Below are 54,671 nucleotides of genomic sequence, written 5' to 3' on the forward strand. Positions count from 1 at the left end.
GATGATATGCGATCCCCTGTGGGAGCGAGCTTGCTCGCGATTGCGAAGGATCAACCGCCGATAATCTTCATGACAGTCGCACCACCGGAGAACGCCACTTCCTGCTTGTCCCCCAAGGCTTTCACCAGCAGCCGCTGCAAGGCCGGCAGCGCCTGATGGCGCGGCTTGTCCAGCAGATCGCCGACGTAATGGCGATTGCTCGACGACAGGCAGCCATGCAGCCACCCGGTGGAAGATAAACGAAGGCGCGAGCAAGTACGGCAGAACGGCACACTTTCGTTGGCGATCACGCCGAAATGGCCTCGCCCCGGAATTTCATAGCGCACCGCTGTCGCATCGACGGGCGCGTCGGCTTGCAGATATTCGTAGCGCTCGCCGATCAGGCTCAGCAATTGCTGGAGGCTGACGAACTGTTGCAAAAAGGCATTGGAGTCGTTGGCCAGATGGCCCATGCGCATCAACTCGATAAAGCGCAGTTCATAACCGCGCTCCAGGCAATAGTCGAGCAGCGGCATCACTTGATCGAGGTTTTGTCCGCGCAGCGGCACCATGTTGACCTTGATCTTCATGCCGGCCGCACTGGCCTCGTTCATGCCGTCGAGCACGGTGGCCAGGTCGCCGCCCCGGGCAATGCCGCGGAACGCACTGGCGTCGAGGGTATCGAGGGAAACGTTGAGGCGCCGAATGCCGGCGTTCACCAGCAGCGGCAGTTTCTTCGCCAGCAACTGGCCATTGGTGGTCAGGCTGATGTCTTCCAGGCCCATCTGCCCGACCGCCGTCATGAACGCTTCGAGTTTCGGGCTGACCAGCGGCTCGCCGCCGGTAATGCGCAGACGCTCGATGCCCGCTGCTTCAATCAGATAAGCCACGCCGCGCGCCATGGCTTCGGCCGACAATTCATCCTGCGCAGCCACCAGCCGCTTGCCGTTGGGCACGCAGTAGGTACAAGCGTAATTGCAGGCTGAGGTCAGACTGATTCGCAAGTTGCGAAAACGCCTGCCTTGACGGTCAACGATCATGGTCACTCCGGCGGAAGAATATCGGGCCACTAAAACTTGACTCAGAAATCAAGTTTTAGCAAGTCCTCTACCTGAGTATATTCCTGCGGTACTGCGCCATGTAGCGAAATCATGGCGCAATAAGGCAACTGAATGGCTCAGCTGCCGGAAGTGTCGGTGTCACGCTTGCGCTTGTTGCCCATGCGCACGCCGATGTCCATCAGGAACTGGAAGAAACCTTCCTGATCTTCCAGCACATTGCTCCAGAACGGCGAGTGATACAGCGCGACGGCACCGTGCACCAGCGCCCAGGACGCGCAGTAGTGGAAGTAAGGCGGCACGTCTTCCAGCTTGCCTTCGCTGATCCGCCCCTTGATCAGCAGGGTCAGGCGTTCGAAGTTCGAGGCACGGATCTTGTGCAACTCCTCGATCATCTCCGGCACCTGGTTGCCCTTGACCACTTTCTCTTCGAGGCGGTCGAACAGGCGATAGCGTTGTGGATCGCGCATGCGGAATTCGAAGTAGGCCCGGGACAGGGCTTCCTTGTCCTTGTCGACATCGGCCGAATGCAGCAGAGCGTTCAAATCGCGCTCGTAGTCGAGCATCAGGCGCAGATAGATTTCCGCCTTGGATTTGAAGTGCTTGTAGATCGTGCCTTTACCGATACCGACGGCATCAGCAATCATCTCGACGGTGACACTGTCTTCACCTTGTTCGAGGAACAGCTTGAGCGCGGTATCGAGAATTTCCTGCTCGCGGCGACGGAATTCACGGACCTTACGAGGTTCTTTATGCATAAGAAAAGGTCTGTCGGGGTCAAAATTCGAAGCCGCGTATTATGCCTAACTTGCGCAAAAATGCACGGATCATCCGACCATATCTGCGCTTTCTGGTCATTCCGCGTACGTTTACAGGGTGATGAGAACTCTTCCGAAGCGCACGTATTCCAAATTTGTTTAAAAACCCGTGCCGCTAAACTGGACGAGGCGCAATCCTGATCAATACTTGAACTGTCGGCGGGGCATCTCCCCCAAGTGTCACGCCGATATTGGTACCAACGGACCGCGTGCCATTGTTTTACTCCTAATGGTCTTAACCCGGATTCACCCCCCAGAACCCGGGTTTTTTTTGCCTGCGATTTAACCTTTTACGTGTGCCAGCGGGAACAGTCGCTTGAAATTCGCCGTGGTTTGCTCGGCAAACCGCTCGTAGGGCTCACCACGCAACATTGCCAGAAATTCCGCAACTTCACGCACGTACTGCGGCAGGTTTGGCTTGCCGCGATAGGGAATCGGCGCCAGGTACGGCGAGTCGGTTTCCACCAGCAATCGGTCGGCCGGCACCTTGCTGGCCACATCGCGCAACGCATCGGCATTGCGAAAAGTGACAATCCCGGACAGGGAAATGTAATAGCCCATGTCCAGCGCGGCTTTCGCCATCTCCCAGTCTTCGGTAAAGCAATGCAATACGCCCGCCTGGGGCAGCGCTGCTTCACGCAGCAAGTCCAGGGTATCGGAGCGGGCGCCACGGGTGTGGATGATCACCGGTTTGCCGGTCTGTTGCGCCGCTTGCAGATGCAGTCGGAAGGACTCCTGCTGCAACTCTGCTGCTTCCGGTTCGTAGTGATAGTCCAGGCCGGTTTCGCCAATCGCCACCACCCGCGGGTGATTGAGCTCCTGCAACAGCCAGTCCAGCGCCGGCGCGGCACCCGGCTGCACATCCAGAGGGTGTACGCCCACCGAGCAGTCGACGTCGTCATAACGTTCGGCCAGGGCCTTGACGTCGGCCGCGTTGTCCGCGCTGACACCGATACACAGAAAGTGCCCTACCCCGCGCTGCCGGGCTGCATCAAGGGCAGCATCCAGGGAGCCGTCGTGGGCGGTCAGGTCGAGGCGATCAAGGTGACAATGGGAATCTACGAGCATAAGGGGCTGCAACTTGTATCGAATGGGTGGGACGGTCGGATGTACCGATACTCAGAGTTTAGGCGCAGACGGTCATCGCTGGGCAGGCAACGACGCCCATTGCACCAGCAATGCCTCCAGCAGCAAGGCCGGATTGAGGTTGGCCTTGCTCAGGACTTTCTGTCGCTGGGCGAGGATCCAGTCCTGGATATCGAGGACTTTGCCCTGGGCGCTTTTCTGCGCCAGGTATTGCACGACCTTGCGCATGTCGGCAAGGCCGAGGCCAGCTTCGTCCTGGGTCAACTGATAGCGCAGGATCAGGCTCGACCAATCGCAGAACCAGTCGAACAGGCGCAACATCGGAATGTTTTTCCATTCTTCGGCCAGTTGCGTCGGCGACTGCTGTTGCTTGAGGAGTTTTTTCACCCCTTCCACCACGTGCGCGCGCTGTTCACGCACGCCCTGCCCCTGGAGGTTGACCGCCGCCAGCGGCGAACCGGCGGCCAGCGTGAGCAGTTCGACGCGCTCGTCTTCGGAACACTCCGGCAGCGCCTGGGCCAGCCATTTCAAACTCATGGCCTCGCCCGGTAGCGGACAGGCCTGCTGCACGCAGCGACTCTTGATGGTTGGCAACAAGCGGCTCGGCTGATGGCTGACCAGCAACAGGACGGTATCGCCGGACGGTTCTTCAAGGCTTTTGAGCAAGGCGTTGGCGGCGTTGATGTTCATCGACTCGACCGGCTCGATCAGCACCACCTTGCGCCCGCCCAACTGCGCGGTCTGCACCACGAAACCGACCAGGTCGCGAACCTGGTCGACCTTGATCGCCTTGTCGGCTTCTTCGGGCTCCAGGATGTAATTATCCGGGTGGCTGCCAGCCTTGAGCAACAGGCATGATTTGCATTCGCCACAGGCCTCCAGCGCGTTCGGGCGCTGGCACAGCAAGCTGGCCATCAAGCGCTCGGCCAGTGCCCGCTTGCCGATCCCGGCCGGGCCATGCAGCAGGTAGGCGTGCGCATGCTGGGCGCGACCGGCCAGTTGCTGCCAGAGGGCTTCCTGCCACGGGTAGGCCTCAGCCACGGTTCAACTCCAGCAGGCGCGGCAGCAAGGCATCCAGCGATTGCTGGACCTTTGCCAACGGCTGGGCAGCATCGACCAGCACATAACGCACCGGATCCGCCTTGGCGCGCTCGAGAAAGGCACTGCGCACGGCATCGAAAAAGGTCCGGCCTTCAAGCTCGAAGCGATCCAGACGACCACGAGCGCTGGCGCGGGCCAGGCCGACCTCGACAGGCAGATCGAAAATCAGTGTCAGGTCCGGGCGCAGATCGCCCTGGACGAAGGCTTCCAGGGTCGCGATGCGTTCCAGCGACAAGCCCCGACCGCCACCCTGGTAGGCGTATGTCGAATCGGTGAAACGATCACACAAGACCACGGCACCGCGAGCCAGCGCCGGGCGAATCACCTCGGCCAGGTGCTGGGCACGCGCCGCGAACACCAGCAGCAGCTCGGTGTCCGGGTTCATGACTTCATCGACCGGAGCCAGCAGCACGTCACGGATGCGCTCGGCCAACGGCGTGCCACCCGGCTCGCGGGTCAGCACCACCTCGATGCCGGCGGCGCGCAGGCGCTCGGCCAGGTATTCGCGATTGGTGCTCTTGCCGGCGCCTTCGGGGCCTTCCAGAGTAATAAACAAGCCGGTCACAGGCAGTCCTTAGTCAGAGTCATTGCGAGCTTTTCGGTGCGTTGGCATCGAGTTCGGGCGTTTCGGGGGCTGGCGCAGGTTCTTGCGCCGGCACTTGCGGCAGCGCCTCGGGAGCCGTATTCGGTGAAGCGGCCGGAATCGGTGTTTGTTCCTGCGAAGCCTTGGCCTCCTGCGTACCGTTTTGTTCAGTATCGGTCGGCGATGTCTCTGGCGTGGCAGTGGGTGCCGGGCTGGAGCGGTAATCGGCGCGACGCTTGATCTGGAACTCCTTCACGGCATTGTTGTGGGCATCCAGGTCGTCGGAGAACACGTGAGTGCCATCACCACGCGCCACGAAGTAAAGGCTGTTGCCCTCCACCGGATTGAGTGCCGCATGGATGGCTTCGCGACCGACCATGGAAATCGGGGTCGGCGGCAGGCCCGCATTCATGTAGGTGTTATAGGGCGTCGATTCCTTGAGGTGAGCCCGGGTCAGCTTGCCGCTGTAGCGGTCGCCGAGGCCGTAGATCACTGTCGGATCGGTCTGCAGCAGCATGCCTATCGCCATGCGGCGCACAAACACGCCGGCAATCTGTCCGCGTTCCTGTGGCACACCGGTTTCCTTTTCCACCAGCGAAGCCATGATCAGCGCCTGGTAGGGTTCGGTGTACGGCGTATCTGCAGCGCGCTTCTCCCACTCCTTGGCGAGCACTTCATCGAGGCGGTCGTAAGCGGTTTTCAGCACCTCGACATCAGACATGCCCCTCACGTAACGATAAGTGTCAGGGAAGAAGCGCCCTTCCGGAAAAATCCCGGTGTGGCCGAGCTTGTCCATGACCTGGCTATCGCTCAAACCGTCGAGGCTATGATCAAGTTTTTCTTCCTTGGCCAGCGCTGCGCGGACCTGACGGAAATTCCAGCCTTCGACCAGGGTCAGGCTGTATTGAACCATTTCCCCGCGTTTCCACAGATCGATCAGGCCTTCGACGGTCATGCCAGGTTGAATGCGGTATTCCCCGCTGTGCAGAGGTTGTTTGGCCAGGTTGAAGCGCCAATACACCCGCAGCCAGAATGCGTCCTTGATGACGCCATTGGCTTCGAGTCGGTAGAAGGTGCGGGTCGGCGTGGTGCCCTTGGGCACATCCAGCAATTGTTCCTGGGCAATGTTCAGCGGCTGTACCAGCGCCGAATGAATCTTCCAGGCAGAAGCACCCATCAGCAGCCCCGCCAGAACCACTCCGGTTTCCAGCAGCAGCAAGAGTTTACGTCTCACGTATCAAGCATCCAGTAGCACACGGGCAATGGTTTGGAGTTTACGGGTGAGCGGCCCAACCGGCCAGTGAAGAGCAGCATAGGCGCGCACCGGCCAGATACCATACACGCTGTTGCAGACAAAGACTTCGTCAGCCCATTGCAGCTGCTCGAGGGGGATATCGGTGATTTGCGTGGGGATTCCCAGCGACTTGGCCTGAAACAATATTTCGGCACGCATCACGCCTGCCACGCCGCAGCGCTTGAGGTCGGCAGTGATGAGCACGCCATCACGCACCAGGAACAAGTTGCTGAACACGCCTTCAATCACGCGCCCGGCCTGATCGAGCATCAAGCCTTCGGCATGCTCGCTGTCCTGCCATTCGGCACGGGCGAGGACTTGCTCAAGACGATTCAGGTGCTTGAGGCCGGCCAGTAATGGCTGCCTGGACAATCGCGTGACGCAGGGAAACAGACGAACACCCTGCTCACCGTGGACCCCAGGGTAAGCCGCCGGTGGATTGCCTTGCAGAATGCGTCGGGCCTGGGCCGAAGGATCCGGGGCGTAACCGCGCAGTCCGTCGCCACGGGTGAGAATGAGCTTGAGCACCCCATCACCCAGTGCCGCGGCGTAGGCCAACAGTTCGCTGCGGATCAGCTCATGCTCGGCGGTTATCGCCAGGCGTGAGCAGCCATCCGCCAGACGCGACAGATGCCGGTCCAGCAACACGGGCCGACCACTGCGCACGGCGATGGTCTCGAACAGACCATCGCCATAAGCCAGGCCGCGATCCTTCAGCGACAAAGCGTCAGCCGGCTGACCGTCGACCCAGCTGTCCATCAGCCTGCGAACCGGCGGAACACCAGCGAGCCGTTGGTGCCACCAAAACCGAAGGAGTTGGAAACGACCACATCGATATCCATGTTGCGCGCCGTGTGCGGCACGAAATCGAGGTCGCAGCCTTCATCCGGCTCATCGAGGTTAATGGTCGGCGGCGCCACCTGGCCGTTGATCGCCAGCACGCTGAAGATCGCCTCGACCGCGCCCGCCGCACCCAGCAGGTGGCCGGTCATGGACTTGGTGGAACTGACAGCCAGCTTGTAGGCGTGCTCGCCGAACACCGACTTGATCGCATTGACTTCGGCCAGGTCGCCTGCCGGAGTCGAGGTGCCGTGGGCATTGATGTACTGCACTTGATCGCCATTGATTTTGGCATCGCGCAGTGCATTGGTGATGCAGCGCGCAGCACCCGCGCCATCAGCTGGCGGCGAGGTCATGTGGTAAGCGTCGCCACTGGTGCCGAAGCCGATCAGCTCGGCATAGATGGTCGCGCCGCGGGCCTTGGCGTGCTCGAGTTCTTCCAATACCAGCGCGCCGGCACCATTGGACAATACAAAGCCATCGCGGCCCTTGTCCCATGGACGGCTGGCGCGGGTCGGCTCATCGTTGCGGGTCGACAGCGCGCGGGAGGCACCGAAGCCGCCCATGCCCAGACCGCAGGCCGCCATCTCGGCGCCGCCGGCAATCATCACGTCGGCTTCGTCGTACATGATGTTGCGGGCCGCCATGCCAATGCAGTGGGTACCGGTGGTACAGGCCGTGGCGATGGCGTAGTTGGGTCCCTGTGCACCGAGGTGGATGGACAGGAAACCGGAAATCATATTGATGATCGAGCCTGGCACGAAGAACGGAGAGATCCGTCGCGGGCCGGTCTCGTGCAGCGTGCGGGCGGTTTCTTCGATATTGGTCAGACCGCCAATACCCGAGCCCATGGCCACGCCGATACGCTCACGGTTGGCGTCGGTGACTTCCAGACCGGAATTGCGTACCGCCTGAAAACCTGCGGCCAGACCGTACTGAATGAACAGGTCGAGCTTGCGGGCTTCCTTGACCGAGAGGTATTCCTCGACATTGAAGTCCTTTACCGAGCCGCCAAAACGGGTGGAATAGGCAGAAAGGTCGGCGTGTTCGATCAGACCAATGCCACTACGGCCAGCCAGAATGCCCTGCCAGCTGCTCGGCACATCCGTGCCCAGTGGCGACAACATACCCATACCGGTGACTACGACGCGTCTACGCGACACAGCACTCTCCTTTTTTCAAATGACGACTTTGCATCAGGCCTAAAGAAAAAACCGCACGCCTTGATGGCAGTGCGGTTTTTCCATGACAGCGAGCAACGATTACAAACTATTACGCCTGGTGGCTAGTAACGTAGTCGATTGCAGCTTGTACAGTAGTGATCTTCTCGGCTTCTTCGTCAGGGATTTCGGTCTCGAATTCCTCTTCCAGAGCCATCACCAGCTCAACGGTGTCAAGGGAGTCGGCACCCAGGTCTTCAACGAAGGAAGCAGTGTTGACCACTTCTTCTTCTTTAACGCCCAGTTGCTCAGCAACGATTTTCTTGACGCGCTCTTCGATGGTGCTCATACCTTGTTTTCACTCCTAATGGACAAATTCAGGCAGCTGGCCAGTGGGTAAGTGTATAGAAAGACTTTTCAGCTTTTCAACTGAAAGCTTCACTCCTCGTACCCGGTGACCCTCTGCCTATAAATAGATTGCAGCTTTATAACGGATTTTAGACAGCTCGTATGACATTTTTTTGAAGCAATCCGTCACATTTGAATTACATGTACATCCCGCCGTTCACCGGGATTGTAGCTCCGGTAACGTAAGCCGCACCGTCCGACGCAAGAAAAGCGACCACGGACGCGATCTCTTGAGCCTGCCCCAGACGACCCAGCGGAATCTGCGTCTGCAAGGCTTCACGCTGTGCCTCGGGCAGTTCACGGGTCATATCGGTATCGATGAACCCAGGGGCCACCGAGTTTACCGTAATCGAACGCGAACCGACTTCACGCGCCAGAGCACGGCTGAAACCTTCCAGGCCGGCCTTGGCGGCAGCGTAGTTTACTTGGCCTGCGTTGCCCATGGCACCCACAACCGAGCCAATACTGATAATTCGGCCCCAACGAGCTTTGGTCATGCCGCGCAAAACGCCCTTGGACAGGCGGAACAGACTGTTCAGATTGGTATCGACAACGTCGTGCCACTCGTCGTCTTTCATGCGCATCATCAGGTTATCGCGGGTGATACCGGCATTATTGACCAGAATTGCCGGCGCACCGAACTGCTCCTGAATGCTCGCCAGAACACTTGCCACGGACTCGTCGCTGGTGACATTGAGTTCCAGGCCTGTGCCCTGGATACCGTTTTCCTTCAGGGTCGCGGCGATGCGCTCAGCACCCGACGCGGAGGTCGCGGTACCCACAACGATAGCGCCCTGACGCCCCAGTTCCAGGGCGATGGCCTGGCCTATGCCACGGCTTGCACCGGTGACCAGTGCAACTTTACCTTGCAGACTCATGCAAGCTTCTCCTGATTCAGGCCAACGCTGCACGGGCGGCAGCGAAAGCGTCTGGGGTATTGAGGTTGGATGTCGACACGCCTTCGGCGCAACGTTTGTTCAGACCGGCGAGCACTTTGCCCGGGCCACACTCGACCAGGTTGGTCGCGCCTTTGGCGGCCAGCGCCTGGACCGATTCAACCCAGCGTACTGGCTTGTACAGTTGTTCGAGCAGATCGCGCTTGAGGGTTTCCAGATCGGCCGGCACCTGGGCACTGACGTTCTGTACCACGGGAATCTGCGGCGCCTGCCAGTCGATCGCAGCGATCGATTCGGCGAAACGTTCGGCAGCCGGACGCATCAGCTCGCAGTGCGACGGCACACTGACCGGCAGCGGCATGGCGCGCTTGGCACCACGCGCCTTGCAGCCTTCGATGGCGCGCTCGACGGCAGCCTTGGCACCGGCGATGACCACCTGGCCCGGCGAGTTGAAATTGACCGCGCTGACCACTTCGCCTTGCGCCGCTTCGGCACAGGCTGCCAGTACGTCGGCATCGTCCAGGCCCAGGATAGCGGCCATGCCGCCCTGCCCGGCCGGAACGGCTTCCTGCATCAACTGGCCACGACGCTCGACGAGTTTCACCGCGTCGCCCAGGCTCAGGCTGCCTGCCGCGACCAGCGCGCTGTATTCACCCAGGCTGTGCCCGGCAACGTAGGCCGGGCGTGCGCCACCTTCAGCCAGCCACAGACGCCACAAGGCGATAGAGGCGGTCAGAATGGCCGGCTGGGTTTTATCGGTTTGATTGAGTTGCTCTTCCGGCCCTTGCTGGGTCAGTGCCCACAGGTCGTAACCCAGTGCATCGGAAGCTTCTTTGAATGTTTCAAGGACAACCGGATGTTGCGCGCCCAGCTCGGCCAGCATGCCGAGGGACTGCGAACCCTGTCCTGGAAAGACGAATGCGAGGGAAGCAGACATGTAACAAGCCCCTAATGATCTTGTCGTCGGAGAGTTGGCGCCCCACTTCGGGGACGCAAGAAACTGACAGTTGGATGGCCCATCGAACCAAGCGGTCACATTTAAGCATTGTCCGACGAAAACGCCTAAAGCAACAAATCCTCCAGACGACCGTGCAGGCGCTCGGGAAGATTCTCCTGAATCTCGATCAAGGCGCGCTCAATGGCACTCTGAAACCCCTGGACCCCTGCAGAACCGTGGCTTTTCACCACAATACCCTGCAAGCCGAGAAAGCTCGCGCCGTTGTGTCGGGCAGGCGCCAGATCGGCCTGCAGGCGCTTCATCAAGGGCAGCGCCAGTGCGCCAACCACGCGAGAGGCCACGTTCTTCCTGAACAACGCCTCGATGCGCCCGGCAATCATGGTCGCCAGACCTTCGCTGGACTTGAGCAGGATGTTGCCGACAAAACCGTCACACACCACCACATCCGCTTCGCCACGGTACAAACCGTCGCCCTCGATAAAGCCGATGTAATTGATGCCACGGGCGCCTTGCAACAAAGTCGCTGCCAACTTGACCTGCTGATTGCCCTTGATGTCTTCGGTGCCGATGTTCAGCAACGCCACCCGAGGACGCGCGATACCCAGGGTCTCAGCCGCAACCGAGCCCATGACCGCAAACTGCAGCAGATGCTCGGCACTGCAATCGACGTTGGCGCCCAGGTCGAGCAATTGGCAGTAACCCTTTTGTGTCGGAATCGCCGCCACCATGGCCGGGCGGTCAATGCCCGGCAGGGTCTTGAGCACGAACCGCGACAACGCCATCAGCGCACCGGTATTGCCGGCACTGACACAGGCCTGGACCTTGCCGTCACGCAACAACTCAAGCGCCACGCGCATCGACGAGTCGGGTTTGCCACGCAGGGCCTGGGCCGGCTTCTCGTCCATTGTGATGACTTCGCTCGCCGGGGCAATCGACAGGCGCGCGCGATCCACAGCCGGATGGCCAGCGATCAATTCTTCAAGAAGGGAGGGTTGACCGACGAGGGTCAGGTGCAGCGAGGGTGTAGCAGACAGGCAAGCAAGGCTGGCCTGGACAATGCTGCGGGGACCGAAGTCCCCGCCCATTGCGTCAATCGCGATGACTTGAGCGGACAAGTGATTACTCGTCAGCGCCCTTGTCGATCACTTTACGGCCACGGTATACGCCTTCTGGCGATACGTGGTGACGCAGGTGAACTTCACCGGTGGTTTTTTCTACAGACAGGGTGCTAGCCTCGAGAGCGTCGTGCGAACGGCGCATGTCACGGGCAGAGCGGGATTTTTTGTTCTGCTGAACAGCCATAATTGATTAACTCCTAAACGTTTGGGTCACGCTTTAACTGCGCCAATACACTGAACGGGTTGGACCGCGTTACCTCGTCCTCGCTCGGTTCGGGCTCATCGAGACCCGCCGGCTGCTGGCATTCTTCCGGATGATGAGCAGGCACAATGGGCAAGGCGAGCAGAAGCTCCTCCTCGATCAGTGACTGCAGATCCAAAGGATCTTCGCCCAGTTCCAGCACGTCATAACCTTTCGGCAACGACTGGGTATTCGCACCCTCCTTCACCACAGCGTAACTGCATTCGCTGTGGATCGGCAGGGTGACCAGCTCAAGACAACGCTGGCAAACCATTTTGACCTCAGTGTCGATAAAGCTGTGGATGACCACAGATTTACGTTCATCTCGTTCAAAAACGAATTTAGCCTGCACCGTACCGACATTGTCGGAAAGCGGGTCGCAGAGTCTCTCCAAATCGGCCAGCAGCATTTCACCTTGAAGGGTGGTGCCACGATCAGCCAATTTGCGCGGGTCAACGTGAGGTGGAATCGGGTCATTCAACATAGGCGCAGCATTATAGGGATGCCCCCGCCCATGTCAAAGGAAATTCAGCCCTGTCCGTCACTTGGAAGCCTCGCTAGAATTCGCACACGCCTTATGGAGTTGCGCATGCTGCCTTTATTACTCGCTTCCAGCTCGGCCTATCGCCGGGAATTGCTGACCCGCCTGCAGCTGCCTTTCACTTGCAGCTCGCCGGATATCGATGAAAGCCATCGCCCGGGTGAGTCCGCCATCGAGCTGGTCAAGCGCCTCGCCGAAGAGAAAGCGCGCGCCCTGGCCGACAGCCATACCGCTCATCTGATAATCGGCTCCGACCAGGTCGCCGTGCTGGGAGAGCGGATTATCGGCAAGCCTCACACCTTCGAAAAGGCCCACGAACAACTGCTGGCCGCCAGCGGTGCCAGCGTGACGTTCCTGACCGGCCTGGCCCTGCTCAACAGCCAGACCGGGTACTGCCAGGTCGATTGCGTGCCGTTCACCGTACACATGCGCACACTCGACGCAACCCGCATCGAACGCTACCTGCACGCAGAGCAACCCTACGACTGCGCAGGCAGCTTCAAGGCCGAAGGCCTGGGGGTCAGCCTGTTTCGCAGCACCGAGGGCCCTGACGCCACCAGCCTGATCGGCCTGCCACTGATTCGCCTGATCGACATGTTGCTGGTCGAAGGCGTGCAAATCCCCTGAAAGCAAAAGATCGCAGCCTGCGGCAGCCCCCACACGAATTAGCGTAGGAGCTGCCGCGGGCTGCGATCTTTTGACCCAAGGCCGGATCAGCGCAACGACGGACCGTTAAAGCCCATCCACATCGCCAAATGCTCAGCCACGCTGGCACCGAGTTTTTTCGAGAAGCGATCGAATGGCGACTCCTGAACGGTGAAGTCCACCAGCTCTTTCTCGCCGATCACATCCCGTGCAACCGAACTGGCATTGCCCAACCCATCGATCAACCCCAGCGGCAACGCCTGCTCACCGGACCAGACCAGGCCGGAGAACAGCTCCGGATGCTCCTTGTCCTTCAGGCGATCGCCACGCCCCTGCTTGACGCTGCTGATGAACTGCTTGTGGGTCGTATCGAGCACGCCCTGCCAGAAAACGGTTTCTTCCGGCTTCTGCGGCTGGAACGGATCGAGGAACGACTTGTGCTCGCCAGAGGTGTAGGTGCGCCGCTCGACGCCCAGCTTCTCCATGGTGCCGACAAAACCATAACCGGCTGCCGTCACACCGATGGAGCCGACCAGGCTCGCCTTGTCGGCGTAGATCTGATCTGCCGCGCTGGCGATGTAGTAAGCGCCGGAAGCCCCCAGATCGGAAATGACCGCATAGAGCTTGATATCCGGGTGCAGGCCACGCAGACGACGGATCTCGTCATAGACATAACCCGACTGCACCGGACTGCCGCCCGGGCTGTTGATGCGCAGGATGACGCCCTTGACTTTCTTGTCCTCGAAAGCCGCGCGCAGGCTGCCAACGATATTGTCTGCGCTGGCCGATTCCTTGTCGGCAATCATGCCCGTCACATCGATCAGCGCCGTGTAATTGGCACTGAGGGTAGCGGCCTTCTCCATATCCATCAGTGGCGAAAACAGGGCAATTGCGCCGAACAGATACACAAAAGTCAGTAATTTGAAGAATATCCCCCAGCGACGGGACCGGCGCTGCTCCTGCACGCCAGCCAGCAGCGTTTTTTCCAGCAGCTTCCAGCTCTTGTCGTCACCGCTCTCTGCGCTCGCCTTGGCGGGCGCCTTCCATTCGTCGGCCATGCCATCCACCCCAAAAACAACCGGTTAAGCCCGCTGACTCAGCCAGGCATGCAATTCTGAAAAACGGTCGATGGCCAGTCGCGGCTCATACAACTTCAACGCATCGATCGATTGAGCACCATAACTGACGGCCACCGAACCCATGCCGGCGTTGCGTGCCATCTGCAAATCGAAGGACGAATCACCGACCATCAACGCCTGCTCCGGGCGAACCTCGCAATGGGCGAGGATCTGCTCGAGCATCAGCGGATGGGGCTTGCTGGCGGTCTCGTCGGCGGCGCGAGTGATATCGAAGTAATTCTCCCAACCATGGGACTTCAACACCCGATCCAGCCCGCGACGGGCCTTGCCGGTCGCCACGGCCAGATGATAGCCCTCGGCACGAAACGCCTCGAGCGATTCGACCACACCCTCGAACAGCGGCGAAGGCACAGCCTCCGACGCAATGTAATGCTCGGCATAGTGCTCGCGGAACGCGATCAGCCCGGCATCGTCGATTTCGGGGTACAGGGTGCGGATCGCTTCCGGCAAGCCCAGGCCGATGATCCCCTTGACGGCCAGATCATCGCGCAGCTCAAAACCGGAACGCCGGGAGGCAACGTGCATCGCCTCGACAATTCGGCCAATGGAGTCGGCCAGGGTGCCGTCCCAATCAAAGATCAGCAGCTTGTAATCAGATGGGCGCACTCAATCGCTCCACGGTTTTGGCCCACATATCGTCGACCGGCGCTTGCAGCTTCAGTTCGCCGCCATCGGGGAGCGGCACGGTCAACATGTAGGCGTGCAGGAACAGGCGCTTGCCGCCCAGATCACGGATTTCCTTACTGAAATCGTCATCGCCATACTTGGTGTCGCCGGCAATGCAGTGCCCGGCGTGCAACGTGTGGACACGGATCTGGTGAGTGCGGCCGGTGATCGGCCTGGCTTCAACCAGGGTGGCAAAGTCGCCAAAGCGACGCAGGACCTTGAACACGGTCACAGACTCCTTGCCCTCCTCCTCGTCGACCTCGACCATACGCTCACCGGAGCGCAGATTGCTCTTGCCGAGCGCCGCTCGGACTTGCTTGATCGAGGACGCCCAGTTACCGCGAACCAGCGCCATATAGCGCTTATCAACGCCATCACCGCGCAAGGCTGTGTGCAGGTGACGCAGCATGCTGCGTTTCTTGGCGATCATCAGCAAGCCGGAGGTGTCGCGGTCAAGACGATGAACCAGTTCGAGCTCCTTGCAATCGGGACGCAACTGACGAAAGGCTTCGATGACACCGTAATTCAAGCCGCTGCCGCCGTGAACGGCGATGCCGCAAGGCTTGTTGATCACGATCAGCGCCTTGTCTTCGAAGACAATCGAGGCTTCGAGCCGCTGCAGCAGGCCTTGTGCCAGCGGTACCGGCTCGTCGCGCTCGGGCACGCGAACCGGCGGCACGCGCACGATATCGCCCGCCTGCAGCTTGTACTCGGGCTTGATCCGACCCTTGTTCACGCGCACTTCGCCCTTGCGCAAAATGCGGTAAATCAAGGTCTTGGGCACGCCTTTGAGTCGGGCGAGAAGGAAATTATCAATGCGCTGGCCGGCATATTCCGGCGAGACCTCAAGCAGTTGTACGCCTGGAGTCGGGGGGGTAGTCGTCGTCATGGCGCGGATGATAACAATTTTTTATGGAATTGAAGCACTTAATCATTGCTGCTATAGTCGCGAACGCCGCCAAAAGCGGCCTGGACAGCGGACCAACGGTCAAAAACCGGCCCTGACCAACGCAATTCACCAGGACGCGAGGCCGTCCTACGGGGCTTTCGCTACGTAACGGTGGAGTTTGCAGGTGTAACGAGCGCAGGTGACATGAGGCCTGAATCACGCCACAAAGCAGAGTTTTCCACTCGTTTTGCGAGCCATATTCACGGCCAGTTCACAAAGTGCAGTCAGCTGCGAATGACCCCGAGCGAAGGCATCGGAAACAACGCCTAAATTAGCCATGATGCGTGACCTCCCCTTTCGGAGCTCACGGTAAATGCCAACCCGCTGCGGATTCTGCGCGCGGCAGCACCCGAATTATCAGGGATACGTGTAGGGTGGAGATGCACAACCGCCGGACTGTGTAGCAACAGGCTTTCTCAAGACGCTTCATCTCGTCCACAGCCGCTGGTTGATTCCTCCTCCTGACTGAGTGCTTAAGTAGCCACAGCAAGCAGGACGCGTACGTCGCGATGAAGGCCCACATTGGCCGGACTTCGCTGGACACGGGAAATGGCCAACCACTCCCGACGCACCTGACACCGACCGTGAGAAGTCGTGTGTGCCGAACGCCGTTTCCGGCAGCCCGGAAACCGACGGTACTACATGAAAAGAATGCTGATTAACGCAACTCAACCCGAAGAGTTGCGTGTTGCACTGGTAGATGGCCAGCGCCTCTACGACCTGGACATCGAATCCGGTGCACGCGAGCAGAAGAAGGCCAACATCTATAAAGGCCGGATTACTCGCATCGAACCAAGCCTCGAGGCTGCCTTTGTCGATTTCGGCTCTGAGCGCCACGGCTTCCTGCCCCTCAAAGAAATCTCCCGCGAATACTTCAAGAAAGCCCCTGAAGGTCGCGTCAACATCAAGGACGTCCTGAGCGAAGGCCAGGAAGTCATCGTTCAGGTCGAAAAAGAAGAGCGTGGCAACAAGGGCGCCGCCCTGACCACCTTCATCAGCCTGGCCGGTCGTTACCTGGTGCTGATGCCGAACAACCCGCGTGCCGGCGGTATCTCCCGTCGCATCGAAGGCGAAGAGCGCAACGAACTGCGTGAAGCCCTGAACGGCCTGGTTGCCCCGGCCGACATGGGCCTGATCGTGCGCACTGCCGGCCTGGGCCGCAGCAGCGAAGAAATGCAGTGGGACCTCGACTACCTGCTGCAACTCTGGACCGCCATCAAGGAAGCTTCGCTGGACCGCGCCGCGCCGTTCCTGATCTACCAGGAAAGCAACGTGATCATCCGCGCGATCCGCGACTACCTGCGCCAGGACATCGGCGAAGTGCTGATCGACAGCGTTGAAGCCCAGGACGAAGCCCTGACCTTCATCCGCCAGGTGATGCCGCAGTACGCCAGCAAGATCAAGCTGTACGAAGACAGCGTTCCGCTGTTCAACCGTTTCCAGATCGAAAGCCAGATCGAAACCGCTTTCCAGCGCGTTGTCGAACTGCCTTCCGGCGGTTCCATCGTTATCGATCCGACCGAAGCCCTGGTGTCCATCGACATCAACTCGGCGCGCGCCACCAAAGGCAGCGACATCGAAGAAACCGCACTGCAAACCAACCTTGAAGCGGCCGAGGAAATCGCCCGTCAGTTGCGCCTGCGCGACATCGGCGGCCTGATCGTCATCGACTTCATCGACATGACCCCTGCCAAGAACCAGCGCGCCGTGGAAGAGAAAGTCCGCGAATGCCTGGAAGCCGACCGCGCTCGCGTGCAAGTCGGTCGCATCTCGCGCTTCGGCCTGCTGGAAATGTCCCGTCAGCGCCTGCGTCCGTCCCTGGGCGAAAGCAGCGGCATCGTCTGCCCGCGTTGCAACGGCACCGGCATCATCCGTGACGTTGAGTCGCTGTCCCTGGCGATCCTGCGCCTGATCGAAGAAGAAGCCCTGAAAGACCGTACCGCCGAAGTTCGTGCACAAGTGCCGATCCCGGTGGCTGCGTTCCTGCTCAACGAAAAACGCAACTCGATCACCAAGATCGAACTGCGCACCCGTGCCCGTATCGTCATCCTGCCGAACGATCACCTCGAAACGCCGCATTTCGAAGTGCAGCGCCTGCGTGATGACAGCCCGGAAGCCGCGACCAACCAGTCCAGCTACGAAATCGCCGCTGCCGCTGCCGAAGTCGAAGAAGTCCAGCCAGCCGCCGCGACCCGCACCCTGGTTCGCCAGGAAGCCGCGGTCAAGACGGCCCCGGCCCGCGCCAACGCTCCGGTTCCGACCGAAGTGGCCGCTCCAGCCCCTGCTCCGGTTGCAGTGCCTGAGCCAAGCCTGTTCAAAGGCCTGGTGAAGTCGCTGGTGAGCCTGTTCGCCACCAAGGAAGAGCCTGTTGCTCCGGCCGTGGTTGAAAAACCTGCGACCACCGAGCGTCCAGCCCGCAACGAAGAGCGCCGCAACGGTCGCCAGCAGAGCCGCAACCGTAACGGTCGCCGCGATGAAGAGCGCAAGCCTCGTGAAGAACGTGCACCGCGTGAAGAGCGCGCACCACGTGAGCCGCGTGAAGAACGTCAGCCACGTGAAGTGCGTGAACCTCGCGAGACCCGCGAAGAAACGCCAGCAGTAGCCCGCGAAGAACGCGCACCACGCGCGCCTCGTGAAGAACGTGCACCGCGCGCTCCGCGTGAAGATCGCAAGCCGCGTGGCGAGCGTGAAGAACGCGTTCGTGAACTGCGCGAGCCCCTGGATGCCACTCCGGCTGCTCCGGCCGCCGCTACAGCTGCTACGGCTGCTACCGCTGAAGAGCGTCCAGCTCGCCAGCCACGTGAAGAACGCGCTCCACGCCCACCGCGTGAAGAACGCCAGCCACGTGCCGAACAAGCTGCCGCAGCCACAACTGAAGAAGAACTGGTCACCAACGAAGAGCAACTGCCGGAAGACGGTCAGGAAGGCGCCGAGGGCGATCGTCCACGCCGCCGCTCCCGTGGCCAGCGTCGTCGCAGCAACCGTCGCGAGCGTCAGCGTGACGCCAACGGCAACGTGATCGAAGGTTCGGAAGAGTCCGAATCCGGCGAAAACGCTGAAGCGCCAAGCACTGCTGACCTGGCCGCCGGCCTGGCTGTCACCGCAGCCGTTGCAAGCAGCGTGATCAGCGCTCCAGCCGAAGCTGAAGCCAATGTGCAAGCCGAACGCGCCACTGCCGCGACGCTCGAAGCGGCTCCGGCTGAAGCGCCAGTCGTTGAAGCGACCACTCCGGTCGAAGTCACCGCCTCGCCGGAAATCGAAGTAGCGCCAGCGCCGGAAGCTCAGCCAGCTGTTGAAGCGGCTGCCGAGCCAGCGCCAGTGGTAGAAGCTCCTGCCCAGGTTGCAGACACGGTTGTTGAAACCGTGACTGAAACCGTGCGTGAAGTTCGCGAAGAGCAAACCGCATTCAACTGGGTTGCCGAGCCAGCCGTCGCTGAAGCCGCTGCACCAGCCGCTGAGACCCAAGTGGCTGAAGCCATGGTTTCCGAGCCGGTGGTTGCCGCCGCGGAACCGGCTCCAGCGCCGGTGATTGAAGCGCCAGTCGTTGAAGCGCCGGTCGTTGCCGAAGCACCCGCTCCGGTAGTCGAAGCCGCGCCTGCCAGCGCCCTGACGCCAAGTGGCCGTGCGCCTAACGACCCGCGTGAAGTGCGTCGTCGCAAGCGTGAAGCCGAGCGTCTGCAGAAGGAAGCTGAACTGGCTGCCGCTGCGGCTCCTGCTGAAGCGGCTGTCGCTGCCGAACCTGCACCGGCCGCCGAAGTGACTGCCGAGCCGGTTGAGTCGGTGATCCACGAAGCACCGCGCTCCGTTCAGGAAGCGGTAGAGCAACACGAGCAAGCCGAGGAAAAAGAACACGAGCCTAAACCTCTCGTCTGATTCCATCGGCCAATGAAAAGCCCCGCCTGGTGATCCAGGCGGGGCTTTTTATTTCAGTAAAGATCAAAAGATCGCAGCCTTCGGCAGCTCCTACAGATGAACGACGTAGGAGCTGCCGAAGGCTGCGATCTTTATGACTTCACTCAAAAACCAATTTCTGCGGCACATCCACATCCCACAAAACCCCGGGATCATTCACCGCAACCTCAACCACCCGCCCCTGGGCGAACAACGGCTTGGCGCCGCGATCCCCCGATAGCGCCATCAACCCCGCCGCGAAGTCCCGTCCGAAGCAGACCGGATGCCCGTATTCGCCGTCCTGCACGGGCACACTGATACAGTCATCGCCAATACCTGTCACCACCTGCTCGATACTGGATGGCAGAATGAACGGCATATCTCCCAGCACCATCAACCAGCCATCGAGCTGCTTGCAGGCAGCGACTCCCGCGGCAATGCTGTCGCCCATTCCCGTCGATTCGATCAGTACAATCTCGCAGCCATAGGCCTGGGCCATGCGAATCACTTGCGGGCGGTCAGCAGTGGTCACCAGCACGCGCTTGTCCAGCACCGCCGGCAGGTTGACCAACGTGTGCTCGATGACGGACCGCACCACGCCGTCACGCCCGGTGCAATCGGCCACCAATTTATCCTTTTCGGCACCCGCCACCTGGCGAAATCGACTGCCCTGCCCCGCCGCCAACACGATGACGCCAATGGACTTGCTCATACATCCTCCCGCAGGGTTTTCTTCTGCTTCAGTTCGATGCCGTTTTTGACCGCCACGATTTCCGCCATGAGCGACAAGGCAATTTCCGCCGGATTATGACTGCCGATGTGCAAACCGATCGGACCATGCAAGCGGTCAATCGCCGATTGCGACAACCCCAGTTGAGCCAGGTTTTCCCGGCGCTTCTGGCTGTTGACCCGCGATCCCAGCGCCCCGACGTAGAAAGCCCTGGAATCCAGGGCTGTGAGCAGCGCCATGTCGTCCAGACGCGGATCATGGGTCAAGGCCACGATGGCCGTGCGCTCATCGGTCTGGATGTTCAATACCGCCTCATCCGGCATGCCCGAAACGAATCGTCCGTGCTGCTCCTCCCAGCCGTAGACGAACTCGCTACGCGGATCGCAAATCAGCACCTCGAAATCCAGCAGCCGGGCCATTTCCGCCACATAGCGCGACAGCTGCCCCGCGCCGATCAGCAGCAAGCGCCAGCGCGGACCATAGATCGCTCGCAACGTCTGCCCGTCGAACATCAACACGTCAGCTTTACCGGCCGGCTGCAAAATCACTTTGCCGGTGGTCAGGTTCAGTTCACGGGCAACGATTTCATGGGCCTCGCATCGAGCAAGTAATTGTTCGACCCAATCCCCATCGTCGATACGCTCCTCGGTCAAGCGCAAGGTGCCACCGCAGGGCAAGCCGAAACGTGCGGCTTCCTCGCGGGTCACGCCGTAGGTGATCAATTGCACCGGCGGCCCGTCAAGCCCGAGGCGCCCGTCGTGCAGCCGGGCAATCAAGTCATCTTCGACACACCCACCCGAGACCGAACCAATCACCATGCCGTCTTCGCGCAAGGCCAGCATGGCGCCGGGTGCCCGGGGCGCTGTGCCCCAGGTTTCGACCACGCTGTACAGCACCACCCGCTGACCGGCGCGATGCCATTGCAACACGCTGCGCAGGACGTTCAGATCGGCGCTGTCCATCAGGCGTCGGCCTTCTGCCAACCCGACAGCTGATAACGAACCGGCAGATTGCGAATGCGTTTGCCAGTGGCAGCAAAGATCGCATTGCACAGGGCCGGCGCAATCGGTGGCACACCCGGTTCACCCACACCGCCCAACGGCACGTTGCCCGGCGGCGTCACCAGATGCACCGCCACTTCCTTCGGCGCCAGGGACATGCGCGCCACTTCGTACATATGGAAGTTATCCTGCTGGACCTTGCCGTCCTTGAAGCTGATCTCTCCCAGCACGGCATTACCCAGACCCATGACGCAGGCGCCCTCGAACTGCGAGCGAATCCGTTCGGGGTTGATCTGCGGACCGCAATCCACCGCAATATCCGCCTTGTGCACGACCAAGGTGCCGTCGTCTTTGACTTCGACTTCGATCACCGCCGCCACATAGGTCACGAAGCTGTAATGCACCGCCAGGCCAAGGCCGCGCCCCTTGGGCAACTCACGCCCCCAACCGGCGGCTTTGGCGGCGGTCTCCAATACCGTGCGCAGGCGCGCGGTGTCGATCGGATAACGCTCGGGGGATTCGCCGTAGTTCCACTCTTCACTCAAGGTGCGCGGATCGATCTGACGGTCCGGGCCGAGCAATCTGATCTGGTACTTCAGCGGATCCTGCCCGGCCTTGTGCGCAAGTTCATCGATAAAACTCTGGATCGCGAAGCCATGGGGAATGTTCGACACCGAGCGATACCAACCCACCCGGGTATGCACCGTTGCCTCGGGGTTCTCCAGGCGAATGTTGGGAATCGCATACGCCATGTTGGTGAACCCCATGCCCAACTCGAACGCCGCCTCATGGTTCATGCCCGGCGCAAACAACGCAGTGATGCTCGGCGCCACGGTACGGTGCAACCAGCCGGACGGCAGGCCATCCTTGTTCAGGCTGGCCTTGAGATATTCGGCCGACACGGTGTGGAAGTAGGAACAGTGGATGTCGTCTTCACGAGTCCATTGCACCCGCACCGCTTTGCCGGGGAACTCCTTGGCGAGGATGGCGGCTTCGATGATGAAGTCAGGCTTGGACTTGCGCCCGAATCCGCCACCGAGCAGGGTCACGTTGAACGTGACTTTGTCGAACGACAGGCCCAGGCGCTCGCCGATCCGCTCCCGGGTGACCTGCGGCGCCTGGCTCGGCCCCCAGGCTTCGCACGCACCGTCCTTGAACCGCGCAATGGCGACCATCGGCTCCATCGGCGACTGTGACAGATGCGGCAAGTAGTAGGAGGCTTCCAGGGTGCTATCGGCGCTGGCCATGGCCTCTTCGATGTTGCCGGCATTACGCACCACCTTGCCCGGCTTGAGCGAGGCAGCTTCGAGCTCCTTGCGGTAAGCAATCGAGTCGTAGCTGGCGTTGGGGCCGTCGTCCCACTCGATTTTCAGTGCCTCGCGGCCCTTGATCGCCGCCCAGGTATTGCTCGCCACCACGGCAATGCCGCCCAAGGGTTGGAACTCCGAAGGCAACGGACGGCTTTCGATCTGCAGCACCTTGACCACGCCGGGAACTTTCATCGCCGCGCTGCCATCGAAGCTTTTGACCTTGCCGCCATACACCGTCGGCCGCGCAATGGTCGCGTACAGCATGCCGTCGACATGCACGTCGGCGCCGTACACCGCACGACCGTTGACGATGTCTTCACCGTCGATGGCCTTGGTGCCTTCCTTGCCGATATATCGAAATTCCGAAGGTTGCTTGAGTCTCAGGCTGTCGCGCGCCGGCACGGCCAAAGCGCCAGCAGCGGCGGCCAGGGCTCCATACCCCAGCTCACGACCCGACGGTTTATGGATGACTTTATGAAGTTGCGCATGGCACTCGCCGACGGACACTTTCCACTGGTCGGCGGCAGCCTGTTCCAGCATGGCCCGCGCAGCAGCACCGCAGCGACGCATCGGCTCGTACCAGTGACGCATGCTGCGCGAGCCGTCGGTGTCCTGGTTGCCGAAACGTACTTCATCGCCGGGGGCCTGCTGTACTTTGACCCTTGCCCAATCGGCCTCCAGTTCATCGGCCACCACCATGGTCAGGCTGGTGCGCACGCCCTGGCCCATCTCCGAGCGATTGCAGATCACGGTCACCGTGCCATCGGCGGCGATGCTCACATAGACTTTCGGATCGTCGACCCAACCGTGAGGCATGCCGTCGGCACCGAACTTTTTCTCTTTGTCCTCGGCAAAAGCGTCTTGCCAGCCCCAGCTCGCCGCCAAAACCAGCGCGCTGGTGGCGCCCACGCCTTTCAGAAAACCACGGCGACTAAGGTTGCTCAGGGCGAAATCATTCGGTAACCGGCTCATGCCTTGGCCTCCTTCAGGTGAGTGGAGGCCTGGCGGATCGCGGTCTTGATGCGATTGTAGGTGCCGCAGCGGCAGATGTTGCCGACCATGGCTTCCTCGATCTGCTCGTCGCTCGGGTTCGGATGGGTCTTGAGCAGCGCTGTCGCCGACATGATTTGCCCGCCCTGGCAGAAGCCACATTGGGCCACTGCCGTGTCGAGCCAGGCTTGCTGCACGACTTTGCCGATCGGGTCGGCGTGCAGGTTGTCGATGGTGCTGACATTCTGCCCGGCGACTGAACCGATGGGGGTGATGCAACTGCGTGCCGGAGCCCCTTCGATATGAATGGTGCAGGCGCCGCACAGGCCCATGCCGCAACCGAATTTGGTGCCATTGTAACCGGCCACGTCGCGGATCGCCCAGAGCAGCGGCATGTCCTCGGTGACGTCGAGTTGATGGTCTTGACCATTGAGTTTCAGGGTAATCATGGGCACGCCCGCATAGATCTTGAGTGATGGGGTCGAGCAATCTGCCGCTGGATCTCGGTGGGTCGCACGCAGATCGACTCAGGCTAATGGGCTCTCTTGTACAGACGAAAACGGTCTGCACCGGGCCTTTGGTGGAGCAAGAGTGTGCATCGTTAGCTGACTAAGTTAACCGAGCATTAACAAAAAAGCCCTGCACAATAAACATTGTGCAGGGCTTTTTGATCTGTCCTGGAAGCTTAGGGGGCGTTCTCAATAGCGGTTTGGCTCCATTTCCAGATCGACATGGAAACGCTCGGAAATGTCTTTCTGGATGCGCTGCGCCAGGTTCAGCAGTTGCAGGCCCGTCGCGCCGCCATAATTGACCAGCACCAGCGCCTGCAATTTATGCACGCCAGCATCAGCCTCACGGAACCCCTTCCACCCTGCCCGCTCGATCAGCCAACCGGCGGCCAGCTTCATCTGCCCGTCGGGTTGCGCATAGGCCACCAGGTCGGGGTATTCGCCCTTGAGTCGTGCAGCCAGCGCCGCCGACACCAAAGGGTTCTTGAAGAAGCTGCCGGCATTGCCGAGTACGGCCGGGTCCGGAAGTTTTTCGTTACGGATGCTGCAAATGGCCTGGCTGACATCGCTGGCGGTCGGATGCTCGATGCCCTGTTCGGTCAGGCGCTGACGCACCGGGCCGTACTCCAGGTGCAGATGCGCGGCGCGGTCGAGGGCGAAACGTACGCGCAGGATCAACCAGCGTCCCGGCTCCTGTTTGAACAGGCTGTCGCGGTAAGCGAAATTGCACTCCGCCAGGCTGAAGTCGCGCAGTTCGCCGCTCAGGCGATCAAGGGCAGTGAGGCCGGCGAAGACGTCCTTGATCTCGACGCCGTAAGCGCCAATGTTCTGCATCGGTGCCGCGCCGACAGTGCCGGGAATCAGGCTGAGGTTTTCCAGACCGGACAACCCCATGGACAGTGTGTGTTGCACAAAGGGATGCCACGGCTCACCGGCCTCGGCCTCAATCACCACTTTGCTGCCGTCATCGCTCAGCACGCGACTCCCGCGGGTGGCCATGCGCAGCACCAGTGAATCGATATCCGCCGTCAGCAGCAGGTTGCTGCCGCCGCCGATCACCAGCACCGGGACCTTGCGCTCCAGCCCGTAGGCCAAGGCTTCGCGCACATCGGCGTCGCTATGGGCCTCGGCAAAGAACCGGGCCTGGACATCCACGCCAAAGCTGTTGAACGGCTTGAGCGAAACCTGTGATTGAACCTGCAAACTCATAACCGTCCCTTCAATTCGATCACCAGCAAATCACTGGCGCGTTCGATCAGGTCCAGCACCTGCTCGAAGCCCTGGTCGCCGTCATAGTACGGATCCGGCACTTCATCGACCGGCGACTGGTAGCGACGCAGGAACAGGTCGAGTTCGGCCTTGCCCTTGGCCGGCTGCAAGGCCTTGAGGTTGCGCAGGTTGCTATTGTCCATCGCCAGGATCAGGTCGTAGGTGGCGAAATCGGCACGGCTGACTTGCCGGGCGCGCTGGGCGGACAAGTCATAACCGCGCAGCTTCGCCGCTGCCTGACTGCGCTTGTCCGGCGCCTTGCCGACATGCCAGTCACCGGTGCCGGCGGAGGCCACTTCAACTTGATCGGCCAGGCCGGCCTCGCGCAGTTTATGCCGCAGCACGCCTTCGGCCGTGGGGGAACGGCAGATGTTGCCCAGGCAGACAAACAGAACCCGCATCACGCCTCCAGCAGGCGACGAACGCGCTCAAGGTCTTCAACGGTATCGACGCCGGCTGGCGGCGCGATCAGTGCGTCGGCCACGTGGATCCGCACGCCGTGCCACAGGGCACGCAGCTGTTCCAGGCACTCGGTGTTTTCCAGCCAGCATGGGCCCCAGCTGACGAAATCCTGGAGGAAACCGGCGCGGTAGGCATAGATACCGATATGGCGGCGATACGGCACACCTTCGGGCAACTGCTCAGGGTTCACGGCGAATGCATCCCGCGCCCAAGGCAAAGTGGAACGACTGAACGTCAGCGCCAGGCCATTGAGGTCGCTGACGACCTTGACCACGTTGGGATTGAACAGGGTGTCCGCGTCTTCGATCGGCTCGGCCAGGGTGGCCATGCGCGCTTCGGCGTGGGCCGCCAGGTTGGCGGCGACCTGATCGATCACGCTCGGCGGGATCAGCGGCTCGTCGCCCTGGACGTTGACCACGATGGCGTCGGGCGCCAGGCCCAGCTTCATCGCGACTTCGGCCAGGCGATCAGTGCCGGAGTTGTGGTCTTCACGGGTCAGTACCACTTCGGCACCAAAGCCTTTGCAGGCCTCGACGATGCGCGCGTCGTCGGTGGCCACCACCACACGCCCGGCGCTGCTTTTACTCGCCTGTTCCCAGACATGCTGGATCATCGGCTTGCCGGCGATCAGCAGCAGCGGCTTGCCCGGCAGGCGGGTGGAGGCGTAACGCGATGGAATGACGACGGTAAAGGCTGTGGTCATTTATCCAGGCGCTCGTCGGTGGTCAGGGTGCGCGCTTCGGATTCGAGCATCACCGGGATGCCGTCGCGAATCGGGTAGGCCAGGCCTGCACCCTTGCTGATCAGCTCGGTCTTGTCGGCGCTGAGCTTGAGCGGGCCTTTGCAGACCGGGCAAGCGAGGATATCGAGCAATTTGGTGTCCATGAGCATTCCCTGGAAAAAACGGAGTTAAGGCAACAAACGAGCCGGCAGCAGGCGCATCAACTGTGTGTCGAACCAGGCCACGAAGGCCGGCGACGGCACGGCATCGACCGCCAGGTACCACCAGTCGGCGGCGGCAAAGGCACGGCATTTCACCGCGTCCTTTTCCGTCATCACCAACGGCAATGACGGCGTGAAATTCAACGCCTGCACGCTGTATTCGGCGTGGTCGGCAAACGCATGTGGAACCGGCTGCCAGTGTAGCGTTTCGAGGGTCTTGAAGAAACGTTGCGGATTGCCGATGCCGGCCACCGCGTGCAGGGCCTGGCCGCTGGGGAAGTAGTCAAGGGGACGTCGTTCGCCGCTGCGCAGGTTGACCAGCGCGGTGGGTTGCAACTGGAAGGCAAATCCATCATCTCGGTCAGATGCGGCACCATTGTAGAGCACCGCGTCGACGCTTTGCAGACGCTCGACCGGCTCACGCAATGGCCCGGCAGGCAGGCAACGGCGGTTGCCCAGGCCGCGGGCGGCATCGATCAGCACCAGTTCCAGGTCACGGGCCAGGCGGTAGTGCTGCATGCCGTCGTCGGACAGGATCAGGTCCAGCGGCTCGCTGGCCAGCAAGGCTTTGACGGCATTGCTGCGATTGGGGTCGATCATCAGCGGCACGCCTGTGCGCTGGACGATCAGCAACGGCTCGTCACCGGCGACGTCGGCGCTGTGCTCGGCCTCGACCCGCCATGGCAATTGCGGCGGTTTGGCGCCGTAGCCCCGGCTGACCACGCCGACCCGCAGGCCGCTACGCTGGCAGTGGTCGATCATCCACAGAATCAGCGGCGTCTTGCCGGTGCCACCCACAGTGATGTTGCCGACCACGATCAGCGGCACCGGCGGCTGATAGATCTCGCCCTCACCCGCCAGAAAGCGCTTGCGCTTGTTCATGACCACGCGCCGGTACAACCATTCCAGCGGCTGCAGCAGTTTCAGGGCCGGATGACCTGCGTACCACGCGGCGAGCAATCGATCGGACATGGCCATCAGGGCGCCGGGGGCGCCGCCTCGATGGTGGTCATGCGCAAATGACTGAAGCCGAGCTTGCCGGCTGCATCCATGGCTGTCACCACGGACTGATGCGCAGTCTTGCCGTCAGCGCTGATGGACAGCGGTCGGCTGGTGTCGCCATTGGCTTCTTTTTGCAGCGCGTCCATCAGCGAAGCCAGGTCGCTTTTCGGCAAAATCCGGTTGTTCACCGAGAACACGCCGTCGGCGCTGATGGCGATGTCCAATGACTTGTCCTGATCGTCGGCCGGCGCGCCGCTGACGGCTTCCGGCAGATCGACGCGTAGCTGGGTTTCACGGGTGAAGGTGGTGGTCACGACAAAAAACAACAGCAGGATGAACACCACGTCGATCAGCGACGCGAGGTTGATGTCCACCGTTTCCCGTGGTTTGCGGCGGAATTTCACGCTTTGCCCTCGGCCAGGTCCACGTCGCGGTCGCCCTGCACTACCTCGACCAGTTTGATCGCTTCCTGCTCCATCCCTACCACCAGCTCATCGATCCGGCGTTGCAGGAATCGATGGAAGAATACCGCCGGGATACCGACCATCAAACCGGCGGCCGTGGTGATCAGGGCCTTGGAAATACCACCGGCCAGCACCGAAGCGTTGGTGGTCATGCCACTGCCGGTAAACGCGCTGAAAATATCGATCATGCCCAGCACGGTACCAAGCAAGCCCAGCAACGGGGCCATGGCAGCAATAGTGCCGAGGGCGTTGATGTAACGTTCCAGATCGTGGATGACCCGCGCAGCAGCCTCTTCGATGCACTCTTTCATGATCTCGCGACCATGCTTGGAGTTGGCAAGGCCCGCGGCGAGGATCTCACCCAGCGGCGAGTTGGCGCGCAGTTCCTTGAGTCTGTCTTTGTTGAGTTTCTTGTCCTTGATCCAGACCCAGACCTGCCCGAGCAAGTGCTCCGGGGTCACGCGGCTGGCCCGCAGGGTCCACAGACGCTCGGCAACGATCGCCATGGCCGCGATGGAACTCAAAATGATCGGCAGCATCATCCAGCCGCCGGATTTGACCAATTCCCACACAGTGACAGCCCCCTCGAAAAAGTGCGCCACTCTAACATAGGGGGTGCAAGCACCGAAGACCGTGATGTCGCATCCGGTCGTGCCTTTATAATGCTCGTTTATGGGTTCAAGGGCGGCGGATCGCGCCAGAAACGCCGTTCCTGGCGCATTGACCACGGCGGCTCGAAGCGTCCCAGTTGCAGACGAATGGCACCCTGTTCGACGCTGTCGTAGATCGCCATTCCACGTTTTTGATAACGCGCGATGACCGTAGGATGCGGATGGCCAAACGAATTGCCTTGCCCGCGAGAGATCAGCCCCCCTTTGGGTTGCAGGACATCCAACAGGGCATTGGACGACGAACTGCGACTGCCGTGGTGTGGCGCCTGCAGCCAATCGGTGGGCCGGGCCAACGCGCTGTCCAGCAGGGCTCTTTCGGCGGCGGCATCGATGTCGCCACTCAACAGCAACCGTTCACCATTGGCTTCGATCAACAAGACACAGGAGTTCTGGTTGCTGTCGCCGGCCAATGGCCAGTGCCAGAGCTGGAAATCGACATCATCCCAGGTCCATTGCCGACCGCTCTCACAGCTCCCGGCTTGCAATTGCGCAGGCAAGTCTGACGGTTCACCACTGACCACCTGTTTCACCGGCAAGCCCCTGGCAATCGCCGGGGCACCGCCGGCATGATCGGCATGGGCGTGGCTGATCAGCATCATGTCGAGCCCCTTCACCCCCAGTTTGCGCAATGCCGGCAGCACCACCCGCTCCCCTTGGTCGAGTTCACCGAAACGCGGGCCGGCGTCGTACAGCAACGTGTGATGCCGAGTGCGCACCAGGATTGACAAGCCCTGCCCCACATCCAGTTGCCAGACTTCGGCCATGCCCTCCTGCAACATCGGCCTGGGCAAAAAAACCAGCATCAACAGCATGGGCCAACCTAACGGGCGCATCGGCAAGCCTCGCGGCAGCAATAGCAAAAAGGCGCCAATGGCACCGATTACCCAAGCCCATGGCGGGATTGCCGCGGGCACCCACGCGGGAACCTGGCCGGAGACGAGCCCCAACGCCCTGAACCAGCCATCGATCAGGCCACCGGCCAGCCACAGCAACTTCTCACCCACGTAAGGCACCGGCAGCAACAGTGTCCCGAGCAACGCCGGCGGCAGGACCACCAGACTGATCCAGGGCACCGCAAATAAATTGGCCAGCGGCCCGCTGAGACTGATTGGCAACCCCAGCGCCAGTAACAACGGACACAGACCGATTGCAATCAGCCACTGGGCACGGGTCCAGGTCTGCCACCAGCGCCAAGGCCCCAAACGTCCGCCGAAGGTCAATATCAAGACTGCCACGGCCGCGAAAGACAGCCAGAAACCAGGCTGGAGACTCGACAGCGGTTCCAGCAGCAATATGCCGTCGAGTGCCAGCAACAGTGGCCACCATGCACCGAGATGACGGAACCGCAGACGCCACAACAACACCATTGCAATCATCAGGCAGGCCCGCCGCACCGGCACCTCGAAACCGGCCAGCATCCCGTAGCCGAGCGCAGCGGCGAATGCCAGGCTACACGCCCAGGGCAACCATGGCAGACGGTTCGGCCATAACCCGAAGCGGGCCAGGCCGGCGATCAACAGATACACCACGCCCGCCAGCAATCCGATGTGCTGCCCGGAAATCACCAACAGATGCACCGTGCCGGTGTCCTGCAATACCTGCCAGTCTTCGCGGCTCAGCCCGGCGCCGTCCCCGAGTACCAATGCCGTCAACGCGCCGCTTCGCCCTTGGGCATCCACCGCCAGCAAACGCTGGCGGATGGCATCGCGCCAGGCCCATCGGGCTGGCGCAAGGCGTTCGCCCTGCTTGATCGTCCCGATGGCCCCGATGCGTTGCGCCAACAACCAGGCCTGATAGTCGAAGGCCTGCGGATTGAGGAGCCCGACCGGGCGCTTCAACTTGACGGCCAGCCGCCAGCGCTCGCCACCGCTCACCGGCGGTCCGCCATACCAGGCCAGGCGCATTTGCCGCGGCAGCCGGGTCCGTCGGGACTGGATGTCGGTCAATTCGAAACGCACGACGCCATCGTCCTGCCGGGGCAAGCCCGTGACCCGGCCTTCGACCCAGCGGGTTTCTCCATCCAGCGCCGGCGGCAACCGGTCATCCAGCGCCCACTGCGCATTCGCGCAGGCCCAACTCAAGCCGAACAGATAAAACGCCACCGGATAGGTCCTGAACGGCAGCAACATCAGACCCGCCACCGGCATCGCCAGCCACAACCAGACCGGCGGTAATACCGGTAAAAAACGCAAGGTCAACAGACCCAGCGCCAGCGCCATCATCCCTGTGCGCATAAGCCCGTCCTTGAAAGTCCCCTCCAAGGCTTAGCCCGCCCATCGCGCCAGCGCCGTTATTAATTGTCACAAAGTCTGAATGGGTAGTTCATGGAATCCAGACATACTTGCCGCCTTGACCGACCGAGAAGCCTTATGCCCCGGCGCTTATTCAAACGTTACATGCCAGACCCGATGAGTATCAGGGAACACAAATCCTTACGCTTTCTCGGCACGCTGCTGCATGACCCGAACCTGTGGCACCTCAACCGCCACTCCGTTGCCCGCGCCATGGCGGTGGGCCTGTTCGCCGCGTTCCTGCCGATCCCGATGCAGATGCTGCTGGCGGCAATCCTCGCCATCATCGTGCGTGGCAACATGCCGATTGCCGTGAGCCTGGTCTGGCTGACCAACCCGATCACCATGCCTGCGGTGTTCTTCTGCACCTACCAGACCGGCGCCTGGCTGATGGACGTTCCCACCCGGCAGTTGCCGGACTCACTGACCTGGGAATGGATCAGGGGTGAAATCTCGACCCTGTGGCAACCGTTTCTGCTGGGTTCGGTAGTGACGGGGCTCGCACTTGGAGCACTGGCCTACTTCCTGGTGATGATGTATTGGCGCTGGTGGGTGGCCAGGCAGTGGAAGCGGCGCAAGAAAAGCCGGATGTGAGAATGCAGAACGGCCTCCACTTGGGAGGCCGTTTTTTTTCGGTGGCTGGGCTGACGCCATCGCTGGCAAGCCAGCTCCTACAAGGGTTTGCTGCGGGTCAGGTACGCATCCCGCGTCCACTCACCAGCAACCGCGCACTGCCGAGATACAGCACCACGGTCGCAACCAGCATGAAGGCGATGGCCACGCTGATGCGGATATCCGAAACGCCAAGGATGCCGTAACGGAACGCGTTGACCATGTGCAGCACCGGGTTGGCCAGGGACACGGTCTGCCAGAACGGCGGCAGCAAGGTGATCGAGTAGAAGACCCCGCCCAGGTAGGTCAGTGGCGTCAGCACGAAAGTCGGAATAATCGAAATGTCATCGAAGTTGCGCGCAAACACGGCGTTGATGAAGCCCAGCAGCGAGAAGATCGTCGCGGTCAGCACTACCACCAGAATGGTCACGCCCAGGTGATGCACCTGCAAATGGGTGAAAAATAGCGACAGCAGAGTCACGATGATCCCCACCATCAACCCGCGCAGCACACCGCCCAGGGTGTAGCCGATCAGAATCGTGTGCGGCGACAGCGGTGAGACCATCAGTTCTTCAATGGACCGCTGGAACTTGCTGCCGAAGAAACTCGACACCACGTTGCCGTAGGAGTTGGTGATCACCGACATCATGATCAGTCCCGGCACGATGTACTCCATATAGGTGAAGCCACCCATGTCGCCGATCTGCCGACCGATCAGATTACCGAAGATCACGAAGTACAAAACCATGGTGATCGCGGGTGGCAGCAGGGTCTGCGGCCAGATCCGGGTGAAACGCCGGACTTCACGGTAAACGATGGTGTTGAGGGCAACGAGGTTGGGGCGCAGCTCGGAACTCATACTGCCACCTTCGACAGATTTTTCTCCACCAGGGACACGAACAACTCCTCAAGGCGATTGGTTTTGTTACGCAGGCTCTGTACTTCGATGTTCTGCTGCGCCAACTGGGTGAACAGCGCGGTGATGCCCATGGACTTGTCCACCTGGACTTCCAGGGTGTGGCTGTCGATCAACCGGGACGGGTAGCCGAGCAACTGCGGCGCCACTTGCAACGTGTTCTTCATATCCAGCAGGAAGGTTTCTACATGCAATTGGCTGAGCAACTGCTTCATGCTGGTGTTCTCGACGATGGTGCCGTGGTCGATGATGCCGATGTTGCGGCACAGCTGTTCAGCCTCTTCCAGGTAGTGGGTGGTGAGGATGATGGTGATGCCTTTCTGGTTCAGCTCGGTGAGGAAGCTCCACATCGAACGACGCAGTTCGATGTCCACCCCGGCGGTCGGTTCGTCGAGGATCAGCAGGCGCGGTTCATGAACCAGCGCGCGGGCGATCATCAGGCGACGCTTCATGCCGCCGGACAGCGAGCGTGACGGCACGTCCTTCTTGTCCCACAGGCCGAGCTGGGTCAGGTACTGTTCGGCGCGTTCCTTGGCGATTTTCGCCGGGATGCCGTAGTAGCCGGCCTGGGTCACGACGATGTCGAAGGTCTTTTCGAACTGGTTGAAGTTGAATTCCTGAGGCACCACGCCGATGGAGCGCTTGAGCTGCGCGGGATTCCTGTCCAGGTCGTGACCGAAGATATTCACCGTGCCGCTGGTCTTGTTCACCAGGGTCGAGAGAATGCCGATGGTCGTGGATTTGCCGGCGCCGTTGGGGCCGAGCAAGGCGAAGAAGTCACCTTCGGCGACATCCAGATCGATACCACTCAGGGCCTGGAAACCGTTGCCGTAGGTTTTGGTTAGCTGCCGGATGGACAGAGCGGAACTCATATCTGATTTACGCACCAAGAAGGGAAGAAAGGAATAAGTATGGGCGGCGGCTAACAATACAACCGCAGCGAACTGGCACAATGGTGCTTGTCGCCGCCACACAAGTACAGTCAAGCGTGTCGATAGTGAGTATTAAGTCAACGCGGTCATGACCGCCTTTTGATACGCCGGACGCTGTTTCAACCGCGCGTACCAGGCCTCCAGATGAGGTTGCGGTGCACGCTCGATCGGCATTTCGAACCAGGCATAAATGAAACTGCCCAGGGGAATGTCACCCATGCCGATCTCATCTCCGGACAGGTAGGGTGTGGCGGCCAGCGCCTGATCGGCCATCGCCAGCAACGTGTCGCATTCCTTGATCGCCGCCTTGATGGCGGGCCAGTCCTGCTGGTCTGCCGGGGTACGCAGCACACCCCAGAACACAGTACGGAACGGGCCGGCAAAGCTCGAGGTGGTCCAGTCCATCCACTTGTCGGCAGTGGCGCGGGCCTTTGGATTTTTCGGGTACCAGGCCGTGTCGTCAGCATGCAAGGCCATCAGGTAACGCACGATGGCGTTGGATTCCCACAACACAAAACCGCCGTCTTCAATGACAGGCACGCGACCATTGGGATTCATGGCGCGGTACTCGGGCGTATCGACGACACCAAAGGCGCCACCGGCATCGATAGCCTCGTAGGCCAGCCCCAGTTCTTCGGCGGCCCACAATGGCTTTCTGACATTCGACGAGTTTTTCCGACCCCAGATCTTCAGCATGACCGCCTCTTTTTCGGTAAGTGGGCAGGCAGCATACGCCGGATCAGGCGCGACTCAAATCGCTCTGCATGTCGCCCAGCAGCGGTTGCTGTTGCTCACCGAACAGGTGCGGATAGCACTTTTCCAGGTGTTCGAAAAAGAACGTTTCAGGTACGTCGGCGAACTGGCCGTGATCGACGAGGTACTCCATCAGCTTCGCGCCATCGCGGTTGAAGGGATGGAAAACGCTGTCGTTGACCCCGTCGAATTCCAGCGGCGCCACATTGAACAGGTCGCAGAGTTTGCTGTTGAACGCTGGTGTCGCCTTGACCCAGCGATCCTGCAAATAGAATTCGGTGTAGCCATGCATGGCGAACATGTCGCTCTTGAGCAATTCGAGCAGCCGTGGCGTCGACAGATGATTGCGCACATCCGCCAGGCCGATCCGTGCGGGAATCCCGCAATGCCGCGCCGCACCTGCCAGCAGCGTGGCCTTGGGCACGCAGTAACTCTCACCGGTCGCCAGCGCATAACTGCCGCGCAAGGTCTGCGGATCGCGACTGAACGTGTACGGGTTGTAGCGCACCGCTTCGCGCACGGCGTAATAGAGACTGATCGCCTGCTCCAGCGGATCGCGACTGACGCCACGGTGTTGTTCGGCGAACTCCACGACGGACGGATGGTCACTATCGATGAAGCGGCCGGGACTCAGATACTCGTGCATCAGAATAATCTCCTGGGGAAGCCTTGAGTCTAACGAGAGCTTCAGCACAGAGATAACGACGTTTCGGCCAAACATGGGCGCTTTGCCGCTTGCTCGATGAACGCTTTTCCCACGATTCCAATCACATCGCTCCAACCAGCCTGTTTCGCGGATGCCGTCTAAGCTCTGTGGGCTGGTTCGCCCTGGTTTCACGGAGGAATGAATATGCTGTTGTTGTGGATACTGGTTCTGCTGGTCGCAATTGCCTATTTGGCTCACCGCCGCATCGCCCCGATGCCCGCCCTAATCATCGTGGCCGTCTATGTCGTGGCCATGGGCGCTTTCAGCCGCGCGCCGGGCTGGTTGCTGTTGGTTTTCTGGGTGTTGATCGCCGCCGTCGCAGCCCCCCTGTTGCTGCCCGACCTGCGCCGCAAATTGTTCAGCGCGCCGATGTTCAACTGGTTCCAGAAAACCCTGCCGCCGATGTCGCAAACCGAACGCGATGCCATCGACGCCGGCACGGTCTGGTGGGACGGCGAACTGTTCAGTGGTCGTCCGGACTGGAACAAACTGCTGTCCTATCCCAAGGCGCAATTGAATGAAGAGGAACAGGCCTTCATCGACGGGCCGACCGAAACACTCTGCGCCATGGTCAGTGAATGGCAGCTCGGTCAAACCATGGACCTGCCGCCGCAAGCCTGGACCTTCATCAAGGACAACGGCTTTTTCGCCCTGATCATCCCCAAGGAGTTTGGCGGCAAAGGCTTCTCCGCCTATGCCCACTCGCAAGTGGCGATGAAACTGGCGAGCCACAGCGGCGACCTCGCCTCCACCGTGATGGTCCCCAACTCCCTCGGTCCGGCCGAACTGTTGCTGCATTACGGCACCGACGAACAACGCAACCATTACCTGCCCCGCCTGGCGCGCGGCGACGACATCCCGTGTTTTGCCCTGACCGGTCCGCTGGCCGGCTCCGACGCCGGCGGCATGCCGGACTCCGGGGTGATCTGCAAAGGTCAATGGGAAGGCCAGGAAGTCCTCGGCCTGCGCCTGAATTGGGAGAAGCGCTACATCACCCTCGGCCCGGTGGCCACCCTCCTCGGCCTGGCCTTCAAGGCCTACGATCCGGATCACCTGCTGGGCGACAAGGAAGACCTGGGCATCAGCCTGGCGCTGATTCCGACCGACACCGCCGGTGTCGACATCGGCCGTCGGCATCTGCCGTTGGGCGCGGCTTTCATGAACGGCCCGAACTCGGGCAAGGACGTGTTCGTCCCCCTGGAGTTCCTCATCGGCGGCCAGGAGATGCTCGGCAAAGGCTGGATGATGCTGATGAACTGCCTGTCGGTCGGGCGTTCGATTTCCCTGCCGGCGGTGGGCACCGGCATGGCCAAGTTCACCAGTCTGGTCACGGGCCAATACGCCCAGGTTCGCGAGCAGTTCAATGTGCCGATTGCTTCGTTCGAAGGCATCCAGGAAGCCATGGCCCGCATTGGTGGCAATGCCTGGATGATGGACGCCGCCCGCATGCTGACCGCCAATGCGGTCGATCTGGGCGAGAAACCGTCGGTGCTGTCGGCGATTCTCAAGTACCACCTGACCGAACGCGGCCGCGACTGCATCAGCGATGCCATGGATGTGCACGGCGGCAAGGCGATCATCATGGGGCCGAACAACTACCTCGGTCGCAAATGGAACGGCGCGCCGATTTTCATCACCGTCGAAGGCGCGAACATTCTTTCGCGCAACCTGATGATCTTCGGCCAGGGCGCTATTCGCTGCCATCCCTTCGTGCTCAAGGAAATGGCCCTCGCCGGCCGTGAAGACAAGGATCAGGCGCTCAGGGAATTCGACGACCTGCTGCTCAAGCACATCGGTTTTGCCGTGGGTAACGCCGCCAGTACGCTGGTGCTCAATCTCGGTTTCGGGCACCTGGAACACACACCGGGCGACAAGCTCAGCCAGGGTTATTTCCGTGCCCTCAACCGTCAGGCCGCTGCATTCGCCCTGCTCGCCGACCTCAGCATGATGTTGCTGGGCGGCACACTGAAACGTCGCGAACGCCTGTCCGCACGACTAGGCGATGTCCTGAGCAACCTTTACCTGGCCTCGGCCGCACTCAAGCGCTACAACGATCTCGACTCACCGCAGTACATGACACCACTGCTGAGCTGGGCCATGGAAGAAAGCCTGGGCCAGGCGGAACGGGCCATGGATGAACTGCTGAGCAACTTCCCGAACAAAGTCGCAGGCTGCCTGTTGCGAGTGATCGTGTTCCCGTTCGGTCGCCGACACAAAGGGCCATCGGACAAACTCGGTGCCGAAGTTGCCGGGGTAATTGGTCGCGCCAAAGGCGACCCGGCACTGGAGGAAGTGCTCCTGGGTTGCTACCGCCCGCAAGCGAGCGACGATCCGGTCGGTGCATTGCAGCACGCCTGCGATCTGTTGAGCGCCGCACAGCCGTTGCAGAAGAAGTTGCATGTGGCACTCAAGAGTGGCCAGGTCAAACCGGTGGCCGGCGAGTCGGTGATCGATGCCGCCCTCGAAGCTGGCGTGTTGCAGCCGGTGGAAGCCCAAACCCTGCGCGAAGCCGAAGCGGCCCGGCGCAAGGTCATCGATGTCGATGACTTTGACCAAGAGGCCTTGGCGCTGGCCGAGGGAAAAGTCCGCTGATCCCGTCAAGCATGTAAAAACGGGCGCGGGCGCTTTATACTCCCGCGCCCGTTTTGCTCTTGAGGACTTATCTCGTGTCCAACATCGTTGCCGATCATCTCGTTTTACTCGACCACCTGCGCAGCATCCTGGTCGCCGTAGGTGAGGCCGAGCAGGTTCCCGAAGAAAGCCATGCCTTGTTCCTTGAGCGCTTCGACGAACTGCTGGCGTCACTGCCGATCGAGCCGATCGAAAGCCAATACCTGGGCCAGGACATCCTGACTCAAGTCATTTCCCGTTATCCGCAAATCGCCCACCTGATTCCACGGGATCTACTGTGGTATTTCGCCGGTGACTGCCTGCACTACTTGTCCGATGAAGAAATCGACCTGTATCAGGCACTGGAAGAACGCCGCTTCGAAGCTGAACAGAACGACGAACCTTTCGACTGGAACCAGGAAAAGCAACTGCTGGCGCTGTCGAACCAGGACAGCAAGCACTGATTGAAGATCATTGATGCCAAAGGCCCGCATGCTTGAGTATGCGGGCCTTTTTTATTGCCTTGAGCGTAACCCGCCAGTTTCAGGCAACCGCACCGTGCTGCGACCTTGCCCGCCCCCCTCACCCGCCTGCCTGAATCCAGCCTTTGCATCAAGGGTTTTGTTTAAATTCATGGCACTTTGGTTTGATTGAACTACCTTCAAACTACAAGAAGTCATAACGGCTCGAGTTTCCACGTTAGCTTCAGTGATCAGATAGCGGATTGGCAAAAGGAGTTACCTCACCATGATCCTGGCAAGCGTTTTCCGGCTCTGTTCCTGTATTGCCGATTTGTTTCAGGGGAAACCAGGACAGCAGACAGTGCCATCCCCAGGCGCGGGTATCGCTCTGGCGCGCAGTCCAGGTTACCGAATCACTGAAAACCGTTTCAGCAAAGGTCGCTCGCTATCCAGCCAGATCAGCGAATGGCGCCCGCTCGTGTGTAGTACGCAAGGAATAACGCCTGGGCCATGGATGAGTGGTCTGGCGCATTGGGGGGGATAGTCCGATCCCCATGAAGTGATCCGAGACAACTCTGTCAGCCTAAAGATGGCCTATCCAGCGAGGATGTACTTGATGAGCTTTCGTACCGAGCCCGCTTTCAAGCGAATTATCCATGGCCTGTTCTGGATGGGCCTCAGCGTGGATGCGGCTCAGGCCGCGCCAGCCAATTGCCCGCAGCTGGACAATTGGCCGACAACGTACGAGGTCGGTCAGGGACTGCAGAATGAACTGCGCAGCCCCGTTCCGGTAACGCAACTGGCGGTGGGTGACCCGAAAATTGCCGACGTGCAACCCAGCGGCAACAACGCGTTCATTCTCACGGGCATTGCACCGGGAACCACCAGCCTGATGGTCTGGACCGCCTGTTCGAAAACGCCGCGCCAAAGCATGGTGTTCGTCAAGGGCAAGGCCACGTCGGCGCTGACCAGCGTGCCGTCGGTGCCTTCCGACGACCCGCTGCTGCCGAGCCAGGTGCAGACTGATGTCCGCTTCGTTGAAGTCAGCCGGACCAAGCTCAAGGAAGCCTCCGCCTCGATTTTCGGCGTCCGGGGCAACTGGCTGTTCGGCTCGCCGAGAACCTTGCCCACCATCGGCGGCATAGTCACGCCGGCGATACCGGTGAGAAACGACCAGTTCAACCTCACGTTTGCTACCGGCAGTACCTTGGTGGCGATCAACGCGCTGGAAGGCAGCGGTTTCGCCTACACCCTGGCGCGACCAAGCCTGGTTGCGCTCAGCGGGCAGAGTGCGAGCTTTCTGGCCGGCGGTGAAGTACCGATTCCAGTGCCCAGTTCAGGCAGCGATAACGTGTCCATCGAGTACAAGGAATTCGGTATACGCCTGACCCTGACGCCGACCATCGTCGGGAAAAACCGTATCGCACTGAAGGTGGCGCCGGAAGTCAGTGAACTGGACTTCACTAACGCCGTAAGCATCGCCGGCACGATAGTCCCGGCCCTGACCGTGCGCCGTACCGATACCAGCATCTCCCTGGCCGACGGCGAAAGCTTCGTCATCAGCGGCCTGATCAGCACCCACAACGACTCCCAGGTGAACAAGTTTCCGGGGTTGGGCGATATCCCGATTCTGGGCGCGTTTTTCCGCGACAACACCATCAACCGTGAAGAGCGCGAACTGCTGATGATCGTCACCCCGCATCTGGTCCAGCCATTGGCTGCCGATGCACCACTACCGTCATTGCCTGGCGAGCAGCTGCGCAATTACGACCCGAACTTCTATCGCATGTTTTTCCTGGAAAATGGCGACTTCGACAGTCTCAGCGGGCTCTCGCAATGAAACGAAGCCTGAACCGCACTGACCTCGCCCTCACTCGTAACGGTGACTTTGAACGCTTGCCGGGCCAGCTGTGCTGCCATTGGCCAGGCGTTCAACGTGTTGTAGCCAGGGGACATTCAATGAAAGCAGTCATTGCAATAGCGGCGACATTGATGCTCGCAGGTTGTGCCAGCAATGGCCTGTCTTCGCGACCGGGTAGCTGTGCCAAGCCTGCTTCAGACCAGGAACTGACCCTGAACCTTGCCGACAACATGGCCAGCGAAGGCCGCTTGTATGCCAGCCTGGCGAATCTGGAAGGTTTGCCCGATAGCGTGGTCCAGGTTCGCCTGCGCAAGGCTCGGGTGCTGCGTTTGATGGGGCGTAACTCGGAGGCGGAGCCGTTGTATCAAAGCTTGCTCGGCACCTGTCTGGCGGCTGAAGGGGAACATGGCCTGGGCCAGTTGGCCGCCGCCAGAAATGATAACGCCACCGCTACCACTCACCTTGAGCGTGCGGTGTGGATGGCCCCCACCGACGACAGGATGCGAAATGACCTGGGGGTCGTCTACCTCAATCAACGACGGATCCCCGAAGCACGCATTGAGTTCATGACCGCCATGGAGCTCAAGCAGGCAAACACACTGGCGGCACTCAATATGGTGACGTTGCTGATCTATCAGGATAACTGGAAGGCGGCAGCCGAACTCGTGACCCGCGCCGACTTGAGCCCCAAGCAAGTCGTAGAGGCTCAAACCCGCGCGGAAAAACTCAAGACCTCCGCCAAAAAAGTGGTGGCCTCCGAGGGGAATCGCAAGACTGAGGTAGCCGATGCCTCTTCCAGTGCGAACAAGTAGAACGTACGAGGAGTCGAGATGAATACCAAAAGGCTGTTGATCGTGTGCATGGCTTGCCTGTCCACCAGTGCCTGGGCCATTGGGCCGGGGCCCTCCTCGCCGTATCAACAAGGCACCGAGCAGTGGTTGCAGCTGCAGATTCGCGGTGTGGTTGCCTCCCCGCACCTGCAAACCGCCTCGGCCACCGAACGTGACCTGGCCATGCAGCGCTGGCTGAACAGTTTCAACTTTCCGATACCGGAATTTTTTGACCAGGATGCAGCGGGAGAAATGACCATTGGCGACTGAGGCCTGTCGATGGGTGATCAGCCTCTGGCGTAGTCCAGAGTAGCCTGGCTGCAAAGCCGGGCCGGGCGTCGTGTGCAGAAAAGCATTGGAATCTACACATTATCCAATCCTGGCCGGATTACCCCGTAGGAGCTGCCGCAGGCTGCGATCTTTTGACTTTAGCGATCGTGATATCGCAGGAAGATCAAAAGATCGCAGCCTGCGGCAGCTCCTACAGGGGATGTGTAAACCTATGGCAGGAAAGTGCAGATCAGGCTCGGGTGGCGAGGCCATCGCGCTCGACAGCCTCCGGCTGTTTTACCTCACCCGAATGCTTTGATTACCCCAATCAAGGCCGGGCCGATAGCGACCAGAAAGAAGCTCGGCCATAGACAGAAAATCAGTGGAAATATCAGCTTGGTACCGATTTTCGCCCCCATCTCTTCGGCGGCCTGCGTACGCCGGTCACGGAACTCTTCGGCATAGATGCGCAAGGTGTCGGCCACGCTGGTACCAAAACGGATACTCTGCGCCAACAGGTTGACCAGACCTTGTACGTCATCCAGGCCAGTGCGCACAGCCAGTTGCTTGAGCGCCGCGGTACTGGAAATACCCGCGCGGATTTGTGCATTGACCAGGGCCAGTTCTTCAGCCAGTTCGACCTGACTGACCGACATCTCCTCAGCCACCCGTTCGATGGTCGCGGGCAAGGCCAGGCCCGACTCCACGCACACCACCATCAGATCCAGCGCATCCGGAAACGCGGCGCGCAGCCGGCCTTGTCGCTTCTGTTTGCGCTTGGCGACATACAGCGCTGGCATCAACCATCCGACACCCGCCACCAAGCCCACCAACAGCAGCCCCATGATCAGGGAAACCTTGGGAATCATCGGCAACAGCAGCAACGCAATACCGATCAATAACAGCGGCAACATCAAGCGCACTGCCCAGTACATCTGCACCGCCGACGAGGAGCGGTACCCCGCATGCATTAACAGGGTCTGGGTGGCGGATGTTTGAGCCGACTCGGCCGAGGCAAAGCGCTGGCCGACCCGCTCCAGCAACAGTTGCAGGTTACCCGGAGCTTCCTGCCCGGTCGCGCCGCCTAAATGACCACGCTTGATCAGCGCCAGACGACGCTGCACGGGATCCTGAAGCCCAATCATCAGCAGGATCACGGCACCCACCGCAAGTACCGTACTCAAACCGATCGCGCCAAGAAACAACAGGCGCGCCATCTCCTCGTTCCCCGTGACCCGACTGAATAACCCGAGTAAAAAATCCATGGCCTGTACCTCCCGGTAGCGAATACCGCTTAAACCTGAATCCGGATAATTTTGCGAATCCAGAAAATCCCGACCAACATGGCACCAAAAGCCCAAAATATCAGCTTATGGCCCATCGGATCATTGAGCAGCAACGGCATATATTTTGGGGTAGTGAACAAAATCACAGCCGCCAGTACGAAGGGAATGGCCACCAGTATCCAGGCCGACATCCGCCCTTCGGCCGACAGGGTCTTGACCTTGCGCTGAAAGCGGAAGCGCCCGCGGATCAGCAGACTCAGACGCTCCAGCACCTCGGTCAGATTACCGCCAGTCTCGCGATGGATGAGGAGCGAGGTCACCAGCATCATCACCGTCATGCTTGGCATCCTCTCCAGCAGACCGAGCATGGCCCGGCGCACATCGTTGCCATAGTTGATATCGGAGAAAGTCAGGCCGAATTCATGAGCGACCGGCCCCTTGTGTTCCTCGGCCACCAGGCGCAGGGTTTCGTTGAAGGGGTGTCCGGCGCGCAAAGCGCGGCACATCGCGTCCAGCGCATCCGGCAGGCCTTCCTCGAATGCAGCGAAACGCTTGCCACGGTCGCGAGAGATTTTCAGTATGGGTAACCAGAAGACCGCGAAACCCGCCAGCAGCGCCATCCACCAGACTGACCAAACCATCCAGATCAAGATACCCGCCCAGACACCCAGCACCAGCCCGAGCAGCAATACCCGATAGGTCCGGTATTCGTGCCCGGACTGCTCAATCATTTGCGTCAATGCCTCCATAAAAGGCAGCTGCTCAAGCCTGGCCTCCAATGGCGACAAACGCGTCAGGTATTTCTGTCGCAACACGGTCTGCATGCTGGACTGATTGTTGGCTTTCTCCAGTACATGCAAGCGGCCACGAATACGCTTGCGCATCTTGCCGGCCTCGCCGAATACCGGCACCGTCACGCCCTGGGACAGGAGGAAGACGGCAATAAACACCATGCCGAGAAACATCAGAATGAATTCACCAGGAACCTGGTTCATGATTGCCGTGCCTCCATCCACTCGGGCCTGAACATCGCAAGCGGCAACTCGATGCCACGCTTGGCCAGTACATCGCGGAAGGCGGGGATCATGCCGCTGGGCCGAAAATCACCGAGTACTTCGCCGTTTTCGCCCATGCCGTGGCGCACGAAGGAGAAGATTTCGGTCATGGTGATGATCTCGCCCTCCATGCCGTTGATCTCCTGCACGCTGACCAGGCGGCGCTTGCCGTCCTCCTGGCGTTCCAACTGAATGACCACTCCGATGGCCGAAGCGATCTGTTGGCGCATGGCCTTGATCGGGAAGGTCGCCCCGGTCATCGACACCATGTTCTCGATTCGCCCCAATGCATCGCGCGCGGTGTTGGCGTGGATCGTGGTCAGCGAGCCGTCGTGACCGGTGTTCATCGCCGTCAACATGTCCAGCGCCTCAACGCCGCGCACTTCGCCGATCACGATGCGGTCCGGGCGCATCCGCAGGCTGTTGCGCACCAACTCCCGCTGGCTCACCTCGCCACGTCCCTCGATATTCGCAGGCCGGGTTTCCAGGCGCACCACGTGGGGCTGCTGCAGTTGCAGTTCGGCCGAGTCTTCGATGGTGACGATTCGCTCGTTGTGCGGGATGAAACTGGACAGCACATTGAGCATGGTGGTCTTGCCGCAGCCGGTACCACCGGAAATCAGCACGTTCAAGCGCCCACGGACAATCGCCTTGAGCAGCAGGGCAATGGCCGGGGTCAACGCCCCCACCTGGATCAGACTGTCGGTATTGAGCAGGTCCACGGAAAAGCGCCGGATCGACATGCTAGGGCCGTCGATGGCCAGCGGCGGGATAATCGCGTTGACCCGTGAACCGTCCTTGAGCCGGGCGTCCACCAACGGCGAGGACTCGTCGATACGCCGTCCCAGGCTGGAGACAATGCGGTCAATGATGTTCAGCAAATGCTGATCATTGCGAAAACGCACATCAGTGCGTTGCAGCTTGCCGAAGCGTTCGACATACACCGAGTCATGCCGGTTGACCAAAATGTCGGACACAGTGTGATCGGCCAGCAGCGGTTCCAGAGGCCCCAGACCGAGCACCTCGTCGGTAATCTGCTTGATGATCAACTGGCGGCTGGAAGTACTCACCGGTGCCGAGTGTTCGTCGAGCAGACGCTGGCAAATATCACGAATCTGCCGCGCGGCCTCAGCCTGTTCCAGGGAGTCCAGCAAGGACAGGTCCATGACCTTGAGCAACTGCTGGTAAATCTTTTCTCGCCATTCGGCTTCCACCGGGGTGACCTGACTTTTGGTTTCGTAAAGAACGTCCGGCGTTGCACGTTCCCACGCCATTATTTCCTCGATCGGATCCGACTGGTCGTCACCCGGCTGGTTAGCCGACGATGAGACGGGTTTACCGGACTGTTTGCGCAAGCGGTTACGAAAGTCGCTGATCATGGGTCACCCCCCGAAAAAACGGTTGAAGGCGCGTTTGAACACGCCTTTTTTTCCAGCTATCTGATTGCCGACAAGCTCATCGGCCACGTTGCGCAGGGCAGCGGTGATCGCCGCCTTCGGCGCATGCAGCTCCAACGGCACGCCAGTGTTCTGACTCTGGCTGACCAGGTTGAAGTCGTTGGGTAATTTCGACAGGTTCGTGCAGCGCAGCGCCTCGCCGATATCCTTGAGGCTGACCGCTGCCGTCTTGTCATAGCGGTTGACCACGATCTGCAATTGGTCCCCGCGCACGCCCAGGTCTTCGCGAAGAATCCGCACCAGGGAACTGGCATCGCGTAAATGGCTGACGCTTTGCTGCACCACCACGTAGACCCGATCCACCTGTTCCAGTACTGAGCCGGTGAGGTGGTCGATTTGCCGTGGCAGATCGATCACTACCCAGTCATAGCTGGCGCGGGTCAACTGCATCAGGGTGTCGAGTTGCTCAGGCTGGGCATCCTGCGGCAGGCATAGCTCACCGGCCCGTCCACCCAGTACATGCAAGGTCGGGCTGAAGTGGCTGCAAAAACCCCGTAGCGCGACGCTGTCCATGCCGTCGATCTGATGCAACACCTCCAGGTGGCTGTGGGTTTGCGCCACATCCAGGTAATGCGTCACGCTGCCAAATTGCAGGTCCATATCCAGCAACAGGGTACTGCCACCCTTCATGCTGAGTTGCTGAGCCAGGTTGCAAGCCAGCATGGTGCCGCCGGATCCGCCCTTGGCGCTGATCACGGCGAGCAATTTCCCTTCTGTCCCGCTGCCGGTCCGAACCTCCATGACCAGCCGATTCAAGGCGGCGACCAGTTCCGTCTCGGCGACGGGCTCCGGCAGCACGTCACGGGCGCCGGCCTGCATCGCCAGGCGCATGCTTTCCTGTTCGCTCAGCAGCCCGCACACCAGCATCGGCGGACGCTCATGGGCCGGGCGCTGCAACAGTGCCGCCAGCTCTTCACGCCACAGGTGGCTGACGCGCAACAGCAACAGATCGGGCATCCGGTCCAGACCGTAGAGCGGGTCGACATGCCCGTTGCTCACCAGCCGAGTACTCACCTCCAGGCTGGGCATGCGTTGGCAGACGCCTTGCAAGTCGCGTAACGACGTGGCATCACGGCTGCTGATCAGCAACCGTAGCCCGGCTTTACCGGTCGAGGAAGAGACTGGAGTGTCCTTGGTATTCAGCATGGCGTGATCTCCCCGGAATCGGAATGACGCCCGAGGCTTTCACGTGGCAACGTTGCCCTGAATGTAGGCAGCGTAAAGGGCACACCGAACCCGGGAATGAACAGATTGAAAACGAAGTTTTGCAGACTCAACTGGACATAGCGGATGGCACGAAAGCCATTGGCGCTTACAGTGTCAGCGGGGTTGGCCACCTGGGCACCGTTTACGTCCAGATAGGTCAATGTCAGGTTGGTGGTGGCCAGGTTGCCGATCAGCTGGCTATTTCCTGCATCGCCCGCCGCGTTGAAGATCGCCCGCCGCAACACCACCGGATCGCTGATATTGCACACCGCCGCCAGTCGCGTACCACGGCGCACGGCTTCATCCAGCGCATTGACCGTAAAGTACAGGCGGCCCATTTCCAACACGCCGAACAACAGCGTAAACACCATTAGACCAACGATGGCGAACTCCACCGTATAGGTGCCGCGCATGTGTTTTCTGTTCATCACAGGGCCCTCATCACGGTAGTGGCGACCAGCGGAATGCCAAGCGCAATCTGATTACCAAAAAAACCGGGAAGCGATCCGGCGCAATTGCCAGCGCCAATCACCGGGCAGAACGTGTAAGTGATGGTGACCCGCACATGGTCGGTGCCCACTGCGGCGACGACCACGTTGCCAGTCGTCAACCCTGACACCACAGCGGTCCCGGTGTTGGCAGGCACGCCATACACCGCAACGTTTTTCGTCTGGGTCAATAGCGTACTGCTCATAGCGACCGCACCAAGCGTCGAGTCCCAAGCCTGGCTGGCGACGAAACGGTCGGCATCGCGGCTGGCCTGCAGCAACAAGTTGTACTGATAGAGCATGCGGCCGAACTCACCGAAGCCCAGTAACAGCAACAGCAACACCGGCATGATGAGGGTGAACTCCACCATGGCCAGGCCTTGCTGGCGCTGCCGACTTTTAAATCCATGAAGTCTCATGACGTCCCCCTACGAGTCAGTGCTCGGAGTGCCGCTGCCGTTGAGATAGGTTTTGTAGAGCTGAATGATCTGCGGGCCGGAATCGGTTGACGGCGAGGGGCCGGCCACGTTGTCGCCTTCGCACTCCTTCACGAACTGGCCGAAGATCTCCGCTTCCGCGCCGCCGCCATCCATGGGCTGCACTACGAAATAACAGCCAAAACCGAGGACGGGGATCGAGGTTGAACCATTATTTTTCCCGGCGCAGTCGCCCACCACGATTTTCAACATCCGGCGCTCGAACACCCCATTACTCTCACAGCCACTGGCCCCTGCCACACACGCGGCAACGCTCGTACGCCAGTCGTTATAGTCCAGTATCGCGTTGCCGCCCGCCGTGAGGGTGCCATTGCTCGAGGTGACGGTTTGCCCCTGGTACTTCGGGCCTGTGCCGTCGTCAGTAATTGCGGGGTTACTGGACGAGGTCACCATGTCCGGCGGATAGACCGAGGCGCTGACCGGGCCGTTGTAGATACCGAAGCGTGTATTCAGGCCTTGAGACGCAGGGCCGACCTTGTTGCCAGGTTCGGTCGCCACGTTGTCTCCCACATTGCGGCAGACCTTGCCGCCTCCGGCCATCTCCTCCCTGATCGCATTGCCGCCAGTGCCAAAATCGAGCAACTGAAAGTTGCCTGGACCAATGGGCGAGTTATTGCCGGCAGCCGTCTTCAATACCTTCAAATCACCAAACTGGAAGCCCCAGAACATACCGGCGGCCGGGTCGTATTGAGCCGGATCGCCACAGACCATCAAAGGCGCGAGATCGCAGGGGCTGGTAGGGCTGGGTCCCGCTGTGGCGATCGCCGCCACCGCTTTGTTCCCCACGGCGCCTAATGACTGGGCGAAGCTCCAGAAAAATCCCGTCAGGCCATAACTCGCTACCGATACCCGAACGTATTTGGCATCCGTCGGCCCGGGAAAGGCGAACGGGCCATAGACGCTGCTTGCCAGTTCCACCACTGCAAATGCACCGGCGTTGCCGCCGATCGCCGTGGCCAATTCGTTGTTGCCTGTGGCATTGGCATTTTGTATCAGCGTATTGAGCGCGGCGGTCTTCGTCGTACTGGCACTGTTGATGCCCCCCCCCACCTGACTCAGGGTCTTGGCACCACTCAGGGCGGCGGCGTCCACCGCATTCTGCAGGCGCGTTTTGTTCAGCAGCATATGCCCGCCGTCCAAAGCCAACGCCGCCATCATGGCCATCGCCGCCAACGCGATCACCATCAATACACTCACCGATCCTTCCTGGCGCCTTGGCGTCGAAGTGAACGGCTGCTGAATACGAAGATTCATCATCAAGCCCTCGATTGCCGACACTGATCCGGATCGGCTCCGCCAATACCCTGGTGCCCTGGCACCTGTTGCTCACTGTCAGCGAATGTTGACTACTTTGGCTTCGGTCCCGCGGATAACGGTGATACCCGCACCCTCGCCACTGCTGCGCTGTACCACGCGTTTTGGCGCCTCTGCAGTGGCCACTGCCATGGTCGGGGCAACAGGCGTAGCAGGCGCAACGGCCGCTGCTTTCTTCTCGAGGTTCAGCGGGTTACGCAGCGCCAGTTGCAACTTGCCTTCCGTCTGCGCCGTAACCAGGGCTTCCGCTTCAGCGGCCGACATCTCCAGGGTCACTGCGCGCACCACGACCGGTTGGGTCTTGTCGGTGCCCGCGGTCTGATCCACCGCCAACACCCGCAAGTTCTCGAGGATGGTCCTGGACGTCGCGCTGTTGCTGTTGTTGCCGGTATTGGTGGTTTTGGTCGCCAGTACATCGACCCGGTTACCCGGTAACAGGAATCCGCCGACGCCGACCACATCGTCCACCCGTACCGATATGGCGCGTTTGTCAGGCGCTATCAAAGAGGCCAGGGTGCTGCCACCCAGGTGTTCGCTCAGACGTGCGCCGCGCACGATGTCGCCCCGCAGAATGTCGAACGTTGCGATCTTGCCTACGGTTTTTTCGCTGGCATCGAAGGCATCGTCCGGGATCGTATCCATGGGCATGCGTACGGTCGTGACCTGCTGGGCCTCGACCATCTGCCCGAATGGAATCTCTACCGTGGCGACCACCACGTTTCGAAGGTGGTCATCCGGGCTGGCATTGAGCCGCGCGCTCAGCCAGGAGTCGGCCATCCATGCGGCCCCAAGGCCCATGGCCAGGGAAACGCCTATCAGGGTCAGCGTACGAGAGCTCATGTCAGTATCTCCGTATCAAAGAAAGTCGAGCTGGACGAAGTAGTTGTGCCAGGCCCATTCCAACTCTTTCGGTGACAGTGGTCCGGAACCGCCCATATAGCGCTGGCGATCGAGTGCCATGTTCAGGAGATCGCGGGGATGGCAAGGCACCAGGGGCATGCCTTCACTTGCATAAAGCCTTTGCAGCACATAACGCACCAACAGCGGGTCATAGGAAATGCCCAGTCGCTCGCTTTCCTGACGCCAGATCTTTTCGTACTCCTCGGGCTTCAGGTAACCGAAATGCAGCTTGTAGCCAATCCGGCGAAGGAAAGCCTCATCGGCCAGCTCCAGGGGATTGAGGTTGGTGGAAAACACCAGGATCAGATCGAACGGCAGCTCGCAATGCCGACCGCCGCCCAGGTTGAGGAAATCGCGTTTCTCTTCCATCGGGACGATCCAGCGATTCAGCAGCTCGGCGGGTGCCATTCGCTGGCGCCCCATGTCATCGATGATGAACAGGCCGTTGCTGGCCTTGAGCTGCAGGGCAGCCTGGTATTGACGGGTGAAAGGGTCATAACGAACGTCCAGCTGTTCCATGCTCAACTCGCCGCCAGTGATGACGATCGGGCGTTTGCAGCACAGCAGTCGACGGTCGATGCCTTCGTTGAGCATCAGGGTGTTCTGCTGAGCGTTGTCATCGAGCCGCTGATGCACCTGGGGGTCATAGATCTCGATCACCGACTCGTTGATGACGATGGCATGGGGGATCCAGATGGCCTCGGCGAACAGACGGATCAGCCGACTGCTGACATAAGTCTTGCCGGTACCCGCGGGGCCATAAATCATGATCGCGCGCCCGGAGTTCATCGCCACACCCAACTGATCCAGCATCTCCTCCGTGAGCACTACGCCAGCAAGGGCATTGCGCATATCGTTGGCGTTGATGCGACCATGGTGAATGGTCTGCAGTTTGATCAGGGACCGGTAAGTACTCACCGGAAACGGTGCTGCGCCTATATAACCGCTACGCGACAGGGCATCGCGGGCGGCACTGCGTCCGCGTTCGGTCAGGCCATAACGCAGCGACTGCCCACCCGTTTGACTCACCTGGCCCAGCACTTCGACACGGCCATCCTTGCGCAGAAACGCCAGGACCTCTTCAAGTACCGCGCCGGTCAGCGCCAAGCGCTCCACCAGCCGCGACATGTCCAACACGCCGGCATCAAACAAATGCTTGCACACTAACTCTCCGAGAAAACTGTCCGTCAGGCCAGTTTCGCGAATAGTGCAGGGCTGAGGAGCCAGGCGTTGCACCGCTCCCCGATCGCTGGGGTAGGCATCACTTTCGACGATAACGTGCATGACTAGCCTCCTGGGCTACGGGCCGATCTGCAGCCAATAGCCACTGGCCAGGGTTCCGAGCAAAATTGCAACGGAGTATGGGAAAGGCTTTCCGGCCACTTCATCTTCCGCCGGAGCCAAGTAGGTTCGCGCCCCTAATATCATCCAGTAGCGCGTTAAGGTTTGCAGCAGCTGGCCACGAAAAAGGATGATCAATAAACCGCACAAACCACCGGCCGTAAGACTGAAAAGCGCCGTCCACAACGCGTCATGCGGTGTAAAAAAACATCCGACCATGGCCATCAGCTTGACGTCCCCGGCGGCCATACCGCCCAGGGCGTACATGGGTAGAAACACTGCAAAGCCGATCAGCATGGCTAGCGCAGCATTACCAAGTCCCTCAACTCCACTGGCGTAAGCCTGACTGGTCAAACCCAAAACAAGTCCTAAAAGAACCAGCAGGTTGGGGATGCGGTGGCGACGAAGGTCGCTCACCACCGCAATACCTAGCAGCCCTAACAGAACTATTGATATAAACATCTGCTCAATAGGCATCGCTGCATCTCTCACTGGGAATAGACTTACGTGCACGTCCCCGTACCGGCGCCCATACAAGCAGCTAGCCTACCGAGCTGAGTGGTAATGGCGGTGCCCAAGGTGGTAAAAGCAGTGACAACCGCCAGGGTTATTAGCCCACCTGCCACTGCGTATTCCACAATGGTCAGACCATCTTCGTCTTTGACGAACTTCACTAACGAAGCCTTGATCGTTTGCATGATCATTTTGCCCACCTCACTTGAATGTTGTTTTTTCTGCTGCACCTCTCACTGGGAATAGACTTACGTGCAAGTCTGCCCTGTGCCCGTGGCGCCCATACAAGCAGCTAGCTTACCGAGCTTGGCGATAATGGCGGTGCCCAAGGTGGTAAAAGCAGTGACAACCGCCAGGGTTATTAGCCCGCCAGCCACCGCGTATTCAACAATGGTCAGGCCATCTTCGTCTTTGATGAACTTCACTACCGAAGTCTTGATTGTTTGCATGATCATTTTGCCCACCTCACTCGAAAGTTGTTTTTTCTGCTGCAGCTCTCACTGGGAATAGACTTACGTGCAAGTCTGCCCCGTGCCCGTGGCGCCCATACAAGCAGCTAGCTTACCGAGCTTGGCGATAATGGCGGTGCCCAAGGTGGTAAAAGCAGTGACAACCGCCAGGGTTATTAGCCCGCCAGCCACCGCGTATTCCACAATGGTCAGACCATCTTCGTCGTTGACGAACTTCACTACCGAAGCCTTGATTGTTTGCATGTTCATTTTGCCCACCTCACTCGAATGTTATTTTTCCGGAGGCAGTACTTTCTGCCCTGCCTGATGCAACCCTAGTCAGAGTGAAGGCATTGGCGTTAGGAAGATTTTGCACATCGTTAGGATTTTTTTGCGGGGCAGCCAAATACGGAGCATTGGCCTTAGCTAAAGTAACGGGAGGGGATAAACAAGGCACTGAAACGCAAAGGCAATTGTCATTGATTCACAAGCGACAAGCGGTTCAAGCCGGATTTGTCGAAGACACACCAACAAACACTCGTCCGGGGCGGCCCTCCATGAAACATATATAGCGAAAAGAACTAAAAACCGCTTTTTCTATCGGGATTAAATCTGCAAAGTGATAGCACATTGGCAATACTGGCGATGAGAGTCACTAGAACCCCTGAGTAGAGACATGACGTCCAATTTGACCAAAAGGCCATCGCTCCTGTGGTTCGATCTGACTCATGATCGGTCCACGAAAGAACTCGTCACGCAGTTCGAGGACGCCTGCGAGTGCAATCTGGCGAAAAACTCCGTGTTGCCCATCAGGGAACACGCAGACATGATCTGCGTCCATTTCGATCGCCCCGACACTCCAGGTTTGCGGCTATTGCTGGAGATCAAACGCACCACCCCCAGCATCCCGATCACCATGTTCACCGTGCAGCACTCGGAGGAACTGGCTGTATGGGCCATGCGCTCCAGCGTCTGGGAATACATGGTGCTTCCGCTCTCGAGCACCGAGAGGAAGCGTTACCTGACGGCAGTGCTGCAGCTCTGCGAGCTGCGCCGAAATGCCCACGGCCAGGGCAAGTCATCGCAGATCGACCACTCCCCGACTCTGCCGGACAGCATCCGGCTGACCTCAGGACACCAAAAACACCAGGCCTTGAGCAATGTCATGCTGTACATCGAACAGCACTTTCGTGACAGCATCGATCAGAGGGACCTGGCGCAGCGCTGCGGCATGACGACATTTCGCTTCAGCCGCCTGTTCAAGGAAGCCAATGGGCAGGGCTTCACGGATTACATCCTGGACAAGCGCATGAACTTCGCCAAAGACCTGCTCGACAACAGCCAGATGCCGATTACCAGCATCGGCTATGAAGCCGGCTTCAAGGATCCTTCCTACTTCGCCCGTGCCTTCAAGCAGTTCGCCAACTGTACGCCCAGCGAATACCGCCTGGCACGCCAACTCAAAGCGGCTGCAGCTGCGCAACAGGTGCAGGATGAGAAAACCACTGAAGCGCTCGAAAGCCTGGTACAAACCCTCAGTGGTTGATCCTGCTTTTTACGCGCAAACAAAAACGCCGCTCAATGAGCGGCGTTTTCGTTAAATATGGAGCGGGAAACGAGACTCGAACTCGCGACCCCGACCTTGGCAAGGTCGTGCTCTACCAACTGAGCTATTCCCGCAAATGGCGTCCCCTAGGGGACTCGAACCCCTGTTACCGCCGTGAAAGGGCGGTGTCCTAGGCCACTAGACGAAGGGGACACGCTACCCGGAACACATGGTGTGTGTTTCGGTGTCCAGAGCCGCATCCGAAGACTTGGTTCTGGTTTCACTCAGCCCTGCCCGAAAGCAACGCTGTTTAAAATTGGAGCGGGAAACGAGACTCGAACTCGCGACCCCGACCTTGGCAAGGTCGTGCTCTACCAACTGAGCTATTCCCGCATTGGCGTCCCCTAGGGGACTCGAACCCCTGTTACCGCCGTGAAAGGGCGGTGTCCTAGGCCACTAGACGAAGGGGACACACGTACAACATTCACTCCCTGCTTCGTTTCGCTGTGTGCTTTACGCTGCAAGTGGCGCGCATTCTATGGATGGATTGAGAGGTCGTCAACCCCCTGATATAAATTTATTTAAATCAATGACTTCGACCTGCTTTTGGGAGCCGTTGCGGTTTTTCCGCTGCCCGGCGTTTGACGCCTATATTCTGGCACCCGCCAAGACGTTATAGTCCACGGGGTGATGGCAATCTGTATATCGAGTGCCATCATTTATAGAAACGGGGCTCCGGCCGATATAAGTACAAGCATGTCCGATCCAACCCGTCGTGCGGGCCTGGGCGCTCAATTGCCAAGCCACCAGACTCCCATGCGTAACCTATAAAGAGGTCTTACCGGTGACGCCACTCATGATCACCCTGCTAGTTGTAGTCGGGATCGCACTGTTGATCGCCATTGGCTACATGAACCATGTGGTGGAAAACAACAAGCTGGAAAAGGCCCGTACCAAGATCGAGCTCAACGATCGCCTGCGACGCTGCGGCGAGATCACCGAGACATTCCCCGGCCAGCTGATGACCCCGGCCCTCAAGCTACTGTTGGCCCGTCTGGAACTGAACGTCTGCCAGCGCCTGCTCAACCTGGAAAAATCCAGCGCCAACCTCAAGGCGCGGATCGCCGAACTGGAGGCCCTTGTCGGCCAGGGTGAATCCATCCCGGTCAACAATCCGCCAGCACCGATCCAGACGGAAGCCAAGGCCAAGGATGTACGCTTCCTGCTCGAAGCCCTGCACGGCCAGATTACCCGTGCGGCACAGGACGGTTTCCTGCCCCCCAACGAAGCCAAGCGCTGGATTCGTGAAGTGCGCCACATCCTGGTACTGCTGCACATCGAGTTCTTTAACAACCTCGGCCAGCACTCCCTGCAACAGAACCAGCCCGGACAGGCTCGCCTGGCATTCGAGCGCGGCGTGCAATACCTGCGCAAACAACAGGACCCACAGGTCTACGCCGAGCAACTGGGGTACCTGGAAAAACTCCTGGCCCGCGCCAACGACCAGGTCATGGATCGCATCGCACCGGTCGAAGGCGAGGTCAACCAATTGACCGAAGGCCTCAAGGACGTCGAGGCTGATGCGGACTGGAAGAAGAAAGTGATCTACGACTGATCAGCGAAATCACAAAAGCCACCGAGAGGTGGCTTTTTTTG

General features: G+C 60.1%; 56 protein-coding genes and 4 tRNA genes. 10 read left to right on the plus strand and 50 right to left on the minus strand.

Going from position 1 to position 54,671, the window contains the following annotated elements; all coding sequences use genetic code 11:
• Positions 1-50: 50 nt before the first annotated feature.
• The 14 genes from ACM6IT_RS15995 to ACM6IT_RS16060 form a co-directional block, all read right to left on the minus strand.
• Positions 51-1,019, minus strand: a complete 969-nt coding sequence (locus ACM6IT_RS15995; protein WP_414918318.1) for a GTP 3',8-cyclase MoaA — start codon at positions 1,017-1,019, stop codon at positions 51-53.
• 137 nt (positions 1,020-1,156) lie between these two features.
• On the minus strand, positions 1,157-1,795 hold the full coding sequence (locus tag ACM6IT_RS16000) for a TetR/AcrR family transcriptional regulator (RefSeq protein ID WP_007977040.1): 639 nt from the start codon (positions 1,793-1,795) through the stop codon (positions 1,157-1,159).
• 342 nt (positions 1,796-2,137) lie between these two features.
• Entirely contained in the window at positions 2,138-2,923 is a 786-nt protein-coding gene (locus tag ACM6IT_RS16005; RefSeq protein ID WP_223541068.1) for a TatD family hydrolase, read from the minus strand.
• A gap of 72 nt (positions 2,924-2,995) precedes the next feature.
• Entirely contained in the window at positions 2,996-3,982 is a 987-nt protein-coding gene (locus ACM6IT_RS16010; RefSeq protein ID WP_223541067.1) for a DNA polymerase III subunit delta', read from the minus strand.
• Positions 3,975-4,607 carry a dTMP kinase gene (gene tmk / locus ACM6IT_RS16015; protein WP_414918319.1) on the minus strand — a complete coding sequence of 211 codons (633 nt, stop codon included), beginning with the start codon at positions 4,605-4,607 and terminating at the stop codon, positions 3,975-3,977. Before tmk ends, ACM6IT_RS16010 begins: the two co-directional genes overlap by 8 nt.
• Before the next feature lie 19 nt (positions 4,608-4,626).
• On the minus strand, positions 4,627-5,859 hold the full coding sequence (gene mltG, locus ACM6IT_RS16020) for an endolytic transglycosylase MltG (RefSeq protein ID WP_414914916.1): 1,233 nt from the start codon (positions 5,857-5,859) through the stop codon (positions 4,627-4,629).
• A 3-nt stretch (positions 5,860-5,862) separates the two neighbouring features.
• Positions 5,863-6,678, minus strand: coding sequence for an aminodeoxychorismate lyase (pabC, locus tag ACM6IT_RS16025; protein WP_056727218.1), 816 nt, complete (start codon positions 6,676-6,678; stop codon positions 5,863-5,865).
• Complete coding sequence (gene fabF, locus ACM6IT_RS16030; protein ID WP_056727219.1) at positions 6,678-7,922, minus strand: beta-ketoacyl-ACP synthase II; 1,245 nt, start codon at positions 7,920-7,922, stop codon at positions 6,678-6,680. The genes pabC and fabF overlap by 1 nt, the downstream gene beginning before the upstream one ends.
• A gap of 109 nt (positions 7,923-8,031) precedes the next feature.
• A complete protein-coding gene (gene acpP / locus ACM6IT_RS16035) occupies positions 8,032-8,268 on the minus strand; it encodes an acyl carrier protein (RefSeq protein WP_003175607.1) in 237 nt (78 codons plus the stop codon).
• 196 nt (positions 8,269-8,464) lie between these two features.
• On the minus strand, positions 8,465-9,205 hold the full coding sequence (gene fabG, locus ACM6IT_RS16040) for a 3-oxoacyl-ACP reductase FabG (RefSeq protein WP_007987168.1): 741 nt from the start codon (positions 9,203-9,205) through the stop codon (positions 8,465-8,467).
• A 16-nt stretch (positions 9,206-9,221) separates the two neighbouring features.
• A complete protein-coding gene (fabD, locus tag ACM6IT_RS16045) occupies positions 9,222-10,160 on the minus strand; it encodes an ACP S-malonyltransferase (protein ID WP_008050436.1) in 939 nt (312 codons plus the stop codon).
• A 125-nt stretch (positions 10,161-10,285) separates the two neighbouring features.
• Positions 10,286-11,296 (minus strand): phosphate acyltransferase PlsX, encoded by a 1,011-nt coding sequence (plsX, locus tag ACM6IT_RS16050; RefSeq protein ID WP_082563017.1) that lies wholly within the window; start codon positions 11,294-11,296, stop codon positions 10,286-10,288.
• 4 nt (positions 11,297-11,300) lie between these two features.
• Positions 11,301-11,483 (minus strand): 50S ribosomal protein L32, encoded by a 183-nt coding sequence (rpmF, locus tag ACM6IT_RS16055; protein WP_003179396.1) that lies wholly within the window; start codon positions 11,481-11,483, stop codon positions 11,301-11,303.
• Between the two features lie 13 nt (positions 11,484-11,496).
• Positions 11,497-12,024, minus strand: a complete 528-nt coding sequence (locus ACM6IT_RS16060; RefSeq protein ID WP_008050439.1) for a YceD family protein — start codon at positions 12,022-12,024, stop codon at positions 11,497-11,499.
• A 105-nt stretch (positions 12,025-12,129) separates the two neighbouring features.
• Between ACM6IT_RS16060 and ACM6IT_RS16065 the strand changes: the two genes are divergently transcribed.
• Positions 12,130-12,708 carry a Maf family protein gene (locus ACM6IT_RS16065; protein WP_414918320.1) on the plus strand — a complete coding sequence of 193 codons (579 nt, stop codon included), beginning with the start codon at positions 12,130-12,132 and terminating at the stop codon, positions 12,706-12,708.
• An 86-nt stretch (positions 12,709-12,794) separates the two neighbouring features.
• Here ACM6IT_RS16065 and ACM6IT_RS16070 read toward each other — a convergent pair whose 3' ends face one another.
• Genes ACM6IT_RS16070 through rluC form a run of 3 tightly spaced genes read right to left on the minus strand, consistent with a single transcriptional unit; the run spans position 12,795 to position 15,420 of the window.
• Complete coding sequence (locus tag ACM6IT_RS16070) at positions 12,795-13,784, minus strand: S49 family peptidase (protein WP_223541064.1); 990 nt, start codon at positions 13,782-13,784, stop codon at positions 12,795-12,797.
• Positions 13,785-13,808: 24 nt separating this feature from the next.
• The gene (locus ACM6IT_RS16075) at positions 13,809-14,471 is read right to left on the minus strand and encodes an HAD-IA family hydrolase (protein WP_056727224.1); all 663 of its coding nucleotides are present in this window, start codon (positions 14,469-14,471) and stop codon (positions 13,809-13,811) included.
• A complete protein-coding gene (gene rluC / locus ACM6IT_RS16080) occupies positions 14,458-15,420 on the minus strand; it encodes a 23S rRNA pseudouridine(955/2504/2580) synthase RluC (RefSeq protein WP_056727225.1) in 963 nt (320 codons plus the stop codon). The genes ACM6IT_RS16075 and rluC overlap by 14 nt, the downstream gene beginning before the upstream one ends.
• 702 nt (positions 15,421-16,122) lie before the next feature.
• Here rluC and rne point away from each other — a divergent pair.
• Positions 16,123-19,353, plus strand: a complete 3,231-nt coding sequence (gene rne / locus ACM6IT_RS16085; protein ID WP_414918321.1) for a ribonuclease E — start codon at positions 16,123-16,125, stop codon at positions 19,351-19,353.
• A gap of 139 nt (positions 19,354-19,492) precedes the next feature.
• On the opposite strand, the gene ACM6IT_RS16090 is transcribed toward rne, so the two are convergent.
• The 12 genes from ACM6IT_RS16090 to ACM6IT_RS16145 form a co-directional block, all read right to left on the minus strand.
• The gene (locus tag ACM6IT_RS16090; protein ID WP_414918322.1) at positions 19,493-20,083 is read right to left on the minus strand and encodes a nucleotidyltransferase family protein; all 591 of its coding nucleotides are present in this window, start codon (positions 20,081-20,083) and stop codon (positions 19,493-19,495) included.
• Positions 20,080-21,063, minus strand: coding sequence for an XdhC family protein (locus ACM6IT_RS16095; protein WP_414914913.1), 984 nt, complete (start codon positions 21,061-21,063; stop codon positions 20,080-20,082). Before ACM6IT_RS16095 ends, ACM6IT_RS16090 begins: the two co-directional genes overlap by 4 nt.
• On the minus strand, positions 21,063-23,384 hold the full coding sequence (locus tag ACM6IT_RS16100) for a molybdopterin cofactor-binding domain-containing protein (protein WP_414914912.1): 2,322 nt from the start codon (positions 23,382-23,384) through the stop codon (positions 21,063-21,065). Before ACM6IT_RS16100 ends, ACM6IT_RS16095 begins: the two co-directional genes overlap by 1 nt.
• Positions 23,381-23,851, minus strand: coding sequence for a (2Fe-2S)-binding protein (locus ACM6IT_RS16105; RefSeq protein WP_223541060.1), 471 nt, complete (start codon positions 23,849-23,851; stop codon positions 23,381-23,383). The genes ACM6IT_RS16100 and ACM6IT_RS16105 overlap by 4 nt, the downstream gene beginning before the upstream one ends.
• Before the next feature lie 249 nt (positions 23,852-24,100).
• Positions 24,101-25,120 carry a UDP-N-acetylmuramate dehydrogenase gene (gene murB, locus ACM6IT_RS16110; protein WP_414918323.1) on the minus strand — a complete coding sequence of 340 codons (1,020 nt, stop codon included), beginning with the start codon at positions 25,118-25,120 and terminating at the stop codon, positions 24,101-24,103.
• Positions 25,117-25,581 (minus strand): low molecular weight protein-tyrosine-phosphatase, encoded by a 465-nt coding sequence (locus ACM6IT_RS16115; RefSeq protein WP_414914910.1) that lies wholly within the window; start codon positions 25,579-25,581, stop codon positions 25,117-25,119. The genes murB and ACM6IT_RS16115 overlap by 4 nt, the downstream gene beginning before the upstream one ends.
• Positions 25,581-26,345 (minus strand): 3-deoxy-manno-octulosonate cytidylyltransferase, encoded by a 765-nt coding sequence (gene kdsB / locus ACM6IT_RS16120; protein ID WP_056727232.1) that lies wholly within the window; start codon positions 26,343-26,345, stop codon positions 25,581-25,583. The genes ACM6IT_RS16115 and kdsB overlap by 1 nt, the downstream gene beginning before the upstream one ends.
• Positions 26,342-26,527: a Trm112 family protein gene (locus ACM6IT_RS16125; protein WP_003179363.1), complete on the minus strand. Its 186-nt coding sequence runs from the start codon at positions 26,525-26,527 to the stop codon at positions 26,342-26,344. The genes kdsB and ACM6IT_RS16125 overlap by 4 nt, the downstream gene beginning before the upstream one ends.
• 24 nt (positions 26,528-26,551) lie before the next feature.
• Complete coding sequence (lpxK, locus tag ACM6IT_RS16130) at positions 26,552-27,562, minus strand: tetraacyldisaccharide 4'-kinase (protein WP_056727233.1); 1,011 nt, start codon at positions 27,560-27,562, stop codon at positions 26,552-26,554.
• Positions 27,562-27,990 carry an ExbD/TolR family protein gene (locus ACM6IT_RS16135; RefSeq protein WP_223541059.1) on the minus strand — a complete coding sequence of 143 codons (429 nt, stop codon included), beginning with the start codon at positions 27,988-27,990 and terminating at the stop codon, positions 27,562-27,564. Before ACM6IT_RS16135 ends, lpxK begins: the two co-directional genes overlap by 1 nt.
• Positions 27,987-28,622: a MotA/TolQ/ExbB proton channel family protein gene (locus tag ACM6IT_RS16140; protein ID WP_056727235.1), complete on the minus strand. Its 636-nt coding sequence runs from the start codon at positions 28,620-28,622 to the stop codon at positions 27,987-27,989. The genes ACM6IT_RS16135 and ACM6IT_RS16140 overlap by 4 nt, the downstream gene beginning before the upstream one ends.
• A 98-nt stretch (positions 28,623-28,720) precedes the next feature.
• Positions 28,721-30,955 carry a DNA internalization-related competence protein ComEC/Rec2 gene (locus ACM6IT_RS16145; RefSeq protein ID WP_414918324.1) on the minus strand — a complete coding sequence of 745 codons (2,235 nt, stop codon included), beginning with the start codon at positions 30,953-30,955 and terminating at the stop codon, positions 28,721-28,723.
• A 135-nt stretch (positions 30,956-31,090) separates the two neighbouring features.
• Between ACM6IT_RS16145 and ACM6IT_RS16150 the strand changes: the two genes are divergently transcribed.
• A complete protein-coding gene (locus tag ACM6IT_RS16150; RefSeq protein WP_409078934.1) occupies positions 31,091-31,606 on the plus strand; it encodes a DUF2062 domain-containing protein in 516 nt (171 codons plus the stop codon).
• Between the two features lie 97 nt (positions 31,607-31,703).
• On the opposite strand, the gene ACM6IT_RS16155 is transcribed toward ACM6IT_RS16150, so the two are convergent.
• The 4 genes from ACM6IT_RS16155 to ACM6IT_RS16170 form a co-directional block, all read right to left on the minus strand.
• Positions 31,704-32,483 (minus strand): ABC transporter permease, encoded by a 780-nt coding sequence (locus tag ACM6IT_RS16155; protein WP_008054107.1) that lies wholly within the window; start codon positions 32,481-32,483, stop codon positions 31,704-31,706.
• Positions 32,480-33,412: an ABC transporter ATP-binding protein gene (locus tag ACM6IT_RS16160; protein WP_056727238.1), complete on the minus strand. Its 933-nt coding sequence runs from the start codon at positions 33,410-33,412 to the stop codon at positions 32,480-32,482. Before ACM6IT_RS16160 ends, ACM6IT_RS16155 begins: the two co-directional genes overlap by 4 nt.
• A 132-nt stretch (positions 33,413-33,544) precedes the next feature.
• Positions 33,545-34,168 (minus strand): glutathione S-transferase family protein, encoded by a 624-nt coding sequence (locus ACM6IT_RS16165; protein WP_409078935.1) that lies wholly within the window; start codon positions 34,166-34,168, stop codon positions 33,545-33,547.
• A 43-nt stretch (positions 34,169-34,211) separates the two neighbouring features.
• Positions 34,212-34,871 (minus strand): transglutaminase-like domain-containing protein, encoded by a 660-nt coding sequence (locus ACM6IT_RS16170; RefSeq protein WP_414918325.1) that lies wholly within the window; start codon positions 34,869-34,871, stop codon positions 34,212-34,214.
• Between the two features lie 204 nt (positions 34,872-35,075).
• Here ACM6IT_RS16170 and ACM6IT_RS16175 point away from each other — a divergent pair, with 204 nt between their 5' ends.
• The 5 genes from ACM6IT_RS16175 (at position 35,076) to ACM6IT_RS16195 (ending at position 40,963) form a co-directional block, all read left to right on the plus strand.
• Positions 35,076-37,523: an acyl-CoA dehydrogenase gene (locus tag ACM6IT_RS16175; protein ID WP_414918326.1), complete on the plus strand. Its 2,448-nt coding sequence runs from the start codon at positions 35,076-35,078 to the stop codon at positions 37,521-37,523.
• A gap of 74 nt (positions 37,524-37,597) precedes the next feature.
• Complete coding sequence (locus ACM6IT_RS16180; protein WP_056727242.1) at positions 37,598-38,005, plus strand: PA2817 family protein; 408 nt, start codon at positions 37,598-37,600, stop codon at positions 38,003-38,005.
• 613 nt (positions 38,006-38,618) lie between these two features.
• Positions 38,619-39,842 (plus strand): type II and III secretion system protein family protein, encoded by a 1,224-nt coding sequence (locus ACM6IT_RS16185; RefSeq protein ID WP_056727244.1) that lies wholly within the window; start codon positions 38,619-38,621, stop codon positions 39,840-39,842.
• 119 nt (positions 39,843-39,961) lie between these two features.
• Positions 39,962-40,675, plus strand: a complete 714-nt coding sequence (locus ACM6IT_RS16190; RefSeq protein WP_414914905.1) for a hypothetical protein — start codon at positions 39,962-39,964, stop codon at positions 40,673-40,675.
• An 18-nt stretch (positions 40,676-40,693) separates the two neighbouring features.
• Complete coding sequence (locus ACM6IT_RS16195) at positions 40,694-40,963, plus strand: DUF3613 domain-containing protein (RefSeq protein ID WP_414918327.1); 270 nt, start codon at positions 40,694-40,696, stop codon at positions 40,961-40,963.
• Positions 40,964-41,265: 302 nt separating this feature from the next.
• Here the strand turns inward: ACM6IT_RS16195 and ACM6IT_RS16200 are convergent, their stop codons facing one another.
• The 13 genes from ACM6IT_RS16200 to ACM6IT_RS16260 all read right to left on the minus strand — a co-directional run bounded on the left by ACM6IT_RS16200 (position 41,266) and on the right by ACM6IT_RS16260 (position 51,739).
• Positions 41,266-42,228 (minus strand): type II secretion system F family protein, encoded by a 963-nt coding sequence (locus ACM6IT_RS16200; RefSeq protein WP_414918328.1) that lies wholly within the window; start codon positions 42,226-42,228, stop codon positions 41,266-41,268.
• 29 nt (positions 42,229-42,257) lie between these two features.
• Positions 42,258-43,244 (minus strand): type II secretion system F family protein, encoded by a 987-nt coding sequence (locus ACM6IT_RS16205; protein WP_414918329.1) that lies wholly within the window; start codon positions 43,242-43,244, stop codon positions 42,258-42,260.
• Positions 43,241-44,683, minus strand: coding sequence for a CpaF family protein (locus ACM6IT_RS16210; RefSeq protein ID WP_414918330.1), 1,443 nt, complete (start codon positions 44,681-44,683; stop codon positions 43,241-43,243). Before ACM6IT_RS16210 ends, ACM6IT_RS16205 begins: the two co-directional genes overlap by 4 nt.
• 3 nt (positions 44,684-44,686) lie before the next feature.
• A complete protein-coding gene (locus ACM6IT_RS16215; RefSeq protein ID WP_414918331.1) occupies positions 44,687-45,907 on the minus strand; it encodes an AAA family ATPase in 1,221 nt (406 codons plus the stop codon).
• Positions 45,901-46,395, minus strand: a complete 495-nt coding sequence (locus ACM6IT_RS16220; protein ID WP_414918332.1) for a TadE/TadG family type IV pilus assembly protein — start codon at positions 46,393-46,395, stop codon at positions 45,901-45,903. The genes ACM6IT_RS16215 and ACM6IT_RS16220 overlap by 7 nt, the downstream gene beginning before the upstream one ends.
• Positions 46,395-46,874: a TadE/TadG family type IV pilus assembly protein gene (locus ACM6IT_RS16225; RefSeq protein WP_414918333.1), complete on the minus strand. Its 480-nt coding sequence runs from the start codon at positions 46,872-46,874 to the stop codon at positions 46,395-46,397. The genes ACM6IT_RS16220 and ACM6IT_RS16225 overlap by 1 nt, the downstream gene beginning before the upstream one ends.
• Positions 46,875-46,883: 9 nt before the next feature.
• Complete coding sequence (locus ACM6IT_RS16230; protein ID WP_414918334.1) at positions 46,884-48,209, minus strand: TadE/TadG family type IV pilus assembly protein; 1,326 nt, start codon at positions 48,207-48,209, stop codon at positions 46,884-46,886.
• A gap of 75 nt (positions 48,210-48,284) precedes the next feature.
• Entirely contained in the window at positions 48,285-49,106 is an 822-nt protein-coding gene (gene cpaB, locus ACM6IT_RS16235) for a Flp pilus assembly protein CpaB (RefSeq protein ID WP_414918335.1), read from the minus strand.
• A 15-nt stretch (positions 49,107-49,121) separates the two neighbouring features.
• Positions 49,122-50,450 (minus strand): AAA family ATPase, encoded by a 1,329-nt coding sequence (locus ACM6IT_RS16240; protein WP_414918336.1) that lies wholly within the window; start codon positions 50,448-50,450, stop codon positions 49,122-49,124.
• 15 nt (positions 50,451-50,465) lie between these two features.
• Positions 50,466-50,984: an A24 family peptidase gene (locus tag ACM6IT_RS16245; protein ID WP_414918337.1), complete on the minus strand. Its 519-nt coding sequence runs from the start codon at positions 50,982-50,984 to the stop codon at positions 50,466-50,468.
• Between the two features lie 26 nt (positions 50,985-51,010).
• A complete protein-coding gene (locus tag ACM6IT_RS16250; protein WP_414918338.1) occupies positions 51,011-51,211 on the minus strand; it encodes a Flp family type IVb pilin in 201 nt (66 codons plus the stop codon).
• Between the two features lie 57 nt (positions 51,212-51,268).
• On the minus strand, positions 51,269-51,475 hold the full coding sequence (locus tag ACM6IT_RS16255) for a Flp family type IVb pilin (RefSeq protein ID WP_414918339.1): 207 nt from the start codon (positions 51,473-51,475) through the stop codon (positions 51,269-51,271).
• Between the two features lie 57 nt (positions 51,476-51,532).
• Positions 51,533-51,739 carry a Flp family type IVb pilin gene (locus ACM6IT_RS16260; protein WP_008054302.1) on the minus strand — a complete coding sequence of 69 codons (207 nt, stop codon included), beginning with the start codon at positions 51,737-51,739 and terminating at the stop codon, positions 51,533-51,535.
• A gap of 406 nt (positions 51,740-52,145) precedes the next feature.
• Between ACM6IT_RS16260 and ACM6IT_RS16265 the strand changes: the two genes are divergently transcribed.
• The gene (locus ACM6IT_RS16265) at positions 52,146-53,015 is read left to right on the plus strand and encodes a helix-turn-helix domain-containing protein (RefSeq protein WP_414918340.1); all 870 of its coding nucleotides are present in this window, start codon (positions 52,146-52,148) and stop codon (positions 53,013-53,015) included.
• A gap of 58 nt (positions 53,016-53,073) precedes the next feature.
• On the opposite strand, the gene ACM6IT_RS16270 is transcribed toward ACM6IT_RS16265, so the two are convergent.
• The 4 genes from ACM6IT_RS16270 to ACM6IT_RS16285 form a co-directional block, all read right to left on the minus strand.
• A tRNA-Gly gene (locus ACM6IT_RS16270) sits at positions 53,074-53,149 on the minus strand.
• A gap of 3 nt (positions 53,150-53,152) precedes the next feature.
• Positions 53,153-53,228 (minus strand) — tRNA-Glu (locus tag ACM6IT_RS16275).
• Positions 53,229-53,332: 104 nt separating this feature from the next.
• Positions 53,333-53,408, minus strand: a tRNA-Gly gene (locus ACM6IT_RS16280).
• A 2-nt stretch (positions 53,409-53,410) separates the two neighbouring features.
• Positions 53,411-53,486, minus strand: a tRNA-Glu gene (locus ACM6IT_RS16285).
• A 385-nt stretch (positions 53,487-53,871) separates the two neighbouring features.
• Between ACM6IT_RS16285 and ACM6IT_RS16290 the strand changes: the two genes are divergently transcribed.
• The gene (locus ACM6IT_RS16290; protein ID WP_056727275.1) at positions 53,872-54,630 is read left to right on the plus strand and encodes a hypothetical protein; all 759 of its coding nucleotides are present in this window, start codon (positions 53,872-53,874) and stop codon (positions 54,628-54,630) included.
• Positions 54,631-54,671: the final 41 nt, after the last annotated feature.

Source organism: Pseudomonas sp. IT-P4 (assembly GCF_949767755.1).
GTDB lineage: Bacteria > Pseudomonadota > Gammaproteobacteria > Pseudomonadales > Pseudomonadaceae > Aquipseudomonas > Aquipseudomonas monachiensis.

Excerpts from the sequence above, each read along its gene's own strand:
- ACM6IT_RS16095 (WP_414914913.1), bottom strand. The coding sequence starts at position 21,063 with ATGGACAGCGCCGATCTGAACGTCCTGCGCAGCGTGTTGCAATGGCAT.
- ACM6IT_RS16200 (WP_414918328.1), bottom strand. The coding sequence starts at position 42,228 with ATGGATTTTTTACTCGGGTTATTCAGTCGGGTCACGGGGAACGAGGAG.
- cpaB (WP_414918335.1), bottom strand. The coding sequence starts at position 49,106 with ATGAGCTCTCGTACGCTGACCCTGATAGGCGTTTCCCTGGCCATGGGC.
- ACM6IT_RS16210 (WP_414918330.1), bottom strand. The coding sequence starts at position 44,683 with ATGATCAGCGACTTTCGTAACCGCTTGCGCAAACAGTCCGGTAAACCC.
- ACM6IT_RS16070 (WP_223541064.1), bottom strand. The coding sequence starts at position 13,784 with ATGGCCGACGAATGGAAGGCGCCCGCCAAGGCGAGCGCAGAGAGCGGT.
- kdsB (WP_056727232.1), bottom strand. The coding sequence starts at position 26,345 with ATGACCACAGCCTTTACCGTCGTCATTCCATCGCGTTACGCCTCCACC.
- fabG (WP_007987168.1), bottom strand. The coding sequence starts at position 9,205 with ATGAGTCTGCAAGGTAAAGTTGCACTGGTCACCGGTGCAAGCCGTGGC.
- murB (WP_414918323.1), bottom strand. The coding sequence starts at position 25,120 with ATGAGTTTGCAGGTTCAATCACAGGTTTCGCTCAAGCCGTTCAACAGC.
- ACM6IT_RS16290 (WP_056727275.1), top strand. The coding sequence starts at position 53,872 with ATGATCACCCTGCTAGTTGTAGTCGGGATCGCACTGTTGATCGCCATT.
- ACM6IT_RS16225 (WP_414918333.1), bottom strand. The coding sequence starts at position 46,874 with ATGAGACTTCATGGATTTAAAAGTCGGCAGCGCCAGCAAGGCCTGGCC.
- ACM6IT_RS16220 (WP_414918332.1), bottom strand. The coding sequence starts at position 46,395 with ATGAACAGAAAACACATGCGCGGCACCTATACGGTGGAGTTCGCCATC.
- ACM6IT_RS16000 (WP_007977040.1), bottom strand. The coding sequence starts at position 1,795 with ATGCATAAAGAACCTCGTAAGGTCCGTGAATTCCGTCGCCGCGAGCAG.
- rluC (WP_056727225.1), bottom strand. The coding sequence starts at position 15,420 with ATGACGACGACTACCCCCCCGACTCCAGGCGTACAACTGCTTGAGGTC.
- acpP (WP_003175607.1), bottom strand. The coding sequence starts at position 8,268 with ATGAGCACCATCGAAGAGCGCGTCAAGAAAATCGTTGCTGAGCAACTG.
- lpxK (WP_056727233.1), bottom strand. The coding sequence starts at position 27,562 with ATGGCCATGTCCGATCGATTGCTCGCCGCGTGGTACGCAGGTCATCCG.
- ACM6IT_RS16165 (WP_409078935.1), bottom strand. The coding sequence starts at position 34,168 with ATGCTGAAGATCTGGGGTCGGAAAAACTCGTCGAATGTCAGAAAGCCA.
- ACM6IT_RS16160 (WP_056727238.1), bottom strand. The coding sequence starts at position 33,412 with ATGAGTTCCGCTCTGTCCATCCGGCAGCTAACCAAAACCTACGGCAAC.
- ACM6IT_RS16005 (WP_223541068.1), bottom strand. The coding sequence starts at position 2,923 with ATGCTCGTAGATTCCCATTGTCACCTTGATCGCCTCGACCTGACCGCC.
- ACM6IT_RS16105 (WP_223541060.1), bottom strand. The coding sequence starts at position 23,851 with ATGATTACCCTGAAACTCAATGGTCAAGACCATCAACTCGACGTCACC.
- ACM6IT_RS15995 (WP_414918318.1), bottom strand. The coding sequence starts at position 1,019 with ATGATCGTTGACCGTCAAGGCAGGCGTTTTCGCAACTTGCGAATCAGT.
- ACM6IT_RS16215 (WP_414918331.1), bottom strand. The coding sequence starts at position 45,907 with ATGCTGAATACCAAGGACACTCCAGTCTCTTCCTCGACCGGTAAAGCC.
- ACM6IT_RS16150 (WP_409078934.1), top strand. The coding sequence starts at position 31,091 with ATGCCCCGGCGCTTATTCAAACGTTACATGCCAGACCCGATGAGTATC.
- ACM6IT_RS16255 (WP_414918339.1), bottom strand. The coding sequence starts at position 51,475 with ATGATCATGCAAACAATCAAGACTTCGGTAGTGAAGTTCATCAAAGAC.
- ACM6IT_RS16155 (WP_008054107.1), bottom strand. The coding sequence starts at position 32,483 with ATGAGTTCCGAGCTGCGCCCCAACCTCGTTGCCCTCAACACCATCGTT.
- ACM6IT_RS16265 (WP_414918340.1), top strand. The coding sequence starts at position 52,146 with ATGACGTCCAATTTGACCAAAAGGCCATCGCTCCTGTGGTTCGATCTG.
- ACM6IT_RS16185 (WP_056727244.1), top strand. The coding sequence starts at position 38,619 with ATGAGCTTTCGTACCGAGCCCGCTTTCAAGCGAATTATCCATGGCCTG.
- ACM6IT_RS16195 (WP_414918327.1), top strand. The coding sequence starts at position 40,694 with ATGAATACCAAAAGGCTGTTGATCGTGTGCATGGCTTGCCTGTCCACC.
- ACM6IT_RS16240 (WP_414918336.1), bottom strand. The coding sequence starts at position 50,450 with ATGCACGTTATCGTCGAAAGTGATGCCTACCCCAGCGATCGGGGAGCG.
- fabD (WP_008050436.1), bottom strand. The coding sequence starts at position 10,160 with ATGTCTGCTTCCCTCGCATTCGTCTTTCCAGGACAGGGTTCGCAGTCC.
- ACM6IT_RS16205 (WP_414918329.1), bottom strand. The coding sequence starts at position 43,244 with ATGAACCAGGTTCCTGGTGAATTCATTCTGATGTTTCTCGGCATGGTG.
- ACM6IT_RS16125 (WP_003179363.1), bottom strand. The coding sequence starts at position 26,527 with ATGGACACCAAATTGCTCGATATCCTCGCTTGCCCGGTCTGCAAAGGC.
- ACM6IT_RS16100 (WP_414914912.1), bottom strand. The coding sequence starts at position 23,384 with ATGAGCCGGTTACCGAATGATTTCGCCCTGAGCAACCTTAGTCGCCGT.
- ACM6IT_RS16090 (WP_414918322.1), bottom strand. The coding sequence starts at position 20,083 with ATGAGCAAGTCCATTGGCGTCATCGTGTTGGCGGCGGGGCAGGGCAGT.
- ACM6IT_RS16175 (WP_414918326.1), top strand. The coding sequence starts at position 35,076 with ATGCTGTTGTTGTGGATACTGGTTCTGCTGGTCGCAATTGCCTATTTG.
- ACM6IT_RS16230 (WP_414918334.1), bottom strand. The coding sequence starts at position 48,209 with ATGATGAATCTTCGTATTCAGCAGCCGTTCACTTCGACGCCAAGGCGC.
- rpmF (WP_003179396.1), bottom strand. The coding sequence starts at position 11,483 with ATGGCTGTTCAGCAGAACAAAAAATCCCGCTCTGCCCGTGACATGCGC.
- ACM6IT_RS16115 (WP_414914910.1), bottom strand. The coding sequence starts at position 25,581 with ATGCGGGTTCTGTTTGTCTGCCTGGGCAACATCTGCCGTTCCCCCACG.
- pabC (WP_056727218.1), bottom strand. The coding sequence starts at position 6,678 with ATGGACAGCTGGGTCGACGGTCAGCCGGCTGACGCTTTGTCGCTGAAG.
- ACM6IT_RS16145 (WP_414918324.1), bottom strand. The coding sequence starts at position 30,955 with ATGCGCACAGGGATGATGGCGCTGGCGCTGGGTCTGTTGACCTTGCGT.
- ACM6IT_RS16260 (WP_008054302.1), bottom strand. The coding sequence starts at position 51,739 with ATGAACATGCAAACAATCAAGGCTTCGGTAGTGAAGTTCGTCAACGAC.
- rne (WP_414918321.1), top strand. The coding sequence starts at position 16,123 with ATGAAAAGAATGCTGATTAACGCAACTCAACCCGAAGAGTTGCGTGTT.
- ACM6IT_RS16190 (WP_414914905.1), top strand. The coding sequence starts at position 39,962 with ATGAAAGCAGTCATTGCAATAGCGGCGACATTGATGCTCGCAGGTTGT.
- ACM6IT_RS16170 (WP_414918325.1), bottom strand. The coding sequence starts at position 34,871 with ATGCACGAGTATCTGAGTCCCGGCCGCTTCATCGATAGTGACCATCCG.
- ACM6IT_RS16065 (WP_414918320.1), top strand. The coding sequence starts at position 12,130 with ATGCTGCCTTTATTACTCGCTTCCAGCTCGGCCTATCGCCGGGAATTG.
- ACM6IT_RS16250 (WP_414918338.1), bottom strand. The coding sequence starts at position 51,211 with ATGATCATGCAAACGATCAAGGCTTCGTTAGTGAAGTTCGTCAAAGAC.
- ACM6IT_RS16245 (WP_414918337.1), bottom strand. The coding sequence starts at position 50,984 with ATGCCTATTGAGCAGATGTTTATATCAATAGTTCTGTTAGGGCTGCTA.
- ACM6IT_RS16060 (WP_008050439.1), bottom strand. The coding sequence starts at position 12,024 with ATGTTGAATGACCCGATTCCACCTCACGTTGACCCGCGCAAATTGGCT.